The organism is Polaromonas sp. AET17H-212 (assembly GCF_002379085.1).
Classification (GTDB): Bacteria; Pseudomonadota; Gammaproteobacteria; order Burkholderiales; family Burkholderiaceae_C; genus Polaromonas.
Genome location: NZ_NBZW01000029.1, coordinates 1 through 56504 on the forward strand (window position 1 = coordinate 1; position 56504 = coordinate 56504).

The 56504-nt window shown below is 64.9% G+C and carries 51 protein-coding genes, 2 tRNA genes, 1 rRNA gene and 1 pseudogene; 27 read left to right on the plus strand and 28 right to left on the minus strand.

Annotated elements, in window-relative coordinates:
* From B7G53_RS18380 to B7G53_RS18395, 4 genes and pseudogenes are all read left to right on the plus strand, one after another.
* Positions 1–516 (plus strand): annotated as a pseudogene (locus tag B7G53_RS18380) (type I glyceraldehyde-3-phosphate dehydrogenase); the annotation flags it as partial.
* Positions 513–1760, plus strand: a complete 1248-nt coding sequence (locus tag B7G53_RS18385) for a phosphoglycerate kinase (RefSeq protein ID WP_096670397.1) — start codon at positions 513–515, stop codon at positions 1758–1760. The pseudogene B7G53_RS18380 and the gene B7G53_RS18385, both read left to right, overlap by 4 nt.
* A gap of 66 nt (positions 1761–1826) precedes the next feature.
* Complete coding sequence (fba, locus tag B7G53_RS18390) at positions 1827–2864, plus strand: class II fructose-bisphosphate aldolase (RefSeq protein WP_096670399.1); 1038 nt, start codon at positions 1827–1829, stop codon at positions 2862–2864.
* A gap of 122 nt (positions 2865–2986) precedes the next feature.
* Positions 2987–3295, plus strand: coding sequence for a c-type cytochrome (locus B7G53_RS18395; protein ID WP_096670401.1), 309 nt, complete (start codon positions 2987–2989; stop codon positions 3293–3295).
* 175 nt (positions 3296–3470) lie between these two features.
* On the opposite strand, the gene B7G53_RS18400 is transcribed toward B7G53_RS18395, so the two are convergent.
* Complete coding sequence (locus B7G53_RS18400; RefSeq protein ID WP_096670403.1) at positions 3471–3788, minus strand: metal-sensitive transcriptional regulator; 318 nt, start codon at positions 3786–3788, stop codon at positions 3471–3473.
* Positions 3789–4023: 235 nt separating this feature from the next.
* Here B7G53_RS18400 and B7G53_RS18405 point away from each other — a divergent pair, with 235 nt between their 5' ends.
* The 10 genes from B7G53_RS18405 (at position 4024) to soxB (ending at position 13444) form a co-directional block, all read left to right on the plus strand.
* The gene (locus tag B7G53_RS18405) at positions 4024–4596 is read left to right on the plus strand and encodes a DUF302 domain-containing protein (protein ID WP_255250080.1); all 573 of its coding nucleotides are present in this window, start codon (positions 4024–4026) and stop codon (positions 4594–4596) included.
* A gap of 45 nt (positions 4597–4641) precedes the next feature.
* The gene (locus B7G53_RS18410) at positions 4642–5928 is read left to right on the plus strand and encodes an OmpP1/FadL family transporter (protein WP_096670405.1); all 1287 of its coding nucleotides are present in this window, start codon (positions 4642–4644) and stop codon (positions 5926–5928) included.
* 160 nt (positions 5929–6088) lie between these two features.
* The gene (locus B7G53_RS18415; RefSeq protein ID WP_255250081.1) at positions 6089–6406 is read left to right on the plus strand and encodes a hypothetical protein; all 318 of its coding nucleotides are present in this window, start codon (positions 6089–6091) and stop codon (positions 6404–6406) included.
* A 332-nt stretch (positions 6407–6738) separates the two neighbouring features.
* Positions 6739–8106: a sulfite dehydrogenase gene (gene soxC / locus B7G53_RS18420; RefSeq protein ID WP_441339000.1), complete on the plus strand. Its 1368-nt coding sequence runs from the start codon at positions 6739–6741 to the stop codon at positions 8104–8106.
* Positions 8090–9205 (plus strand): c-type cytochrome, encoded by a 1116-nt coding sequence (locus B7G53_RS18425; RefSeq protein ID WP_096670407.1) that lies wholly within the window; start codon positions 8090–8092, stop codon positions 9203–9205. Before soxC ends, B7G53_RS18425 begins: the two co-directional genes overlap by 17 nt.
* A gap of 69 nt (positions 9206–9274) precedes the next feature.
* On the plus strand, positions 9275–9733 hold the full coding sequence (gene soxY, locus B7G53_RS18430) for a thiosulfate oxidation carrier protein SoxY (RefSeq protein ID WP_096670409.1): 459 nt from the start codon (positions 9275–9277) through the stop codon (positions 9731–9733).
* Between the two features lie 49 nt (positions 9734–9782).
* Complete coding sequence (gene soxZ / locus B7G53_RS18435; protein ID WP_176491410.1) at positions 9783–10094, plus strand: thiosulfate oxidation carrier complex protein SoxZ; 312 nt, start codon at positions 9783–9785, stop codon at positions 10092–10094.
* A gap of 84 nt (positions 10095–10178) precedes the next feature.
* The gene (gene soxA / locus B7G53_RS18440) at positions 10179–10982 is read left to right on the plus strand and encodes a sulfur oxidation c-type cytochrome SoxA (protein ID WP_096670413.1); all 804 of its coding nucleotides are present in this window, start codon (positions 10179–10181) and stop codon (positions 10980–10982) included.
* A gap of 12 nt (positions 10983–10994) precedes the next feature.
* Positions 10995–11642 (plus strand): sulfur oxidation c-type cytochrome SoxX, encoded by a 648-nt coding sequence (gene soxX, locus B7G53_RS18445; protein WP_096670415.1) that lies wholly within the window; start codon positions 10995–10997, stop codon positions 11640–11642.
* Positions 11643–11707: 65 nt separating this feature from the next.
* A complete protein-coding gene (gene soxB, locus B7G53_RS18450) occupies positions 11708–13444 on the plus strand; it encodes a thiosulfohydrolase SoxB (protein ID WP_096670417.1) in 1737 nt (578 codons plus the stop codon).
* A 29-nt stretch (positions 13445–13473) separates the two neighbouring features.
* On the opposite strand, the gene B7G53_RS18455 is transcribed toward soxB, so the two are convergent.
* From B7G53_RS18455 to B7G53_RS18490, 8 genes are all read right to left on the minus strand, one after another.
* Positions 13474–13734, minus strand: coding sequence for an acyl carrier protein (locus tag B7G53_RS18455; RefSeq protein WP_096670419.1), 261 nt, complete (start codon positions 13732–13734; stop codon positions 13474–13476).
* Positions 13731–14963 (minus strand): dihydrolipoamide acetyltransferase family protein, encoded by a 1233-nt coding sequence (locus B7G53_RS18460; RefSeq protein ID WP_096670421.1) that lies wholly within the window; start codon positions 14961–14963, stop codon positions 13731–13733. The genes B7G53_RS18455 and B7G53_RS18460 overlap by 4 nt, the downstream gene beginning before the upstream one ends.
* Positions 14960–15949 (minus strand): alpha-ketoacid dehydrogenase subunit beta, encoded by a 990-nt coding sequence (locus B7G53_RS18465; RefSeq protein WP_096670423.1) that lies wholly within the window; start codon positions 15947–15949, stop codon positions 14960–14962. Before B7G53_RS18465 ends, B7G53_RS18460 begins: the two co-directional genes overlap by 4 nt.
* Entirely contained in the window at positions 15949–16893 is a 945-nt protein-coding gene (pdhA, locus tag B7G53_RS18470) for a pyruvate dehydrogenase (acetyl-transferring) E1 component subunit alpha (protein ID WP_369680287.1), read from the minus strand. Before pdhA ends, B7G53_RS18465 begins: the two co-directional genes overlap by 1 nt.
* Positions 16894–17021: 128 nt before the next feature.
* A complete protein-coding gene (acsA, locus tag B7G53_RS18475; RefSeq protein WP_096670485.1) occupies positions 17022–18800 on the minus strand; it encodes an acetate--CoA ligase in 1779 nt (592 codons plus the stop codon).
* A 257-nt stretch (positions 18801–19057) separates the two neighbouring features.
* Positions 19058–20272, minus strand: coding sequence for a phospholipase A (locus B7G53_RS18480; RefSeq protein ID WP_096670427.1), 1215 nt, complete (start codon positions 20270–20272; stop codon positions 19058–19060).
* A complete protein-coding gene (locus B7G53_RS22605; protein ID WP_141396389.1) occupies positions 20266–20805 on the minus strand; it encodes a hypothetical protein in 540 nt (179 codons plus the stop codon). The genes B7G53_RS18480 and B7G53_RS22605 overlap by 7 nt, the downstream gene beginning before the upstream one ends.
* Before the next feature lie 24 nt (positions 20806–20829).
* Complete coding sequence (locus B7G53_RS18490) at positions 20830–22971, minus strand: ATP-dependent helicase (RefSeq protein WP_096670431.1); 2142 nt, start codon at positions 22969–22971, stop codon at positions 20830–20832.
* Positions 22972–23106: 135 nt separating this feature from the next.
* Between B7G53_RS18490 and B7G53_RS18495 the strand changes: the two genes are divergently transcribed.
* A complete protein-coding gene (locus B7G53_RS18495; RefSeq protein WP_096670433.1) occupies positions 23107–24060 on the plus strand; it encodes an AEC family transporter in 954 nt (317 codons plus the stop codon).
* 70 nt (positions 24061–24130) lie between these two features.
* On the opposite strand, the gene priA is transcribed toward B7G53_RS18495, so the two are convergent.
* Positions 24131–26356, minus strand: a complete 2226-nt coding sequence (gene priA / locus B7G53_RS18500) for a replication restart helicase PriA (RefSeq protein WP_096670435.1) — start codon at positions 26354–26356, stop codon at positions 24131–24133.
* Between the two features lie 365 nt (positions 26357–26721).
* Entirely contained in the window at positions 26722–27822 is a 1101-nt protein-coding gene (gene hemE, locus B7G53_RS18505) for a uroporphyrinogen decarboxylase (protein ID WP_096670437.1), read from the minus strand.
* Between the two features lie 129 nt (positions 27823–27951).
* Here hemE and B7G53_RS18510 point away from each other — a divergent pair, with 129 nt between their 5' ends.
* Positions 27952–28314, plus strand: coding sequence for an aminoacyl-tRNA synthetase (locus B7G53_RS18510; protein ID WP_096670487.1), 363 nt, complete (start codon positions 27952–27954; stop codon positions 28312–28314).
* A gap of 30 nt (positions 28315–28344) precedes the next feature.
* Here B7G53_RS18510 and B7G53_RS18515 read toward each other — a convergent pair whose 3' ends face one another.
* The 6 genes from B7G53_RS18515 to B7G53_RS18540 all read right to left on the minus strand — a co-directional run bounded on the left by B7G53_RS18515 (position 28345) and on the right by B7G53_RS18540 (position 33585).
* Entirely contained in the window at positions 28345–29097 is a 753-nt protein-coding gene (locus B7G53_RS18515; RefSeq protein ID WP_255250082.1) for a hypothetical protein, read from the minus strand.
* Positions 29098–29118: 21 nt separating this feature from the next.
* Positions 29119–29565: a CoA-binding protein gene (locus B7G53_RS18520; protein ID WP_096670491.1), complete on the minus strand. Its 447-nt coding sequence runs from the start codon at positions 29563–29565 to the stop codon at positions 29119–29121.
* 8 nt (positions 29566–29573) lie between these two features.
* Complete coding sequence (locus tag B7G53_RS18525; RefSeq protein WP_096670439.1) at positions 29574–30212, minus strand: thioredoxin family protein; 639 nt, start codon at positions 30210–30212, stop codon at positions 29574–29576.
* A gap of 39 nt (positions 30213–30251) precedes the next feature.
* Positions 30252–32405 (minus strand): protein-disulfide reductase DsbD family protein, encoded by a 2154-nt coding sequence (locus B7G53_RS18530; RefSeq protein WP_096670494.1) that lies wholly within the window; start codon positions 32403–32405, stop codon positions 30252–30254.
* Positions 32406–32467: 62 nt separating this feature from the next.
* Positions 32468–32806, minus strand: coding sequence for a DUF167 domain-containing protein (locus B7G53_RS18535; protein ID WP_096670441.1), 339 nt, complete (start codon positions 32804–32806; stop codon positions 32468–32470).
* Positions 32807–32811: 5 nt separating this feature from the next.
* Positions 32812–33585, minus strand: a complete 774-nt coding sequence (locus tag B7G53_RS18540; protein ID WP_096670443.1) for an alanyl-tRNA editing protein — start codon at positions 33583–33585, stop codon at positions 32812–32814.
* 17 nt (positions 33586–33602) lie between these two features.
* Here B7G53_RS18540 and B7G53_RS18545 point away from each other — a divergent pair, with 17 nt between their 5' ends.
* The 4 genes from B7G53_RS18545 (at position 33603) to cutA (ending at position 37956) form a co-directional block, all read left to right on the plus strand.
* Positions 33603–35252 carry a B12-binding domain-containing radical SAM protein gene (locus B7G53_RS18545; RefSeq protein WP_096670445.1) on the plus strand — a complete coding sequence of 550 codons (1650 nt, stop codon included), beginning with the start codon at positions 33603–33605 and terminating at the stop codon, positions 35250–35252.
* A gap of 56 nt (positions 35253–35308) precedes the next feature.
* The gene (locus B7G53_RS18550; protein ID WP_096670447.1) at positions 35309–36127 is read left to right on the plus strand and encodes a creatininase family protein; all 819 of its coding nucleotides are present in this window, start codon (positions 35309–35311) and stop codon (positions 36125–36127) included.
* A 127-nt stretch (positions 36128–36254) separates the two neighbouring features.
* Positions 36255–37607, plus strand: coding sequence for a PQQ-dependent sugar dehydrogenase (locus tag B7G53_RS18555; RefSeq protein WP_176491411.1), 1353 nt, complete (start codon positions 36255–36257; stop codon positions 37605–37607).
* 34 nt (positions 37608–37641) lie between these two features.
* Positions 37642–37956, plus strand: coding sequence for a divalent-cation tolerance protein CutA (gene cutA / locus B7G53_RS18560; RefSeq protein ID WP_255250083.1), 315 nt, complete (start codon positions 37642–37644; stop codon positions 37954–37956).
* On the opposite strand, the gene B7G53_RS18565 is transcribed toward cutA, so the two are convergent.
* From B7G53_RS18565 to B7G53_RS18605, 9 genes are all read right to left on the minus strand, one after another.
* Positions 37951–38619: a histidine phosphatase family protein gene (locus tag B7G53_RS18565; protein ID WP_096670451.1), complete on the minus strand. Its 669-nt coding sequence runs from the start codon at positions 38617–38619 to the stop codon at positions 37951–37953. The genes cutA and B7G53_RS18565 overlap by 6 nt on opposite strands.
* 137 nt (positions 38620–38756) lie before the next feature.
* Positions 38757–39779 carry a threonine dehydratase gene (locus B7G53_RS18570; protein ID WP_096670453.1) on the minus strand — a complete coding sequence of 341 codons (1023 nt, stop codon included), beginning with the start codon at positions 39777–39779 and terminating at the stop codon, positions 38757–38759.
* Positions 39780–40493: a VOC family protein gene (locus B7G53_RS18575; protein WP_096670455.1), complete on the minus strand. Its 714-nt coding sequence runs from the start codon at positions 40491–40493 to the stop codon at positions 39780–39782. It lies immediately after the preceding gene.
* 22 nt (positions 40494–40515) lie between these two features.
* Positions 40516–41475, minus strand: coding sequence for a PhzF family phenazine biosynthesis protein (locus B7G53_RS18580; RefSeq protein WP_096670457.1), 960 nt, complete (start codon positions 41473–41475; stop codon positions 40516–40518).
* Between the two features lie 40 nt (positions 41476–41515).
* Entirely contained in the window at positions 41516–42136 is a 621-nt protein-coding gene (locus tag B7G53_RS18585; RefSeq protein ID WP_096670459.1) for a glutathione S-transferase family protein, read from the minus strand.
* Positions 42137–43360, minus strand: a complete 1224-nt coding sequence (locus B7G53_RS18590) for an aminotransferase-like domain-containing protein (RefSeq protein WP_255250084.1) — start codon at positions 43358–43360, stop codon at positions 42137–42139. It lies immediately after the preceding gene.
* Positions 43361–43380: 20 nt separating this feature from the next.
* Positions 43381–43710, minus strand: coding sequence for a DHCW motif cupin fold protein (locus B7G53_RS18595; protein ID WP_096670463.1), 330 nt, complete (start codon positions 43708–43710; stop codon positions 43381–43383).
* Positions 43707–44624: a DMT family transporter gene (locus B7G53_RS18600; RefSeq protein WP_096670465.1), complete on the minus strand. Its 918-nt coding sequence runs from the start codon at positions 44622–44624 to the stop codon at positions 43707–43709. Before B7G53_RS18600 ends, B7G53_RS18595 begins: the two co-directional genes overlap by 4 nt.
* Entirely contained in the window at positions 44621–45232 is a 612-nt protein-coding gene (locus B7G53_RS18605; protein WP_096670467.1) for a LysE family translocator, read from the minus strand. The genes B7G53_RS18600 and B7G53_RS18605 overlap by 4 nt, the downstream gene beginning before the upstream one ends.
* A 132-nt stretch (positions 45233–45364) precedes the next feature.
* Between B7G53_RS18605 and B7G53_RS18610 the strand changes: the two genes are divergently transcribed.
* Together B7G53_RS18610 and B7G53_RS18615 are read left to right on the plus strand one after the other, a co-directional pair.
* Entirely contained in the window at positions 45365–46861 is a 1497-nt protein-coding gene (locus tag B7G53_RS18610; protein WP_096670469.1) for an aminotransferase-like domain-containing protein, read from the plus strand.
* A 298-nt stretch (positions 46862–47159) separates the two neighbouring features.
* On the plus strand, positions 47160–47573 hold the full coding sequence (locus B7G53_RS18615; RefSeq protein ID WP_096670471.1) for a low affinity iron permease family protein: 414 nt from the start codon (positions 47160–47162) through the stop codon (positions 47571–47573).
* A gap of 36 nt (positions 47574–47609) precedes the next feature.
* On the opposite strand, the gene B7G53_RS18620 is transcribed toward B7G53_RS18615, so the two are convergent.
* Both B7G53_RS18620 and B7G53_RS18625 read right to left on the minus strand, forming a co-directional pair.
* Positions 47610–49322 carry a phospholipase D family protein gene (locus B7G53_RS18620; RefSeq protein WP_096670473.1) on the minus strand — a complete coding sequence of 571 codons (1713 nt, stop codon included), beginning with the start codon at positions 49320–49322 and terminating at the stop codon, positions 47610–47612.
* Between the two features lie 121 nt (positions 49323–49443).
* Positions 49444–51372, minus strand: a complete 1929-nt coding sequence (locus B7G53_RS18625) for an ATP-binding cassette domain-containing protein (protein WP_096670475.1) — start codon at positions 51370–51372, stop codon at positions 49444–49446.
* Positions 51373–51514: 142 nt separating this feature from the next.
* On the opposite strand from B7G53_RS18625, the gene B7G53_RS18630 reads away from it, so the two are divergent.
* The 5 genes from B7G53_RS18630 to B7G53_RS18650 all read left to right on the plus strand — a co-directional run bounded on the left by B7G53_RS18630 (position 51515) and on the right by B7G53_RS18650 (position 56451).
* A complete protein-coding gene (locus tag B7G53_RS18630; RefSeq protein ID WP_096670477.1) occupies positions 51515–51994 on the plus strand; it encodes a (2Fe-2S)-binding protein in 480 nt (159 codons plus the stop codon).
* Positions 51991–54294, plus strand: coding sequence for a molybdopterin cofactor-binding domain-containing protein (locus B7G53_RS18635; RefSeq protein ID WP_096670479.1), 2304 nt, complete (start codon positions 51991–51993; stop codon positions 54292–54294). The genes B7G53_RS18630 and B7G53_RS18635 overlap by 4 nt, the downstream gene beginning before the upstream one ends.
* A gap of 341 nt (positions 54295–54635) precedes the next feature.
* A 16S ribosomal RNA gene (locus B7G53_RS18640) occupies positions 54636–56157 on the plus strand.
* Positions 56158–56270: 113 nt separating this feature from the next.
* Positions 56271–56347, plus strand: a tRNA-Ile gene (locus tag B7G53_RS18645).
* Positions 56348–56375: 28 nt separating this feature from the next.
* Positions 56376–56451 (plus strand) — tRNA-Ala (locus B7G53_RS18650).
* Positions 56452–56504 lie beyond the last annotated feature (53 nt).

Genomic DNA, 56504 nt, shown 5'->3' on the forward strand with positions numbered 1-56504 from the left:
GGCATCAAGCGCGGCCTGATGACCACCGTGCATGCCGCCACCGCCACCCAGAAAACCGTGGACGGCCCGAGCAACAAGGACTGGCGCGGCGGCCGCGGCATCCTGGAAAACATCATTCCCTCGAGCACCGGCGCGGCCAAGGCCGTCGGTGTGGTGATCCCCGAGCTGAACAAAAAGCTCACCGGCATGTCCTTCCGCGTGCCGACCTCCGACGTGTCGGTGGTGGACCTGACCTGCGAGCTGAGCAAGGAAGCCACGCTGAAAGAGATCTGTGCCGAGATGAAGGCGCAAAGCGAAGGCGCCCTGAAGGGCATCCTCGGCTACACCGAAGACAAGGTGGTCGCCACCGACTTCCGCGGCGAGACCTGCACCAGCGTGTTTGACGCCGACGCCAGCATCGCGCTGGACAGCACCTTCGTCAAGATCGTCGCCTGGTACGACAACGAGTGGGGTTACTCGAACAAGTGCCTGGAGATGGTGCGCGTGGTGGGCCTGACCGCAGGACGGGCACTGTGAAATTTCTGCGTTTTACCGACATCGCGAGAAGCGGTTTGGCGATCAACAAGCGCGTCTTCATCCGCGCCGACCTGAACGTCCCGCAAGACGACGCTGGCAACATCACCGAAGACACCCGCATCCGCGCCAGCCTGCCCTGCATCCGCATGGCGCTCGATGCCGGCGCGGCTGTCATGGTGACCAGCCACCTGGGCCGGCCTGCCGAAGGCGAATTCAAACCGCGGGACTCGCTGGCGCCCGTGGCCCAACGTCTGGCCGAACTGCTTGGCCCCAGGTACGTGCCGCACGGTGTGCCGCTGGTTTCCAGCTGGGTTGATGGCTTCCAGGTCGATGGCCAGCCGCTGCAAGCCGGCCAGCTGGTGATGCTCGAAAACTGCCGCCTCAACATCGGTGAAAAAATGAACAGCGAAGCGCTGGCCCGCAAACTCGCCGCTCTCTGCGACATCTTCGTGCATGACGCCTTCGGCACCGCGCACCGCGCCGAGGGCAGCACCTACGGCATCGCGCAGTATGCCGCCATGGCCTGCGCCGGGCCCCTGCTGGCCGCTGAAATGGATGCGATCAGCCAGGCGCTTGCCAATCCCAGGCGCCCGCTGGTGGCCATCGTCGCGGGCAGCAAAGTCTCGAGCAAGCTGAGCATCCTGCAAAGCCTGGCCAGGAACGTGGACCAGCTGATTGTGGGCGGCGGCATCGCCAACACCTTCATGCTGGCGGCGGGTCTGAACATCGGGAAAAGCCTGGTCGAACCCGGTCTGGTGGCCGAGGCCAAAAGCGTGATCGAAGCCATGAAGGCGCGCGGCGCCGAAGTGCCGATCCCGACCGATGTGGTGACGGCCAAGACCTTCAGTCCCGATGCCCCCGCCACGGTGAAGAAAGCCACGCAAGTCGAAGACGACGACCTGATTCTGGACATCGGCCCGGAGACGGCCAGGCGGCTGGCAGAACAGCTCAAACACGCGGGCACCATCGTCTGGAACGGCCCGGTCGGTGTTTTCGAATTTGCTGCGTTCGAGAACGGCACCCGGGAAATCGCCACAGCGATTGCCGAATCAAGCGCATTCAGCATTGCCGGTGGTGGCGACACGCTGGCAGCCATTGACAAGTACGGCATCGAAAGCCGGCTGGGCTACATCTCCACCGGTGGCGGCGCCTTCCTCGAGGTGCTGGAAGGAAAAACGTTGCCCGCTTTCGAGATTTTGCAACAACGCGCAGCTGCGCACGCTGTGCAGTCTGCTATTAATTAAGTAGCAAACAATATAGTTGAAACGGCCGCTGGAGGCCGATTGTATTTAAAATTCAAGGAGATAGTCATGGCTTTTGTTTCCCTTCGCCAGGTGCTCGATCACGCGGCCGAGAACGGCTACGGTGTGCCGGCGTTCAATGTCAACAACCTCGAACAAATCATCGCCATCATGGAAGCGGCGCAGGAGACGGACAGTCCGGTCATCCTGCAGGCTTCGGCCGGTGCGCGCAAATACGCCGGCGAGGCCTACTTGCGCCACATGATGCTGGCGGCCGTGGAGACGCATCCCGACCTTCCCGTGGTGGTGCACCAGGACCATGGCACCTCGGCCGCCGTCTGCCAGCAGTCGATTCGCTCGGGCTTTACCAGCGTGATGATGGACGGCTCGCTCATGAGCGATGGCAAGACACCCGCCAGCTATGAGTACAACGTCGACATCACGCGCCGCGTGTGCGAGATGTCGCACCCTGTTGGCGTGTCCGTTGAAGGTGAGCTCGGTTGCCTGGGCTCCCTGGAAACCGGCGAGGCTGGTGAAGAGGACGGCATCGGGGCTGAGGGCAAACTCACGCACGACATGATGCTGACCGACCCGGTGCAGGCCAAAGACTTTGTCGAGAAAACCGGTGTTGACGCGCTGGCCATTGCGATCGGTACCAGCCACGGCGCCTACAAATTCACCCGCAAGCCCACGGGCGACATCCTGGCGATTGACCGCATTGCGGCGATTCACGCGCAGATTCCCAACACCCATCTGGTGATGCACGGCTCTTCCAGCGTGCCGCAGGAATGGCTGGAAATCATTCGCCAGTTTGGTGGGGACATCAAGGAAACCTACGGCGTGCCGGTGGAAGAAATCCAGCGTGGCATCAGAAGTGGCGTGCGCAAGATCAACATCGATACCGATATCCGGCTGGCCATGACCGGCGCCATGCGCCGGGTATTTGCGCAGCAGCCCAGCGAGTTTGATCCGCGCAAGGCCCTGGCGGCCGCCAAAACGGCGGCGCGGGGCATTGTCAAGGCGCGTTTCGAGGCCTTTGGCTGCGCCGGCATGGGCAGCCGCATCAGGCCTGTCGGCATGGAGACCATGAGTGCCCGTTATGCCTGAGGGCTGGGGAATTCCCTGACCAGATGGCGGCGCCCCCGGCCGCTGACACATCAGAATTCAGTTAAATTAGCGAAGACTGATATATATCGTCTTTTTCCAACCTACGACCCAGGAGACTGTCCATGAATTTTTCCCCCGTCCTCATCGCCGTCATTGCGCTGGTTTCAGCGCCTGCGTTCGCCAACAAGGAGCTCGCCAGCCAGAAGGCCTGCATGGCGTGCCATGCCGTCGATAAAAAACTGGTGGGCCCCGCCTACCAGGACGTGGCCAAAAAATATGCCGGCCAGAAGGACGCCGAGGCCAACCTGATTGCCAGCATCAAGAAAGGCGGCTCCGGCAAATGGGGTCCGATTCCCATGCCGGCACAAGCTGGCTTGACGGATGCCGAGGCGGCGACGCTGGCTGCCTGGGTACTTGCTGGCGCCAAGTAAGCGGCAAGAGGGCCGGTGGCCTGGAGCAAGCGCTGGCCCGCTGGCTCACACGGGAATGCGGGATCCGGCCCGCCCTGCGCCGGACTCAGCTCAGGATGATCACGTCATGCGTGGGTAGTCCGGTCCGGAACAGCTGAGTGCCGCTTTCAGGCGAGGCGCTGCACCTCGGCACCCATTAACCGAATTTTTCCAGAAGGTGGGCCGCGCGTTCCACCTCGGCCATGGCCTGGGCATCGGTTTCGGATTCGTGGACGGCCTCCATCAGGGAGCAGGCCATCATGCGGTAAAAAGTCCTGTCCATGGCCTTGCGTGCGGCAGACATCTGGAGCGCCACGTCTTCACAAGACCGCCCGCTCTGGATCATCTCGATCAGCCCACGCACCTGGCCTTCGACGCGACGCAGGCGGTTCAGCACATCCTTCTGGTGATCTTCACGGTAAGAGGAGGCCGGGACGGGAGCCTCGGTGCGACGCGGAGTGCCTTTGGTTGCCATGGGAATCCATTGTTGCGATGGTTGAGCCGCTCTGATTTTGCCAGATCGCCGCTGGCGCCACGCGCCTGCCGGTTGTTGTTTAAATACCCTACCCCCTAGGGTATAGGGTTGTTCCCAGTGTTCGCGAAATGATTGTTGACGCACTATCGCTGCACATTGGCGACTAGGAACTTCCTGCTGCTGATGTCGAAACGCCGTTCGACAACAAACCTACTTACTGAACAAGGAACTGCAAGTGAATGCCCTGACAAAATTTCTCAAATGGGTGCCCGTGCTGGCGATCATGATGTTGACCGGATGCGGCACGATCAGCACGATGGGCAAGCTTGAAAACGGCGCCGGCGCCGAAGCCAGCAAGATGTGGGATCGCTGGATTGAAGCGGACGGTGACATCGCGGTGGCTACCACCTGGGAGCGCAAAGTGAAGGCCGGTGTGACGGTCAACGACATCGAGCAGGTTTTCGCCCAGATCTCGGCGGAAAAGAACATGAAGAGCGTGGGTGAACTGCCTCTGTCGAAAGAGCTCGAGGCGCGTACCGGAACCAAACAAAAGTTCCTCAAGGTCTACTCCTTCTGCACGCCCGTGACGGCTCGCATGATGGTGGACTTCAGTCCGCACATGGCGGCCTATCTGCCTTGCCGCCTGACGGTGGTTGAGCGCGACGATGGCCTGTGGATCTATACCCTCAACATGGACATGATGGTCAAGATGGGGCGCAAGCTTCCCTCGCCATTGAAAGAAGAGGCGTGGAAGGTCCGCGAAACCATTTACCAGATGCTGGACCGGGGCGCCAAGGGCGAGTTCTGAGCGATTGATTGTTGATATCCATAACTAGTACACAGGAGACAGTAGATGACCACGTCAAAAACAGCCAAAGCAGCAAAAAGAGCAGTTCGTAATCTGGCCGCGTTTGCCATCATTGCAGGCCCGCTGACAGCGGCCATGGCCACCAACGGCTACTTTTCGCATGGCTTCGGCATCAAAGCCAAGGGTATGGGAGGGGTCGGCATCGCCCTGCCGCAGGACGCCATGGCGGCAGCAACCAATCCGGCAGGCATGGTCGATGCGGGCAGCCGTGTTGACTTCGGCGCAGACCTGTTCATGCCGGACCGCACCGTGACGTACACGTCCGCGTACCAGGGTGTCGCTGCCGGTGACTACCGCAGCGGCCAGCGTCACTTCGTGGTCCCGGATTTTGGCTATAACCGCATGATCGCCAGCGATCTTGCGGCCGGCGTGGTGGTGTATGGCAATGGCGGCATGAACACCAACTATGGCACCAACCTCATCACCTCGGCGGGCTCCCATACCTACACCAACCTGGAGCAATTGTTCATTGCCCCGACCATTGCGAAAAAGATTGGCAACCACTCGTTCGGCGCGTCGTTGAATCTCGTTCGCCAGACCTTCGAGGCCAAGGGCCTGGAAGCCTTCGACAATGCCAATAACAGCCGTTATGTAGGCTCAGTGACCAACCGTGGCAGGGATGTCTCAACCGGCTTGGGCTTCAAGCTCGGCTGGACCGGCCAGGTATCGCCAACGGTCACCTTGGGCGCGGTCTACCAGAGCCGTACCAGGATGTCGAAGTTCGACCGATACAAAGGCCTCCTGGCCGAGGAAGGGGGTTTCGACATTCCTGAGAGTTATGGCTTCGGGGTGGCGTTCAAGGCCACGCCCAAGACCACCGTGGCGGTTGACCTGAGCCAGATCAATTACGGCAGCATCAAGTCCGTCGCGAACCCCGGTGCACTCTTTCCGGCGGTCTCGGGAACCCCCATGGGCCCCGCCAACGGTTCCGGCTTTGGCTGGACCGACATGACGGTGCTCAAAGTCGGCGTGTCGCATGAATACAGCAAGAACCTGACCCTGCGTGCGGGCTACAACCACGGCAAGATGCCGATCAACAGCCAGAACACGTACTTCAACATTCTGGCGCCGGCCACTGTCGAGCAGCATGTGACGCTTGGCGCTACGTGGACACTGGCCGACAAATCGGAGTTGAGCCTGAGCTACATGCATGCGTTCAGCAAAGGCATCGCCGGCGTTTCGAACGGCAATGGCCAGTCCGTCGCGGGTTATCCGGTTGATCTCAAAATGAAGCAGAACGCCATCGGCATCGCCTATGGCTGGAAGCTGTAAACAGCAGATCTGAAAGGGGCGAAGGTGCAAACGTCCGGCCTTCAAGCATGGGGGACGTCCATTTGCACGAAAAACCGTTTGGCGCTCAGGTCGTATCGGCTGCCCGGCAGCATCCGGCGACGTTTGCGCGACACGGCCCCTTGCTGTACGCTTGTATGCCATGAGCACATCAACCTTCCCCCTGCTCCTGTTGTTGGTTGGCGCATCTGCCGGCGCGCAAGTGCCGGCCCTGTACGAGGGCGCTGATCTTAAACTGGGCGAGCGGTTGATTGCGGAACACAAGTGTGCGGCATGTCATCGGCAAAAAGTGGGTGGCGATGGCAGCGCCATTTACCGACCCGCCGGGCGTGTCAACACGCCGGGCGTCTTGCGCGGCATGGTGGAGTCGTGCAATACCGAGCTGAACCTTGGGCTGTTTCCTGAGGAGGTGACGGCGATCTCGGCCGTCCTGAATCGGGACCACTATCGCTTCAAGTAGCGTGATGGCCCCTCGGCGGTGGTGAAAACCCTCGAAATTGTTTTCGCATTATCATTTATATTAGTGTATACGGATATTCGGAATCTAAAAAGAATGGACCACCCGTACCGGGACGTAGTCGGGCATGCCGGTCGTACAGAGGGGTGTGGGGGCGGGCGCCGCCAGGTGCTGGTCTTTCGCTGCACGGCAGCCAGGTTCGCAGTGCGGGTGGACGAAGCGCTCCGCTTCTGAAGCGTCGGTGAGTTGGCGCAGGAAAAAGCGGATGCGGGTTGACGCTGCAGGCCCGGCTGGAGATGCAGCGGTGGTCCGGTTATTTATCAAAAGGAAACTGTGTGAAGCAAGACGACTTGAGCTCAGGAAGAATCCTGAAGGCACCCGAGAGCTTTTTGAGCCGGGACGGCATCAAAACGGTTGTCGCAGAGGCCCGCCACGGGCGTCGCGACTTCATTCGCAGCGCCTTTGCCGCTGCGGCAGCGGGGCTGGCCGTGCCGGCTGCGCTGGCGCAGGGAAATCCGGTGCCAGCCGAAGGTGGCGATCCCAACATCCTGAACCTGCCCGAGCACAGCAAGGGCCTGGGCCAGCCCGTGGCCTCCGATGGCGGCTATGGCAAGCCGTCCAAATATGAGGTGAATGTTCAGCGCCGCCAGAGCCCGGGCCTGACCCAGACTCCGCAGGCTTCGGTGTCGTTTGCGCCGCTGCAGTCGCTGTTCGGCATCGTCACCCCCAGCGGCCTGCACTTTGAGCGGCATCATCAGGGCTGGTGGGATGTGGATCCTTCCAAACACCGCCTCATGATCAACGGCATGGTCAAGGCGCCCAGGGTGTTCACGCTGGACGAAATCATGCGCCTGCCTTCGGTGTCGCGTTTTCACTTCATCGAGTGCGGCGCCAATACGGCGGTCGAGTGGGGCAATGTGGCGGTGCCAACAGTCCAGTACACCCATGGCATGGTTTCGTGCAGCGAGTTCACCGGCGTGCCGCTGATCACCTTGCTCGAGATGGCGGGGGCCGACCTCAAGAGCGGCAAGTTTGTGCTCGCCGAAGGCGCCGATGGCTCCTCCATGACGCGCACCATTCCCATGAGCCTGATCAAGTCCGGCGAAGTGTTCGTGGCCTACGGCCAGAACGGTGAAATGCTGAGACCCGAGCAGGGTTATCCATTGCGCCTGATCGTGCCGGGGGTGCAGGGGGTGAGTTGGGTCAAGTACCTGCGCCGCCTGGAGGTGGGTGACCAACCCTATGCCGCCAAGGACGAAGCGATTCACTACATCGATTTGCAGCCTGACGGCACGCATCGGCAGTACACCAGCATCCAGGAGTGCAAGAGCGTCGTGACCACGCCGTCGGGCGGGCAGGTCTTGCTGGACAAGGGCTTCTACAGCATCAGCGGGCTGGCCTGGTCGGGCCGGGGCAAGGTCAAGCGGGTGGATGTGTCGGTGGACGGCGGACGCAATTGGCGTACCGCGCGGCTGGAGTCGCCGGTGCTGACGAAGGCGCTGACCCGGTTCAGCCTCGACTGGGTGTGGGATGGCAAACCCGCCATCATCCAAAGCCGCGCCATGGACGACACCGGTTACGTCCAGCCGAATTACAAGCAGCTTCGCGCAGTGCGCGGCACGCGCTCCATCTATCACAACAATGCCATCCAGTCCTGGTTGGTCCAGGAAAACGGCGAGGTGAAAAATGTCCAGGTTTCATAAGGCAGTCGTGACTGTCGCCATGCTTGCTGCGGTGAGCTTGGCGGGCGCACAGAGCGGCGCCAACTATCCGGGTGTGGGACGCGCTGCGACGCCCAAGGAGGTCGCTGCCTGGGATATCGATGTGCGACCGGATTTCAAGGGTCTGCCGCCAGGCTCGGGGACGGTCGCCAAAGGGCAGGACGTCTGGGAAGGAAAATGTGCGTCCTGCCACGGAGTGTTTGGCGAGTCAGGCGAAGTCTTCAGTCCTCTGGTCGGCGGCACCACGGCAGAGGACATCAAGAAAGGGCGTGTCGCCAATCTCACGACGACAACCTACCCGGGGCGCACCACCCTGATGAAGGTGTCCACACTCTCGACCTTGTGGGACTATATCAATCGTGCCATGCCATGGACGGCGCCCAAGTCGCTCACGACCGAGGAAGTCTATTCGGTGACGGCCTTTCTGCTGAACCTGGGTGGCATTGTTCCAGACAACTTCACGCTCTCCGACAAGAACATGGAGGAAGTCCAAAATCGGCTGCCCAACCGCAACGGCATGACGACACGGCATGCGATGTGGCCAGGCAACGAATTGGGCGGTGGCGTCAAGCCTGACACCAACAATGCGGCCTGCATGAAAAACTGTGCGCCTGAGCCCAAAGTGGCGTCTTTCCTGCCGGACTTTGCGCGCAATGCACATGGAAATCTTGCGGAGCAAAACCGGCCGGTTGGGGCTCAGCGTGGCGTCGATACGACCCGGCCGGAGGGCAAGGCGCCGGCACCCGGCGTGGCTGCGGCGCCTGTCGCTCAGAAAGCGGCCGAAGCGGCGCCAGCCAGACCAGCGGCCAGGGCCGAGCCGGCGGGGGGCGACAGCAAGGCAGCGCTGGCATTGGCGCAGAAATACAGCTGCACGGCGTGCCACGCAATTGATAAAAAGATCATCGGCCCCAGTTTCGCGGAGATTGCCAAAAAGCACGCCGGGAAAGAGGACTATCTTGCGGGCAAGGTGAAGGCGGGCGGTGTCGGGGTTTGGGGTGCGATGCCCATGCCCCCGCAGAGCCTGAGCGAGGCCGAGGCCAAAACCATTGCTGCGTGGTTGGCATCAGGTGCGGGAAAATGAAGGCCGGGAATGTCCCGATGCCGGGCATTGATTCTTATATTAGCATTTACTTGATCAAGGAGATTTAACATGCAAACACGTCGCGAGACACTCAAACAGGGCGCCATCGTTGCGGGCCTGCTGGCATCCACGGGCTTGTTCCCTCAGTATGCAATGGCTGCCTACAACAAGCCTGCGTTCGAAGCCAAGACGCTGGCCGAGGTCCTGAAGGCACTGGGTGCGGGCGCACCGGTCGAAAGCAAGGATGTCACCATTGGCGGCCCCGACATTGCTGAAAACGGCGCCGTGGTGCCCTTGACCGCCGGCACCACCCTGCCCGGTGTGAAGCAGATTCTGATTCTGGTCGAGAAGAATCCGGCGGCCCTGGTGGCGCTGTTCAATGTGACCGACAGCGTCGAGGCAAGCTTCGCCACCCGCACCAAGATGGGCCAGTCTTCGGACGTGTACGCCGTCGCAGTGATGGCTGACGGCAAGGCGCTTTATGCAAAAAAAGAAGTCAAGGTCACGCTTGGCGGTTGCGGCGGCTGATTGCCACCGTTTTTTTTGAACAATTCAATACTGATTCAGGAGTAAGAAAATGGCAGATCCGATGCGCATTCGCGCCCAGGCAGCTGGCGACAAGGCAACCGTCCGTGTTTTGATGAGCCACGAGATGGAGTCCGGTCAGCGCAAAGACGCTGCAGGCAAAATCGTGCCCGCCTGGCATATCCAGGAAGTGACCGCCACCCACAATGGCAAGACCGTCATGACGGCGGAATGGGGTCCAGCGGTTTCCAAGAACCCTTTCCTGCAGTTCACCGTCAAGGGTGCCAAGGCCGGCGATAAAATCGGCGTGAGCTGGAAAGACAACAAGGGCGAAAACCGGGCTGACGAAGCAACGGTCTCTTGAGTTTTCAGGTTCTGTGTTGAGAGTGGAGAAGGGCGTGCTCTTCTCCATTTGCGTTTGGCTTCATAACAAATTCAAGAGGTGACAATGACACAAGCAAAACTACTGATCACGGCCGTCCTGGCTGCCGTGATGGCCGGCAACGTGTGGGCGCAGAAGTCTGCGGCAGAGGGCATTGCTGAATACCGTGCCATGCTGCAGGACGGCAATCCGGCCGAATTGTTTGAAGCCAAGGGCCAGGAGCTCTGGAAACAGAAGCGCGGTGTCAAAGCAGCGTCGCTTGAAAAGTGCGACCTGGGCAAGGGCCCTGGCGTGGTCAAGGGTGCCTTCGTGGAATTGCCGCGTTATTTTGCGGATACCAAGCGTGTGCAGGATATGGAGTCCCGCCTGCTCACCTGCATGGAAACCCTGCAGGGCTTCAATGCCGCCGAAATTGCCAAGACGCCTTTCGGCAAGGGCGAGCAAAACAACGTGACAGCGCTGGCGGCCTGGATATCGGCCGAATCCAGAGGCATGAAATTCAACCTGCCGCAGGACCATGTGCAGGAAAAAACCATGTACGAAGTGGGCAAGCGGCTCTTCTTCGCCCGGGGTGGCACCCATGACTTTTCCTGCGCCTCCTGCCATGGTGCGGACGACAAGCGCATCCGTTTGCAGGACCTGCCCAACCTGACCAAACAGCCGGGCGCTGGCAATGGTTTTGGTGCCTGGCCGGCCTACCGCGTCTCCAACGGGCAGCTGTGGGGCATGCAACTGCGTCTGAACGATTGTTACCGGCAGCAACGCTTTCCTTACCCCCTGTTCGGCAGCGATGCGACCGTCGCACTCGGCGTTTATATGGGCGTCAACGGCAAGGGCGGCGAGTCGATTGCCCCGGCCCTCAAGCGTTAAGGAGACAGCATCATGAAAAAAACCATCAAATACCTCGTTCCGGCCCTCGCAGTTTTTCTGGCGGGCTGTGCTGTCATGCCCTCCAGTGCGGATCTGGACAAGCTGGCGGCCGACATCGCCAAGGCGTCGTTCCGTGACGAGGGCCAGGCCAAAGTTGATCGCCTGGTCCAGGATGATGCCAACCGTGAATGCAGCGCCGCTGATGTGGCCGGCAAGCCGATTGATCAAAAAGTGGCCCAGGCCATAGAAGCCGCGAACCTGAAGACCATCAAGTGGCCGTCAGATGGGAAATTTCTGGGCGACTGGGCAGCGGGCGAGAAAGTCGCCCAGGACGGACGCGGCATGACATGGACCGACAAGGCTGGTTCGGTCAATGGCGGCAACTGCTACAACTGCCACCAGATCAGCAAGCAGGAAATTTCCTTCGGCACCATAGGCCCGAGCCTGTACAACTACGGCAAGCTGCGCGGCGTGGCGGATCCGGCCAGCCCGGCGTCCAAGCCTATCGTGGAATACACCTGGGGCAAGATCTGGAACGCGCGGGCCTACAACGCCTGCTCGCAAATGCCGAGGGCTGGCCACAATGGCTTCCTGACCGAGCAGCAGATCAAGAATATCATGGCCTTGTTGCTGGATCCGAAATCGCCGGTCAACCAGTAATCTGAATCCGACCCGGGCTTGTCCTGGGTCTTTTTATTTTTTCTTACTTCATTAGTTGCCGATTTATGAATTTAACAAAACGTGAATTTTTTCAGGTCCTGGGCGCAGGCACCATGGCCGGCATGGGCTTGGGCGCCTACGCCGATGCCGATGCTGCGACAGCCGCCAACGGGCTCTATGACATTCCCAAGTTTGGCAGCGTGTCGTTTCTGCACATGACCGATTGCCATGCCCAGCTCAAGCCCATTTACTTCCGCGAGCCGAATGTCAATCTGGGCATTGGCGGCATGAAGGGCAACCTGCCGCACTTGGTCGGTGAGCACTTGCTCAAGGCGGCGAAGGTCCGCCCCGGTACGGCCGAAGCCCATGCGCTGACTTACCTCGACTATGAAAAGGCGGCACGCCGCTACGGCAAGGTCGGTGGCTTTGCGCATCTGGCGACGCTGGTGAAACGCCTCAAGGCCAGCCGCCCCGGGGCGTTGCTGCTTGACGGCGGAGACACCTGGCAGGGTTCGGGCACCGCCTTGTGGACGAATGGTCAGGACATGGTCGATGCCTGCAAGCTGCTGGGCGTGGACGTCATGACCGGCCACTGGGAGTTCACGCTGGGCATGGAGCGGGTCAAGGAAATCATCGAGAAGGACTTTGCGGGCAAGGTCGATTTTGTGGCGCAGAACGTCAAGACCAACGACTTTGGCGATCCGGTGTTCAAGCCCTATGTGATCCGCGAAATCAATGGCGTTCCCTGCGCCATCATCGGCCAGGCCTTTCCGTACACGCCGATTGCCAATCCGCGCTACATGGTTGCCGACTGGGCCTTCGGCATCCAGGACGAAAACATGCAGAAGATGGTCGATGAGGCACGCGGCAAGGGGGCGCAGGTCGTGGTGGTCCTGTCCCACAACGGCATGGACGTGGACCTGAAGATGGCCAGCCGGGTGACCGGCATAGACGCCATCATGGGCGGCCACACGCACGACGGCATGCCGGTGGCATCGCTGGTGAGCAACAAGGGCGGCAAAACCATCGTGACCAACGCCGGCTCGAACAGCAAGTTCCTGGGCGTGCTCGACTTCGATGTCAAGGACAAAAAAGTCAGCGATTTCCGCTACAAGCTGCTGCCTGTTTTTGCCAACATGCTGCCGGCCGACCGCGAGATGGACGCACTCATCACCAGGGTGCGCGCACCGTATGAGGCCAAGCTGTCGGAGCAGCTGGCCATCACCGAAGGCACGCTGTATCGCCGCGGCAACTTCAATGGCACGGGTGACCAGTTGCTGGTCGATGCGCTGATGGACGTGCAGGGAGCCGACATCGCGTTTTCACCGGGTTTCCGCTGGGGCACCAGCCTGTTGCCGGGGCAGGCCATCACGCGTGAATGGGTGATGGACATGACGGCCACCACCTACTCCTATGCCACCCTGACCGAGATGAGCGGTGAGACCATCAAGACTGTTCTGGAAGACGTGGCCGACAACCTGTTCAACCCCGACCCCTACTACCAGCAGGGTGGCGACATGGTGCGCGTGGGCGGCCTGCAATACAGCTGCAACCCGCTGGCCGGCATGGGCAAGCGCATCGACGAGATGCGCCTCAACGGCAAGTTGATCGAGGCCGACAAGAAGTACAAGGTGGCCGGCTGGGCACCGGTGGCTGAAGAGGCCAGGAACCAGGGCAACAAGCAGATGTCGGAGGTCGTGGAGACCTGGCTTAAGGCCCGTGGTGGCAAGGTCAGTGCCCGCAAGCTCAATACGCCCAAACTCACTGGCGTGCTGCCCAATCCTGGCTACGCGCCGGTGTGAACTGAACGCGGAAGGGGAATCCAACCCTTTCACCCCTTGCTGACCCGCCGCTCCAGCAGGTAGTCGAGCAGCTTGTCGAGGGTCACCAGCCGGGCGTAGTCCGCCTCCGGGATGTTGACGCCCAGGCGCTCGTGCAGGGCCACCAGGAAGTTGAGCCAGTCCATGGAATCCAGATCGACCTGGTGGCGCAGCGGGCGGGTGGGGTCGAGGGTTCCGGGCTCAACTTCCGGCGCGATCGAGCGCAGGATGTCCTGCACGGTGGCGGCCAGGGCCGGGCGGTCGTTCGTCATGGGTTGCTTCCTTCCGGGGTCGCCGCTGGCGCGATGTTGTCAGCCAGCGTTTGCGGCTGCTGCAACAGCTCACGCAGTTCGGCCAGGAACAGGGCGCCCTGGTGGCCGTCCGAGGCGCGGTGATCGGCGGCGAGCGTGGCCGTGAGCAGCGGCAGCGCGCAGACCTTGCCGTCCTGCACCCAGGGCCGCACGGCCAGACGGCCGAAGCCCACCAGCGCCACCTGCGGCGGATAGATCACGCCGAAGACCGCCTCCACACTCTGGTCGCCCAGATTCGTCACGGTGAGGGTCGGATCACTCATCTCGGAGCTGCGCAGCGAGCCGGCCCGCGCGCGCCGGACCAGATCGGCCAGTTCGTGCATGAGCTGCACCAGCGGTTTGGCCCCCACGTCGTGGATAGCCGGTGCCACCAGCCCGCCGCCGCGCAGCGAAATCGCCACGCCGGCATGCACGGCCGTGGCCGGCTGGAATTCACCGTCGCGGTAGAAACCGTTGAGCTGCGGTGCGCGCCGCAAGGCCACGGCCACGGCGTGGAGCAGCAGCACGGCGGGCAACATGCGTTCGGTGATCGCCACGCCCTCGTTGCGCTGTTGCAGCCAGGCCAGCGCCGCGGTCATCGGAATCGTGTCGCTCAGGTAGTAATGCGGAATCTCGCGCTTGGAGCGGCTCATGGCCGCGGCAATGGCCTGGCGCATGACCTTCTGGCGGTCCGGCGCGCTGGCCGCCACTGCCGGCGCCACCCGTCCGGCCGCCGCGGCCTCGATGTCAGCCAGCGTGACCGCGCCCTGTGGCCCGCTGCCCCTCATGGTGTCGGGATCGAGGCCGAGCTGCTTCGCGCGTCTGCGTGCGGCGGGTGACACCGGATGCCGTGCCGCCATCGTTGTTGATGGAGCTTCCGGCACTGGTGGCGTGACGGGCTGCGGCAGAGCGGCGGCCGCAGTGAGCGGCCCGGCGGCAGGTGCCGGGGCTTCAGCCGGGGCGGCGGCTTCTTCCCCGGGTGCCTGCAGCCGGGCCAGCACGGTGCCCACCGGCACCTTCTCGCCGGGTTGCACCAGCAGCTCGGCCACCACGCCGTCCTGCCAGATCTCAACATCGACCGCCGCCTTGGAGGTGTCCACCACGGCCACCACCTGGCCGCGCTTGACGGCGTCGCCCGGTTTCACCTGCCAGGTGAGCAGCGTGCCTTCATCCATGTCGGCGCCCAGCGAGGGCAGCTTGAAGTCCATCATGGGGTGCTCCCGAACAAGGCGCGGGCGGCGGCCACGATTTTCGGCACCTGCGGCAGGGCGGCCTCTTCCATGTGGCGGGCGTACGGGATCGGCACCTCCTCGTTGCACACACGCGCCGGCGGCGCGTCGAGGTCGAAGAAGGCCTGCTCCGTGATGCGCGCCATGAGTTCGGCCGCCAGGCTGCCCGAGCGCCAGCTTTCGTCCACCACCAGCGCGCGGCGGCATTTGCGCACCGAGGCCATCAGCGTCGCGTCATCGAGCGGGCGCAGCACACGCAGGTCGATCACCTCGGCGGAAATCCCGAGTCCGGCCAGCTCCTGCGCCGCCTGCAGCACCTTGGGCAGGCTGCCGCCGTGGGTGATTAGGCTCACGTCGGTGCCCGGCCGCCGCACCCGCGCGCTGCAGATGTCCAGCGCTGGTGCCGTATCGTCCGGCAGCTCGGCCTCCAGGTTGTAGAGCTGCGCATGTTCGAAGATCAGCACCGGGTCCGGGTCGGCCAGCGCCAGCGCCAGCATGCCGCGCGCATCTTCCACGGTGGCCGGTGCGAGGACCCTGAGGCCGGGCACATGGGCATACCAGCCTTCGAAGCTGTTCGAGTGCTGGGCCGCCACTTGCCGGCCGGCGCCGGTGGCCATGCGGATCACGATGGGGACCGAAAACTGCCCGCCCGACATGTGGCGCAGCATGGCCGCCGTGTTGACGATGGGGTCGAGCGCCAGCAGGCTGAAATTGACCGTCATGACCTCGACAATCGGCCGCATGCCGCCCAGCGCGGCGCCTATGCCGGCGCCGACGAAGCCGAGTTCGGACAGCGGCGTGTCGCGGATGCGCTCGGGGCCGAACTCGGCCAGCAGGCCCTTGGACACCGCGTAGGTGCCGCCATAGCGGCCCACGTCTTCACCCATCAAAAAGACGCGCGGGTCGGCCTGCAGGGCTTCGTGCAAGGCTTCCCGCAAGGCTTCGCGGTAGGTGATGCGGCGGACCATCAGGCGCTCCCTTGCGGTGTGTACACGTCGCGCAGCAGGTCGGCGACGGGCTCCCAGCTGCCAGCTTCGGCAAACGCCACGGCCGCGTCGACCTCGGCCTGGGCCGCGGCATCGAGCGCCAGAAACTCCTCTTCGGTCAGGCTGCCTTGGGCCTTCAGGCGCGCGGTGAAGGTGTGGATGGGGCCGCGCGTTTTCCAGGCCTCGACCTCGGCCTTGTCACGGTACAGGTCGGGGTCGAACATCGAGTGGGCACGAAAACGGTAGGTCTGCAGCTCCAGGAATACCGGGCGACCCGTGGCGCGCACCTGCTGCGCGGCGCCTTGCACCGCCTCGTGCACCGCCACCACATCCATGCCGTCAACCCGCACGGTGGCCATGCCATAGGACGCGGCCTTCACACACAAATCGGGCTGCGACTCCGAACGCGCCAGCGCCGTGCCCATGGCGTACAGGTTGTTTTCGCAGCAATACAGCACCGGCAACTGCCACAAGGCGGCCAGGTTGGCTGCTTCGTGAAAGGCGCCCTCGGCCATGGCGCCTTCCCCAAAGAAGCAGGCGGTCAGCGCCTGGCGCTGGCGCAGCTTGTCGGCCAGCGCCAGCCCTGCCGCGAGCGGCAGGCCGCCGCCCACAATCGCGTTGCCGCCATAAAATCGCCGGGCGCGGTCAAACAAATGCATGGAGCCGCCACGGCCGCGCGAGCAGCCCTCCTGCTTGCCATACATCTCGGCCATGATGGCGTCCATCCTGACGCCGCGCAGCAGCGCATGGCCATGCTCGCGGTAGGTCGCCACCACGTTGTCCTGGGGTTGGAGCGCGCGCAGGGCGCCGGTGGCCACCGCCTCCTCGCCGATGTAGAGATGCAGAAAGCCGCGGATCTTCTGCTGGCCGTAGAGCTCGGCACACTTTTCTTCCATGCGGCGGATGCGCAGCATGTCGGCCAGCATGGTCAGGGAAAAGGCCTTGTCCCAGGGCACCGGACCACTGGGCGGTGCGGGCACCTGAAGGCTGTTGGCCCCCACGCTGCCCCCCGAGGGGGCGCTCGCGCCTTGGGACGGCCCGGCGGCGCGCGTGCTCATGCGCCCCCCTCCAGCGTCGAGGTGTCGCCTTCGGGCAGGCCGAGTTCGCGCGCCTTGAGCAGACGGCGCATGATCTTGCCGCTGCGTGTGCGCGGCAGCACAGTCAAAAAGGCAATCTCCTTGGGCGCGACGGCTGCGCCCAGGCGCTTGCGCGCGTGCGCGAGGATGTCCATGCGCAGGGCCTCGTCGGGCACGTGCCCATCCTTGAGCGAGACAAAAGCCTTGACCACCTCGCCGACCACCGGGTCGGGCTTGCCGATCACGCCGGCTTCGGCCACGGCCGGGTGTTCCATCAGCACACTTTCGACTTCGAAGGGGCCGATCAGGTGGCCGGCCGACTTGATGACGTCGTCGCTGCGTCCCACAAACCAGTAGTAGCCGTCAGCGTCCACCCGCGCCAGGTCACCCGTGAGGTAGAGGTCGCCGGCAAAACACTTGCGGTAACGCGCCTCGTTGTTGAGGTAGCCGCGAAACATCGATGGCCAGCCGGCCTTGAGCGCAAGTTCACCTTCCACATCGGGGGCGTCGATCACGCGCACGCGCGGCGGCTCGCCTTCGGCTTCGAGGTGTTCGACGATGCAGGCCGTGATGCCGGGCAGCGGCCGCCCCATGGAGCCGGGCTTGATGTCGAAGGCCGGCGTGTTGGCGATCATGATGCCGCCGGTTTCGGTCTGCCACCAGTTGTCGTGAATCGGCAGGCCGAGCGCCTGCTGGCCCCACCAGACCGCCTCGGGGTTCAGCGGCTCGCCGACGCTGGCGACAAATCGCAAATCGGGGAAGCTGTGTGTTGGCGTTGCCTCCAGGCCGGACTTCATCAGCATGCGAATCGCCGTGGGCGCGGTGTACCAGACGCTGATGCGCTCCTGCGCCAGCAGGCTGTACCAGCGCTCGGCGTCGAACTCCTCGCGGTCAATCAGCGAGGTCACGCCATGCAGCAGCGGCGCGATGATGCCGTAGGACGTGCCGGTGACCCAGCCCGGGTCGGCGGTGCACCAGTAGCGGTCGCCGGGGTGCAGGTCGAGCGCGTAAGTTCCGGTGGCATGGTGGGCGACCACCGCGCCATGCACATGGATGGCGCCCTTGGGCGTGCCGGTGGTGCCGCTGGTGAAATGCAGCAAGGCGGGGTCTTCCGGTGTGGTCGCCACCGTGGTGAAGACATCGGAGGCCTGGTGCATCAGCGTGGCCAGGTCCAGCGTATCCGGCTCGTGCGTGAGGCCGCCGTCTTCTGCCACCAGCAACACATGGCGCAGCGTGGGCATCTTCCCGCGCATGGCCCCGACCTTACGCTGGTAGAGCCGGTCGGTGGTCACCAGCACCTGGCCGGCGCCGAGGTTGATGCGTGTGGCCAGGGGCTCGGGCCCGAAGGCCGAAAACATCGGCGTGACCACCGTGCCGTTTTTCAGCGCGCCCAGCACCGCGGTGTACAGCGCCGGAATACGCCCGGCCATGACAAACAGGCGGTCGCCCTTGGCGATGCCCAAGCCCTGCAGCACGTTGGCAAAGCGGTTGGTCTGGCGTGCGAGTTCGCCATAGCTCAGGTCCAGCGCCGGGATATCGCGCGCCACAAAACGCAGCGCAATGTGGTCGCGCAGGCTGCCCGTGGCATGGCGGTCCACAGCCTCGAAGCCGATGTTGAGGCCGCCGCCGGGCAGGCCCTGCAGCGCCCGCCGGGCCGCGTCCCAGGAAAACTCGCGGCATTGCGCTTCGTAGCTGGACAGGTTGGGCGGCACGCGCAGGTCGCGCGCCGTCTTCCGGATGACTTCGGGTCTCTCCACGGCCTTCCCCTTCAACGACGGCTCCGGCTGAGCCGCTGGTCAGCTTAGCCCTGCTGCGCGACGCGCCCCTTGATCAACCGCAAACGGCTGGGTCGCGGGGGGCCATCATCCGAGGGCGGTGCTCTGCTATTAAATAAGTAGCAATGTCCGACCGTGTTTGCTGGGCTAAAGGCGGATTTCATGAAGGAAATCACGCGTTGGCTGCCTGGGCGGACCGCCGCATGGCTGGAAAGCCGTCCCGGCCGCTGGTTCGCCCGCTACCAGTCCACCAGGCTCAGCCCGACGCTGAACACCGTGCGGCGGCGGTTGTAGTCGACCAGGCTGTCGCCGTAGCCGCTGAACAGTTGCACGTGGTAGCGCAGGGCGGCGCTGTCGGCGATCGAGGTGGACGCCTTCATCCATTCCAGCCGGGCCGATCCGCGCGCTTCGGATTTGAGCGAATGGCGCAGCGTCAGGCCCAGGGAGTGCGTGCGGTTGATCTGCCAGTGCCCAGCCAGTTCGGCCCGGCCGATGTAGTCGGAGATGCCGGGGTTTTCGTCCTGGCCCGAGCGTTCGGGCACACGTTGCCAGACGCGTGCCTGCAGGTCCAGCCGGCTGTCGCCGCCCAGTTCCTTTTCGGCTGCGCCCATCAGGTAGACCCGGTTCCAGCTGCGCGACAGCGGCAGGCTTTGCCCGTTGGACTGGTGGTTCAGGCCGAGGCCGCTCAGGCGGTACTTCCAGCCGCCGGGCAGGTCGATCTGGTGCGGGTAGATGTACACCAGTTCGGGTTCATGGTCGGTGGTCCGGAACGGCCGCGAAACGGCGCCGTTGAACAGCTGCCAGTAGCTTTGCTGGGTGTAGCCGAACCACAGCGAATCGATGCCGGATTCATCGTCGCCGCCCGAGGCCAGCAGGCCCTTGGCGAGTTTTGTGCGGACGGACAGCTGAAGCCGGGTCTCGGTGCGCCGGTAGCTGGAGGGTGTGCTCGCCGAGTATCCCGTCGCCGGCGAGCTCGGCTGGTTGTTGACGCTGTTCGATCCCGCCCACATCAGGCTGGTGGGGCGGTAACCGCGCAGGCCGAAGGTGTCGCAGTCGCTGCCGCGCTGCAGTTCCCAGAAGCGGGACAGCTCGGAGTACTTGGTATTGCGGCAACCGAGCTTCTTGCCGTCCGGGGCTTCGGTGTTCATGGCCGGCAGCAGCAGGACCTCGGCGGACTTCTGCCCGGTGTCGGCATTGGCCGGCGCGGTGGTCAGGCTGGGCGGCGGCGTGTCCGCCGGCGATTGCGAAACCGCCCAGTTTTTGAAGCAGGCCAACTGCGCGGCGGCATCGCCGCTCATGGCCTGGCAGGCCTGCCAGCCCTGGCGGTTGTTGCGCTCCTGCACGGTGGGGCCGGCGCTGCCGGTCTGGGCCTGCACCGCGCCGGAGGCCAGCAGCGCTGCGTAGAGCAAGGACGCCGCCAGGCGCCTGCGTTCAGGGGAGGTGATGACTACCATCCGGACAACCTTTCCAATGTGAACGGCACCTCGGGCGCGTCGGGCGGCGCGCTGCTGCTCATGTCTTTCCAGGTGCCCGTGATCGTTTTTCCGCAGCTGCCTTCCACCATTTTTCCGTTCCAGGCCCCGGTGATGCTGATGCCGTTGGAGGACTCGTCGAGGGTCAGGTAGCCCTCCTCGAGGTCGCCGGCCAGCTGCGCCCTCGCCGCGTGGCCGCCCTGGGCGGGTTTGGCGGCTGTGGGCGCCAGCTCGCGGCTGACGAAGCCGGCCACGCTCTCGCTGAATTCGGCGTGCCGCTGGAGTTGCAGGGTGGCATCCGCAGGCAAACCTGCCGGCGCCGGCGTGAACCGGACCCGCCAGGTCCCATGGATTTGCGCTGGCTTGAGTTGTTGGACGGGCGGGCAGGCGGTGGCCGCTACCCGGCTGGCCGGCCCAGGCCGTTTTTTGGCGTCATTCTGGCCATAAGCCCCCATGGACAGGGCGCTGACAGCTATAAAAAGCAGAGCAAATTTGAGCGAAGGTGATGTTGTCATTGGGTGGGCACGATAGAGAAGGGCTTAACCAGCGTCCCGGGCCGCCTCGGCGAGCTGGTTGGCTTCGGCGCTGTCGGCGGCGCGTTTGGCAAACTCCGCCCGCAGCGCCCTGATTTTTTCACGCGGGTCTTCCCTGACCGTGGCCTTGTCGAGACCCATCTCGGCAATAAAACGGCTGGGGACACCGGCGACGGTGTCGCGCCCCTTTTTTCGCCGGCGCAGCCAGTTGACCGCCAGCGTGAACTGGGCCCGGGTGATGCCCACGTACATCAGGCGGCGCTCTTCCTCGAGGCGCTGCGCGATGTTCTCGGTCCTGGCCGCATCTGTGCCGTCGTCGTCCTCCAGCTTGAACGGCAGCAGGCCCTCGTTCACGCCGGCCAGCACCACATGCGGCCACTCGAGCCCCTTGGCGGCGTGCAGCGTGGACAGGGTCACCACGTTCTGGTCGCCTTCGCGTTCGCTGATGGTCGACAGCAGGGCAATCGTCTGCACGACCTCGAGCATGGTTTTGGTTTCGGCGGCCACCACCGCGCCGGAGCTGTCGTCGATCTGCCCGCCGCAGCGCTGCGCCATCCAGTCGCAGAAATCCATCACATTGGTCCAGCGCGCGGCAGCGACATTCTCGCTGTCCTCGCTGTCGTAGATGTGTTTTTCGTAGTCGATTTCCTTGAGCCAGGTGGTGAGGAAAGCGCGTGCGTCTTCGGCGCCCACCGTGCGCTTGGCGCGGTATTCCAGGTCGTTGAGGTAGCGGCCGAACTCATGCAGCGAGCCGACCGCCTTGGCCGGCAGCACCGCACTCAGGGAGTTGCTGAACAGCGACTCGAACAGGCTCAGCTTGTACTGTTCGGCAAAGGTGTTCAGCGTACCCAGCGTGGTGTGGCCAATGCCGCGTTTGGGTGTCTTGATGGCGCGGATGAAGGCCGCGTTGTTGTCGTTGTTGACCATCAGCACCATCCAGCTGCACAGGTCCTTGATCTCGGCGCGGTCGAAAAAGCTCTGCCCGCCCGAGACTTTGTAGGGGATCTGCGCCTTGCGAAAGGCTTTTTCAAACGGCTTGGCCATGTGGTTGGCGCGGTACAGCACGCAGAAGTCGCCCCACTCCTTGTGCTGGCCGCCCACGGCCTGCAACGTGCCTTCGGCGCGCAGGCTCTGGATGCGCGCCACCACGCGTTCGGCTTCATGCTCCTCGCTGTCGCAATCGACCACGCGCACCGGCTCGCCTTCGCCCAGTTCGCTGAACAGCGTCTTGGGAAACAGCTTGGGGTTGGGCGCGATCACGTTGTTGGCGGCGCGCAGGATGGCGCTGGTGGAGCGGTAGTTCTGCTCGAGCTTGACCACCTTGAGCTGGGGGTAGTCCAGCGGCAGCTTTTTCAGGTTGTCCAGCGTGGCGCCGCGCCAGCCGTAAATCGACTGGTCGTCGTCGCCCACCGCGGTGAAACGGCCCCGGGCGCCGACCAGCAGCTTGAGCACCTCGTACTGCGTGGCGTTGGTGTCCTGGTACTCGTCGACCAGCACATGGCCCATCGAGGCCTGCCACTTGTCGCGCACGGCGTCGTGCTCGCGCAGCAGCTTGAGCGGCAGCCCGATCAGGTCGTCAAAGTCCACACTCTGGTAGGCCGTCAGGCGCTCCTCGTAACGCGCCATCACGCGGGCCACCAGCCGGTCCTCGTCGCTGGCCGCCTGGGCTTCGGCCTGGGCCGCGTTCAGGCCGCTGTTTTTCCAGGCGCTGATGGTCCACTGCCATTGACGCGCCGTGGCGGCGTCGGTGCTGCCGCCGGCGTCCTTCAGGATGCTGGTCACGTCGTCGCTGTCCAGGATGGAAAACTGCTTTTTCAGCCCCAGCACCTCGCCGTCCTGGCGCAACATGCGCACGCCCAGCGCGTGGAAGGTGCAGATCAGCACGCCCCGGGCAGGCTGGCCGATCAGCTTTTTGGCGCGTTCGCGCATTTCCGCCGCGGCCTTGTTGGTGAACGTGATGGCCGCAATCTCCTGCGGCGGCAGGCCGGCCTGGATCAAGCGGCCGATCTTGTGCGTGATCACCCGCGTCTTGCCCGAACCCGCGCCCGCCAGCACCAGGCAGGGGCCGTGCATGTAGTTGACGGCTTCCTGCTGGGCGAGGTTCAGGCCGTGGGCTGGGGGCGATGCGGAGGGCGGGGTGGACGACATGCAGTGAAGAGGGGCGGACAGGAACGGCCGAAGCAGGTGCAGCCGCCCGCCACGGGGCCGGCTGAAAAAGGGGGCGCAAGCGGGTCATCATAGCCAGTCGGCGGGGCCCCTCCTTTGGCGGTGACAATACGGTCTGTGTTAAGCATTCTCCTGGTCACCTTCCCCTTTTTCGCGCTGGTGCTGTGTGGCTACCTGGCGGCGCGGCGCGGCTTGCTGCCGCAGGCCGCGATCCCGGGCCTCAACACCTTTGTGCTGTATTTCGCGCTGCCCTGCATGTTGTACCGTTTTGGCGCAAACACGCCGGTGGCGCAGCTGCTCGACGGCGGGCTGGTCGCGGTGTACCTGCTGTGCGCGCTGATCATGGTGGCGTTCACGATTGCCGTGACGCGCAACCGGCGCATCGGCTGGAACGACGCGTCCTTCGGCGCGCTGGTCGCGGCTTTCCCGAACACCGGCTTCATGGGTGTGCCCCTGCTGGTGGCGCTGCTGGGCGCGCAGGCGGCGGGGCCGGCCATCGTCACCATCGTGGTGGACCTGCTGGTCACCAGTTCACTGTGTATCGCCCTGTCCCGGCTGGACTCGGCCGACAGCCATGGCGCGGAGGTGGCGGCAAAAAACGCACTCAAGGGCGTGGCGCTCAACCCCATGCCCTGGGCCATCCTGCTGGGCGCCCTGTCGTCCGGCCTGGGGCTGGCCCTGCCGGCACCGGTGCTGCAGACGGTGGTCCTGCTGGCCGACGCCGCCTCGCCCGTCGCGTTGTTCACCATTGGTGCGGTGCTGGCGCGCTCCCAGATGACCAGCGTGGAAACCATCCCCTTGCGGGACTACGTGCCGGTGGCGCTGCTCAAGCTGGTCCTGCACCCGCTGCTGGTCGGGCTGATGGGCCTGGGCGCCATCCAGCTCGGCGTGCCGCTGCAGCCTTTTGCCCTGACGGTGATCGTGCTGGTGGCGGCCTTGCCGAGCGCCAGCAATGTGTCGCTGCTGGCCGAGCGTTTTGGCGCCAACAACGGGCGCATCGCGCGCATCATTCTGGTGTCGACGGTGCTGGCATTTTTCAGTTTTTCGGCTGCGGTGGCTCTTCTGATCTGAGTTGCCAGAGGCGTCGCGACCTCGGGTGTTCTCCCTTCAAGCAGTACGCGAAGCGACAAGCGTGGGGGCTCTATATAGCCAGGGGATCCACGTCGATGGCCCAGCGCACCAGGCTTTTGAAGTCGCCCTGCTGGCGGGTCTGGTGCAGCAGCGGCTGCCAGGCCGCCAGGAAACGCTGCAGCGCCGCGCGCGAGGGGCTTTCGACCAGCATCTGCGCGCGTTCGATGTTGGCCACCCGCTGGATGGTCATGGGCACGGCCGGGTAAGGCGTGACGGCATCGTGGCCGGGCAGCTGCTGCGCCTGTGCGGCGGCCGCCGCCGCATTCAGAAAGCCCTGGGCCACCGCCTGGTCCCGGGCTTCGGCGCGCAGCAGCGCTGAAAAGCCGAAGGGCGACATGCCGGCCGCCTCGCGCTCCTGGAGTTCCTGCGCCGCAAACGCCGGGTAGTCGTGTTTTTTCAGCGCGGCGAACAGCGGGTGCTGCGGATGGAAGGTCTGCACCCACATCTCGCTGGCCTCGCCATGGTTGGCGTCGCGCCCGGCGCGGCCGGCCGCCTGCATGAGCAGGCCGAACAGCCGTTCGGGCGCGCGGAAGTCGCTGGAGAACAGCGCGCCGTCGGGGTTGATCGCCGCCACCAGCGTGATGTGGCGAAAGTCGTGGCCCTTGGCAATCATCTGTGTGCCGACCAGCACATCAACCTCGCGCGCATGCACGCTGGCCAGCTGGGATTCGAGCGCGCCCTTCAGGCGGGTGGTGTCGGCGTCGATGCGGGCGATGCGCAAAGGGCTGCCGTCTGGCCGCGTGACCCCGGCCAGCAGTTCGGCAATGTGTTCCTCCAGCCGCTCCGTGCCTTTGCCGACGGGCGCGATGTCGATGTTGCCGCAGGCCGGGCAGGCGCGCGGCACGCGTTCGGTGAAGCCGCAGTGGTGGCAGCGCAAGGTGCGGTCTATCTTGTGGAAGACGCGGAAAGCGCTGCAGTGCGGGCACTCGCTTTTCCAGCCGCAGTCGTGGCAGGCCAGCACCGGTGCGTAACCGCGCCGGTTCAGGAAGATCAGCGACTGCTCGCCGCGCGCGATGCGCTGGGCTATCGCGTCCAGCAGCGGCGGCGCAATCGTGCAGTGTTTGGGCTGGTGGTTCATGTCGACCAGCCGGACCGCGGGCAGGCTGCCCTGTTGTTCCGCGCCGCCTATCCGTTCGCTCATCGTCAGGCGCTGGTAGCGGCCCACCACGGTGGCCTGCCAGCTTTCGAGCGAAGGCGTGGCCGAACCCAGCAGGACGCGACAGGCCCCCACGCTTGTCGCTTCGTGTACTGCGCTGCCCCCCGGGGGGGGGCTGCGCCTGCGGCCCGGCAAAGCCGGTTCCGCGGCCCCGGCTGGCAAGGGAAAAGCCTCCGCGCCCTCACTGTCGCCTGCCTGTGATCGTGCGCTTTCCAGCATCGCGCGGTAAACCGCCAGATCGCGCGCCGAATAACGCGCGCCTTCCTGCTGCTTGTAGCTGGGGTCGTGTTCCTCGTCGACGACGATCAGGCGCAGATTCGGCAGCGAGGCAAAAATTGCCATGCGGGTGCCCAGCACCAACCGCGCCTGGCCGGCGTGGGCGACGAGCCAGCTCTTGAGCCGCTGTGCGGGTGTCAGGCCGCTGTGCAGCGCCACCACCTGGGCCTTGCCGAGGTGGGCAAAACGTTCCTCGAAACGCGCCTGCAGCTGCGGCGTCAGGTTGATTTCGGGCACCATCACCAGCACCTGGGCGCTGGCGTCGCCGGCCAGCACCTTGGCGGCGGCACGCAGATACACCTCGGTCTTGCCGCTGCCGGTCGCGCCAAACAGCAGGGCCGGCCGGGTATCGGCATCAAATTCGGCGATAGCCCTTTCCTGTTCTGCGCTGAGTGCTATTAAATCAGTAGTGTCCGGGGTGTCCGGCGCGGGGGCCACCGGCCGCTTGAGCCGGCGTGCCAGCTGCACGGTGCTCAGTTCGCGCAATTGCGGCGGCAGGGCGGCCAGGGCCACTTCGCCGATGGAGCGCTGGTAGTAGCTGGCGGTGAAACCGACCAACCGCCGCCAGGTGGCCGAAAGGGGCGCCAGGCCGTCCAGCGCGCCCAGCACTGCTTTGGCCTGGGTTTCCGGCAGGTCGCCGCTGTCCGGCAGCATCTCCCACACCACCCCCAGGACTTCGCGTTTGCCCAGCGGAACGCGCACCAGGCTCCCCGGCGGAAGCGGCCACTCGCTCCGATAGGTCAGCGGCCCGGCCACGCTGCTGTGGGCGGGGGTAGCGACAACAATGCTGAGCCAATACCTCATTTTGGGGTCGATCGATTGGAAGAACAGAGGGGATAGTTAACCAGATGGTCCTAAGATACATTTGCGAACATCGTTGTAAGTGCTTGATTTAAAAAAGCTTTGACGGTCGTCCAAGGTTTCTGTGGATAACTTTGTTGATAGATTGCCCCAGCACGCGCCCGGGCCTTATAAATCAAGGCTTTGCTTAAATTGCCCGCAAAAAAAGCAGTTTAAAGATCCCTATATGAATCAAGCACTTAGATGCGCTATGGCTTTGATAGCGGGAGACCGGCCTGTTGTGGCTTCATGCGGCACCGCAGCACAAATTTTGTGAATAAGTCGGGTCCGCCGAGCCGGAATTTGTGCTATCAGGCAGCAAAACCGCATCAATGCGGGGTTCCCGTGCGCATGCGGCGCGAATAGGCGTGCACGGCGCGGACCAGCACTTCGACGCTTTCGGGCGGCGTGTGCTGGCTGATGCCGTGGCCCAGATTGAAAATGTGGGTCGGGCCGCTGCTGCGCGTGTCCGCATGCGGGGTACCGAAACTCTCCAGCACCTTTGCCACTTCCTGCTCGATCTGCGCCGGGTTGGCGAACAGCACATTCGGGTCCAGGTTGCCCTGCAGCGCCATGCGATCGCCCACCCGCGCGCGCGCCTGGCCCAGGTTGACGGTCCAGTCCAGGCCGAGCACCTCGCAGTCGAGTCCGGCCATCTGCTCCAGCCACAGGCCGCCGCCCTTGGTGAACACCAGGCGCGGAATGACCACGCCTTCATGGCTGCGCTTGAGCTGGCTCAGCACGCGCTGGGTGTAGGCCAGGCTGAAGGTCTGGAAGGCCGCGTCGGCCAGCACGCCGCCCCAGCTGTCGAAAATCATCACCGCCTGGGCGCCGGCTTCGATCTGCGCGTTCAGGTAGGCGGCCACCGCGTCGGCATTGATGGCCAGCATCTTGTGCATCAGGTCGGGGCGCTGGTACAGCATGGTCTTGACCAGGCGGTAGTCGTCGGAGCCGGCGCCTTCGACCATGTAGCAGGCCAGCGTCCAGGGGCTGCCGGAAAAACCGATCAGCGGCACCCGGCCGTTCAGCGCCTTGCGGATGGAGGTGACGGCGTCGAAGACGTAACGGAGTTTTTCCATGTCCGGCACCTCGAGTTTGGCCACCGCGGCTTCGTCGCGCACCGGCGTCGCAAAACGCGGGCCCTCGCCGAGCGCAAACGACAGGCCCAGGCCCATGGCGTCGGGCACGGTCAGGATGTCGGAAAACAGGATGGCGGCGTCCAGCGGGTAACGCTCGAGGGGCTGCAGCGTGACTTCGGTGGCGTAGTCGGGCGAGGTTGCCAGGCCCATGAAACTGCCGGCCTTGGCGCGGCTGGCGCGGTACTCCGGCAGGTAGCGTCCGGCCTGGCGCATCAGCCAGACGGGGGTGTAATCGGTGGCCTGACGCAGGCAGGCGCGCAAAAAGGTGTCGTTTTGGAGGGGGGCAAACATGGCTAGATTGTCTCAGGTGTGCGTCGGGGCTGTCTGCCGCCAGTTTGCGGCGTTTGCGGCTAGCCTCCGCCCAGATTCAGATTTACCATGGCGTATGGGTTTCTGCTTGACCCGAACAAGGGCACTGCCATGCACATGAATGACCAAGAGTACTTTCGCAGCTGCGTCGCCAAAGAGCGGCACCTGGCGCAGTTGCTGGGCCACCAGCATATTGAGGAGTGTTACGAAAGCGCCGGCACCTTGTGGGACAACGCCCAGGCCCTGCCGCAGTGGACGCGCGACTGGCGCGCCTGCGGACCCCTGATGACCCGCTACGGCATCACGGTGGTGTATGGCAACCCGGTGCAGACGGGCAGCGGATTTGCACAGATGGGTTCCACCGTGGTCCAGTTTTCCGACCATCCGACGCGTGATCGTGCGGTGATGTACGGCATTGTCAAGGAGCTGATTTTTTTGCTGGAGCATGGCAAGGTCAAGCCGGTATCGCCGTAGCCGCCCGTTGCGCCGCAAGCCGATCCGTTCCTAACGCACCGGCAAGAACTGCAGAAACGAGGCGCCGGCCAGGCTCTGGACATAACTGATCACGGCCCGGCGGTATTTTTCGGTCAGGACTTCGGAGAGCAGGTCGAGCCGGCCGATGACCTTGCCGAACTCGCGTTCGAAACTGAGGTTGCGTTCGCGCTCGGAGATCTCGTCGGCCAGCAGCAGGGGCTGGCCGGCCGGGGTGCGCCGCGAGGCCAGCAGCCAGACGGCCGACTCGATGTTGCGCGCGGCGTTGTAGATGTATTGCGCGTCCAGGCTGTCGACCAGGTAGAAGTCGGTCTTGCCGTTGTGCGCCACGATCAGCATGTCGGCGCTGGCATAGACAAAAGCGGCCACCCGGTCGCCCCGGAAGTCGGGGCTCAGCGCCAGCGACAGGGCGGCGATGTCGCGTTTGCCCTGCAGCTCCGGCCAGGGTGTGCGGCTGTCGATGGCGCTGCGCACGCGCTGGACCGCCGCCTCGCGGCTGGTGCTGCCGGTCTTGCGCCATTCGGCGGGGTTGCGCCGGTACAGCTTGTCGAGCAGGCGGTACAGGCTGTCGAGGTTGTCGCGCATGCCCAGGCTGGCCAGGCGGTTCACATCCGATTGCGCCAGCTCGCCCGAGGCCAGCGGCGCCACCTGCGTTTCGCCGCGGTGGGTCGGGGCCGTCTGCAGGCAGCCGCCCAGCAGCAGCAAGGCCGGCAGACAGAACAGGGACAACAGGGAAAGCCGCCAGGGCCGGCGCGGGAAGGGCATGCGCCGATTATCCCGGACCGGTCAGCTGCCGGGTGCCGGCAGCAGGCCGCGCGACTGCAGCACCCGGTGGTCGACCTTGAGGCAGTGGTCCTGCACCACCAGCAGGCCCGCCGCTTCGGCCCGGGCGGCGGCTACGGGGTGGCGGATGCCGAGCTGCATCCAGACGGCCTGGGCGCCAATGGCGATCGCTTCGGCGACGATGGGCGGGATGTCCTCGCTGTTGCGAAAGCAGTTCACCAGGTCGATGTGTTCGTGCTGCGCGGCTTCCGTCAGGCTGGCATAGGCTTTTTCACCGAGCACCTCGGTGGCATTCGGGTTGACCGGGATGATGCGGTAACCCTGGCCCTGCATGTAGCGCGCCACGTCGAAGCTGGCGCGGTGCGGTTTGGGCGACAGACCCACCACCGCAATCGTGCGGCAATGGGTGAGGATGTAGGGCAGACGGTCGGCCGGCGGGAGGGTGGTCACGTCGGGGCTCACGCCTTGTCCTTGTACTTGATCGAGCAGCCGTAGGCGCGGCTGGTCGCCACGCTGAGGGCCTTGCCGGCCAGCGCTTCGTTCAGGCCCTGGCGCACATAGTTGGTCGCGGTCCGGATGTCGTCCACGCGGGCGGAGGGCACGCTGTCGATGGCCCCGGCGTAGACCAGCTGGCCTTGCGGGCTGATGATGTACATGTGCGGCGTGGTCCGGGCGCTGTAGAGCTGGCCGATGCTGCCGGACTCGTCCATCAGCGTGGCGCTGGCCGCCGCCTGCTTGCCCGCCATCCAGCCGGCCAGCTGGGCGGGCGCCAGATAGTCGCCGCTGCCGGTTTCGGTCGAGTTGATGGCCAGCCAGACCACCCCTTTGCCCACCGCCTCTTTCTGCAGGCCCTGCATGTTGCCGCTGTAGTGTTTTTGCACAAACGGGCAGCCGGGGTTGGTCCATTCCAGCACCACCAGCTTGCCCTTGTAGTCGCTGAGGCGATGGGTTTTTCCGGCGGTATCCAGCGCGGAAAAGTCCGGCGCGGCCTGGCCGACGGCCACGGCCGCATGGGCGGCCTGCGTGAAGGTCGCCGCCCACGGGGCGGTGAGCAGGGCGCTGGAAAAGAGGCGGCGATTGACGGGGCGATTCAACATGGCTGGATCTCCTTCAGAAAAATGAGGTGACAGGCCGTACTAGAGCTTGGCCAGTTCGGCCCGCACCTCGGCGACCGACAGAATTTCCGACAGCACCACCGGCGCGCGGCCGGGCTTGTAGATCACATACACCGGCACACCATTGCGGCCCAGTTGCGCCAGCGCGGCGGTGACGGCCGGGTCGCGGCGCGTCCAGTCGGCGCGCAGCAGGGCTACGTTTTTGGCTTCCATGTCGGCCAGCACGTCGGCATCGGCCAGCGTGCTTGTCTTGTTGTACTGGCAGGTCACGCACCAGGCGGCGGTGAAATCGACAAACACGTTCTGGCCCTGGGCCGCGAGCTGGTCCACCCGGCCCGGCGCCCAGGCCTGCCAGCGGTCCGAGGGGGCTGCAGCGGCGTTGGAAGCCTCCAGCGGTTTGATGATGTTTTGGCCCACGGCCCAGACGCCGAAAGCGCCAAGCGCTATCGAAAGCGTAGCGGCCACGGCCCGGGTCCGGCCCCGCAGCGTCAGCGACCACAGCACCAGCGCCATCAGCACCAGCAGTGCCAGCAGGGCGCCGGCGCCGTTGATGCCGCTTTGCTGGCCCAGCACCCAGACCAGCCAGGCGACGGTGGCAAACATCGGAAACGCCATCAGCTGCCTGAAGGTCACCATCCAGGGGCCCGGGCGCGGTAGGGCGCGCGCCACCGCCGGCACGGCACTGGCCGCCAGGTAGGGCAGGGCCATGCCCAGGCCGATGGCCCCAAACACCGCCAGCGCCTGCCAGGCCGGCAGGCCGATGGCGTAACCGAGCGACGCCCCCATGAAAGGCGCGGTGCAGGGCGAGGCAATCGCGGTGGCCAGCACGCCGGTCAGAAAGGCATTGAGCGTCGGGTTTTTGGCCTGCAGGCCGGCGACTTGGCCGGGCACCACGCTGCCAAATTCGAACAGGCCCGCGAGGTTCAGGCCGATCAGCGTGAACAACACGGCCAGCCCGGCCACCACGGCCGGGCTTTGCAGCTGGAAGCCCCAGCCGAGCTGTTCGCCGGTGGCGCGCAGGCCCAGCAGCAGGGCGCCCAGCGCCAGGAAGGACAGCACCACGCCGGCCGTGTAGGCCAGCCCGCCGCTCAGGCGGACGGCGCGGCTTTTCACCTTGGCGAAACTCATCACCTTGATGGCCAGCACCGGAAACACGCAGGGCATGAGGTTCAAAATCAGCCCGCCCAGCAGCGCACCCAGCAGGGCGGCGACCAGTGTGAGCGGCGGCGCGCTGCTGCCGGTGGGCGCCGCGCCCAGCGCCGCATTGGCCTTGAGCGCCGCTTCCAGCGCCGGCGACACCGTGGCCGCGGCGGCCACGGCCGGCCAGTCGCCCTTGACCGGCACCTCGATGCGGTAAGCGGTCTGGTCCAGCGCCACCACCAGCGGCATCACGCGCGGGCTTTCGCTGCGCTGGCTGGAGAGCGGCAGCTGCGCGGTCCACACCGCGCCCTGCCATTTCTGCTGCCAGGCGCCGGCGGGCTCGATCACGCTGCCGGTTTCGGGGAAAAAGTCCAGGGTTTTGCCCTGCAGGCGCGCGGGCAGGCCCGCGAGCGCCACCTGGAGGGTGTTGGCGCTGACCTGCATCTCGCTGCCGCTGGCGGCCAGCGGCTGGGGGCTGGCGGCAAAGGCGGCGGCAAACAGGCCGCTGCTGCTGCCGGTCGAACTCCGGACCGGGATCTGCAGCGAAAAATCACCTTCCTGCGGAATACATTCCTTCTTGCAGATCAGCCAGCTGGCCTTGAGCCGGATGTCGAGGTTGGCGGCGTTGAAGCCGGGTGCCACGGTCAGCGGCACTGGCAGCAGCACCGTGCCTTCGTAGCCATAGTTGGCCAGGGTGCCAATCGGTATCTTTTTCGGCGTGGGCCAGGCGATGTCGCCAGCGGTGACACCGGCCGGCAGCGTCCATTCGAGTTGGGTCGGCAGGCCGGAATCGCCGGAGTTTCTCCAGTAGGTGTGCCACTCGGGAATGTGTGCCAGCTGCAGGCCCACCCAGACCGGTTTGCCCGGCTCCACCCCATCGGGCGCCCAGGCCAGCAGTTCGGCACGCACCTGGTCGGTGCTCACCACGGCCTGTGTGGCGGGTTTGTTGGTGAAGCTGATTTGGGCGTTGGCGCCCGTCGTGAAAGCGCAGGCAGCTATCAAAAACAGAGCGGATGTCAGGCGGTGAAAAATCATGGTCATGGTGTGAGCGGCACGCTGGCCTTTAGTTCCGGGGACGGTGCCCTCAGGCCTCTGTCCTATTGTCGTCCGGCAGGGTCCGTGGGCAGGCCGGACTGGGCAAACACCGCCGGCAGCTTTTTCGGCGCGCGTATGCGCAACTGCTTGTTGACGTTTTCCCGGCCGAAGACCACCTCGATGTCGCTGACTGCCACGCCGAACAGCGGCGCCAGGAAACGCAGCATGTGGTCGGTGGCCTTGCCGGCCTGCGGCGCCGCGGTCACGCTGACCTTGAGCTGGGTGCCCTTGGGTTTGCCGATCGCGTCACGGCTGGCCGACGGTTTGCCCAGGATGTTGACCACCAGCACTTCGCCGTCCCAGGCAAAAAAGGTGTCGCCGGTGGCATTTCTCGGTCGCATTGGAATCAGGCGGCGAAGCCCAGTACCACGCGGCGCGTGGTGGCGCTTTTTTTCTCGATTTTGGTGACCACCACCGCGCCGATCTCGGACGTGTTGGCCACGTGGGTGCCGCCACAGGGCTGGAAGTCGATCATGGCGTCTGCCCCAGCGCCGCCGATGCGGATGGTGCGTACCTGGCCGCTGCCGCGCGGCGGCTGCACGCTCATGCTTTTGACCAGGGCCGGGTTCGCGTCGAGCTCCGCATCGCTGATGCTGCCCACGGCCACCGGGTGCGCGGCGGCCACCAGGCGGGCAATGCCGGCGCTCAGCACGTCCTTGTCCAGCGGGTCCGTCATGTTGAAGTCCAGCCGCGCATAGTCGGGCGTGATCGAGCAGCCGTTGACGAGCTGCGGCACCAGGTGGCACAACAAGTGGGTGGTGGTGTGAAAACGCATGAGCCGGTGCCGGCGCGCCCAGTCGACACGGGCGGTCACCACATCGCCGGCTTTCACGCCCGTGCGCAAGAGCTGGTCCAGCACCGACGCGGCCGGGTCCGGCAAGGCCGGCAGGTGGCAGATGTCCGCTGTGGCCTGGCCTTCTGCGTTTTTGCCCTTGCGTGTGTCGGCGATGGCGATCTCACGCCCGTCGGCCAGCACCAGCACACCGGTGTCGCCGGTCTGGCCACCGCCCAGCGGGTAAAACACCGTGCGGTCCAGCACCAGGCCCTGGCCGGTCACCGCGGTCACGGTGGCGCTGCATTCGGCCAGATAAGCGTCATCACGAAACAGGGTTTGTGTCATGGTTTGATAATAGCGGCATGAACTCCCTCGCGCCTTCGCCCGTTCTCCCCGAGCCCCAAGGCGGGGCGCGCATTGTGCTGGCCACGCTCAACGCCAAATACATCCACGCCTCGCTGGGCCTGCGTTACCTGCTGGCCAACATGGACCGCCATGGCGGCGCTGGCCTGCGCGCGCAGACGGAGCTGCGCGAGTTTGTCATCGGCCAGCCCGAGACCCGCATGGTGGAAGACCTGCTGGCGCTGCAGCCCGAGGTGATCGGCCTCGGCGTGTACATCTGGAACGTGGTGGAAACCACGCAACTGGTGCGCCTGCTGAAAACCCTAAGGCCCGACATCAAGATTGTGCTGGGTGGCCCCGAGGTCAGCCATGAGGTTGGGGAGCAGGAGATCTGCCGCCTGGCCGACCATGTGGTCACCGGCTGGGGCGACGTGAGTTTTCCCAAGCTGTGCCGCGCGCTGCTTAAATTACCAGGTGGGGGCCCGCAGCCGCTGATGAAAGTCATCGCCGGCGAGCAGCCGCCGCTGGAAGACCTGGCGCTGCCCTACCAGGACTACACGGCGGAAGACCTGGCGCAGCGTCTGCTGTATGTCGAGGCTTCGCGCGGCTGCCCGTTCAAGTGTGAGTTCTGCCTGAGCTCGCTCGACAAGACCGCCTGGGCCTTTGACTTGGACCGCTTCATGGCGGAGATGGAAGCGCTGTACCGCCGCGGCGCGCGCAACTTCAAGTTTGTGGACCGCACCTTCAACCTGAAAATCGACAACTCGGTGCGCGTTCTGCAGTTTTTCCTGGACCGCATCGCCGAGGCACCCGATGTGTTTGTGCATTTCGAAGTCGTGCCCGACAGCCTGCCGGACCGGCTGAAAGAGCTGATCGCGCAATTTCCCGACGGTGCGCTGCAGTTCGAGGTCGGCATCCAGAGCTTCAACCCCGAGGTGCAGCAGCGCATCTCGCGCAAGCAGGACAACGCCAGGACCGCCGAGAATCTGCGCTGGCTGGTCACGCAAAGTCGCGCCCATGTGCATGCCGACCTGATTTTCGGCCTGCCCGGCGAGACGCTGGCCAGTTTTGCGGACGGCTTTGACCGCCTGCACGCCCTCGCGCCGCACGAGATCCAGTTCGGCGTGCTCAAGCGCTTGCGCGGCACGCCGATCACGCGGCATACGCTTGAATTTGCGATGGCCTACGACCCGCACACGCCCTACACCATCCTGCAGAACTCGACGGTGGATTTTGCGACCATGCAGCGCATCAAGCGCTTTGCGCGTTACTGGGACATGGTCGCCAACTCGGGGCGGTTTTCGCAGGGGCTGGCGATGTTGTTGGCGCCGGGTTCGGCCTTCGGGCATTTCCTGGCCTTCAGCGACTGGCTCTGGCAGACGACGGGCAAGACGCATGAGTTTGCGCTGGAAAAACTGGTGGACCTGCTGTTTGTGCACCTGACGCAGGTGCGTTTGCTCGACCCGCCGCGGGTCTGCGCTGCCTTGCTGGCGGACTACCAGGCCAGCGGCGCGCGCGGGCGGCCGCAGTGCCTGGCGGCGTTGCTGGGCGGCCCGCAGAAAGTGCTTTCGGCAGCGCTTGATAAACACGGGGCTCAGCGGCAGGGTCGGCATCTGAGCCAGCAGCAGAATTTGCGGGTGGAAATCCAGAAGGCTGCGGCGGCGGCTTAGTCTTGAACCTTCGAACGGCGGAAGACCCCCGGCGCAGAATGCCCCAAAATACGCCCATGAACCCCGCGCCCCTCTCCCCAGCATCCTTGCCCCATTTCTGGGCCGACCTCAAAAGCCCCGACTTCGCCCGCCTCGATGCGGCGACGACCATCGCCGTTTTGCCGGTCGCTGCGATCGAGCAGCATGGTCCGCATTTGCCGCTCAGCGTGGACACCGACCTGGTCAACGGTGTGCTTGCGCACTGCCTGCCGCACCTGAAACCAGGCGACACCGTGCTCTTCCTGCCAACCCAGACCGTGGGCCGCAGCATCGAACACATCACCTTTCCCGGCACCCTGACCCTGGGCGCGGCCACCCTGATCCAGAGCTGGGTCGACCTCGGGGAATCGGTCGCGCGCACCGGCATCCAAAAGCTGGTGTTTCTCAATGCGCATGGCGGCAATGTCTCCACGCTGGACATTGTGGGCCGCGAGCTGCGTGCCCGTTTCGGCATGACGGTGTTCACCGTCAACACCTTCAGCCTGCCGCTGCCGGGTGCCGTGAAGCAGCTGTTCGGCCCCGACGAGGAACGTTTCGGCGTGCATGGCGGCGACGTGGAAACCTCCATGATGCTGGCGCTGCATCCGCACAAGGTGGACATGGCGCTGGCGCAGAACTTTCATTCCAGCAGCCAGGACCGGGCGCGGCAACACGCCATCCTCGGCAACGGCAGCAGCGCCAAGCTGGCCTGGGCCGCGCAGGACCTGAACCCGCAGGGCGCGGCCGGCAATGCGGCGGCGGCCACGGCCGAAAAAGGCCTGGCGGTGTTGCAGGCCAGCGGGCAGGCGCTGGCGCAGCTGCTGCACGAGGTCCGGCAACTTCCCCCGCTGGCCTGAAGCGCCGCGCGGCCGTCCTGACAAAAACTGGGGACATCAGCTGACAGCACGCGGCGGCCGCCCGGTCAACAATCAGCAGGATGCGCGCGACCCTCAAGCGCAGCCCTTTATCGAACAAGGATTGACCATGCCCGCCCTGCCTGTTGCCCGCCCCGCCTCCCGTGTTTCCCGTTTCGTGCTGTTGCCGCTGTGCGCCGCGTTGGTAATGGGCCTGAGCGCCTGTGGCGACATGACCAAACTGCCTGCCGGCGCCGATGTGGGCATCACACCCACGCTGCCCCAGCCGGTCAAGTCGCTGATTCCCACCGTCAACATCGCACCGGCTCAGGGCTGGCCCCAAGGCATGATGCCGCAGCCCATGGCCGGTACCACGGTGACCGCCCTGGCCACTGGCCTGGACCATCCGCGCTGGGTCTACACCCTGCCCAACGGTGACGTGCTGGTGGCCGAGAGCAACAAGCCACCCCGGCCCGACGTCGGTTTCAGCATCAAGGGCTGGATCATGGGGGTCGTCATGAAACGGGCCGGTGCCGGCGTGCCGAGTGCCAACCGCATCACCTTGCTGCGCGATGTGGACGGCGACGGCAAGGCAGAAACCCGCACGGTGTTCATGCAGGGCTTGAACTCGCCGTTTGGCATGGCGCTGGTCGGCAAGGAACTGTTCATTGCCAATGCCGATGCGCTGGTCAAGGTGCCCTATGAAGAGGGCCAGACCGCGATCACGGCCACGCCGGTCAAGGTGGTGGACCTGCCGGCCGGCATCAACCACCACTGGACCAAAAACGTGATTGCCAGCCGCGACGGCAGCAAGCTGTATGTCACCGTTGGTTCGAACAGCAACATCGGCGAAAACGGCATGGACATCGAGACCGACCGCGCCGCCATCCACGAAGTCGACCCCACAACCAACACGCGCCGGCTGTTTGCTTCCGGCCTGCGCAATCCCAATGGCATGGGCTGGGCGCCTGACGGCACCCTCTGGACCGTGGTCAATGAGCGCGACGAGATCGGCAGCGACCTGGTGCCCGACTACCTGACCTCGGTGAAGGACGGCGCGTTTTACGGCTGGCCCTACAGCTATTACGGGCAGACGGTCGATGTGCGCGTGGCGCCGCAGCGGCCGGACCTGGTGGCCAAGGCCATTGCACCCGACTACGCGCTGGGCGCCCACGTCGCGCCGCTGGGCATGGTGTTTGCTGAAGGCAACACCCTGCCCACGTCGCTGGCCAGCGGTGTGTTTGTCGGCCAACACGGCTCGTGGAACCGCAAGCCGCTGAGCGGCTACAAGGTGGTGTTTGTGCCCTTCATCGGCAGCAAACCCTCGGACAAACCCATTGATGTATTGACCGGTTTTGTCAGCCCCGACGGCAAGGCCTATGGCCGGCCGGTTGGTGTGGCCCTCGACAAACGCGGCGCGCTGCTGGTGGCCGACGACGTGGGCAATGTCATCTGGCGTGTTGCCGGCACTGCGCCACGCTAGGGCCAGCCAGTCCATGGACGTGGCGTGCATGGTGATGACGGCTGTCGACAGCGAGGCCGCGGCGGAAGTATTGGCGCAGCAACTGGTCGAAACCCGGCTGGCCGCCTGTGTGCAGGTCATGCCCGTGAAGAGTTTTTATGTCTGGCAGGGCGAGCGCCGGCGCGAAGCCGAATACCTGCTGCTGGTCAAGACCCGCGCGGCGCTGTATGCGCAGGTGGAAAGCTTCATTCTTGCCCATCACCCGTATGAGACGCCGGAGATTCTCCAGGTGCCGGTGACCGCGGGCGCCAGCGCCTACCTGCAATGGCTGGGCGCCTCCACGCGGGAGGCAGGCGGCCAGGCCCTATGAGTAGGTGATCCAGTCCGCGTGTTCCGGTGCATCCAGGTGCGGCAGCGTGTTGTAGGTCACCAGCATGTGGCGTTTCGGCGTGAAGGCAAATTCGGTCACCGAGCAGTTGCGTATGCGCAGGTTCAGGTCGATGGTGGCCTCGGGGCTGGTGCCCAGCACATGGCCGACAGCGGTGGCAATCGGGCCGCCGCTAGACACCAGCAGCACGTTGCCGGTGTAGCTGGCCTTGACGTGGTCCAGCACGCCGGTGATGCCGGCCACAAAATCGGTGTAGCTGGGCATGCCGCGCGGGCTGACCACGCCGGCCATCCATTGCGCCAGGCCGTCTTTCAGCAGGCGGAAGTGGCTGCGGTACATCTCGGGCGAGGTCGGCTTGTCGAGTTGGGCCGGGTGGATGGCTGCGATCACCGCCTCGGCGTCGTACTCGTTGAGCCCTGGCTGCCGCAAGGCATCCAGCGCCATGCCCATGCCTTCGCAGATGCCGGCAAAGGTCTGGATCTGGCGGTTCAGGGTGCCGGTCAGCGCCGCGTCGAAGGTCACACCCTTGTATTTGAAGTACTCCCCCAGGCGCACGCTCTGCCGGTGCCCCATGCTGCTCAGCACATCGTAGTTGTCAGCGCCAAACGAGGCCTGGCCGTGGCGCACGAGGTAAAGGGTTCCCATGGGCAAATTGTGGCGCCCACCGAAGCCGCACCCAGTCACGCGTGCGACGGTCAGCGCGAAAAGGACCCAGACCAGCAGGGGCCGCGGATCTGGCTTTGCCAGTCCGCAGGCGCAGCGCCCCCTCGGGGGGCAGCGCACTACGCGAAGCGAGAAGCGTGGGGGCTCAATACCTTGGCGACAGTGGCGCTGTCCACGTTGCCGCCGCACAGCGTGGTGCCCACCACCTGGCCCTTGAGCTGCGCGCGCTCCTGCATGGCGGCGGCAAAACTGGCGGCCCCCGCGCCTTCGGCGATGTTGTGGGTGTCGGCATACAGGTCGCGCATGGCCTGCGCAACTTCGGCATCGCTGACTTTCACGATATGGTCCAGGTGCGGCAACAGGATGTCGAGCGCGGCCGGGTCCGCGACGCGGCAGGCCATGCCGTCGGCCAGTTGTGTGCTGACCGGCGCTTCGACGACGCGGCCGGCGGCCAGCGAGTCGGCGTAGGTGGTGGCGTGGGCGCTGACGACGCCGACGATGCGCAGCGTTCGCCCCAGCGCCAGTTTGGCGGCAATCGCCGAACACGCGCCCGAGCCCTGGCCGATCGGTACATAGACCACATCGAGCTGCGGCACGGCCAGCAAAAACTCCCACCAGTAGCTGCTCACGCCGCTGAGCAGGTCGGCGTGAAAACTCGGCACCATGTGGGCCCCGCGTTCGGTCGCCAGCCGCATCGCGAACTCGCGGCTTTCCTGGAAGTCCTCGCCGTGTTCGATCAGGGTGACGCCGAGCGCGCGCATGGCGGCGTTTTTCTCCAGCGAGTTGCCGCGCGGAACCACGATGGTGCAGGCCACGCCATGCGCGCGCGCCGCCCAGCCCATGCTCTGCCCGTGGTTGCCGCGCGTGGCGCTGACGACCTCTGCCGGCAGGGCTTGGCTTTGCTTCAGGGCTTCGAAATAAGTCAGCCCGCCGCGTATCTTGAAGGCGCCGACCGGCGTGTGGTTCTCGTGTTTGATCCAGCAGTCCGTGCCCAGGCGCTGGCTCGACAGGCCCCAGCGGTATTGCGGTGTGGCCTGGAACTCGCGGTAGACCACGCGGGCCGCGGCTTCGATGGCGGGCAGGTCGGGCAGGCCGGTACCGGGACGGGTAGCGGGCGGAGCAAGGACTTGCGTACGGTACATTCAGACGCCTTTCGATTCCAGCATGACCAGGCCGCGCGGCGTCTGCAGCGTGGCAAGAAGATTGGGCGCCCCCTGGCTGACGCCCACACCGGCCAGCCCGATGGCGGCATGGGCCGCCTGCAGCGTGTCGGGACGCGGGTGGCGGACCTGCAGCGCCTGCAGCGTCACGCCCGAAGCCGGCATCGCGTCCAGCGGGTGGGCGGCGCGCGCCGGGTCTTCGCCGGCCTCGCCCCACTGGATCAGGGTGGGCAGGCCGCCGTAGAACAGCCGCTGGCCGTCATCGCGCACGGTGATGCGCCACTGGAGCAGCGCCGTCGCGGTCTGGCGCGAGGCTGCCAGGACGCTGCCGCGGTCCAGCCCGAGGGCGGCCAGGGCCTTGACGGCCGTCAGCACGCCCGGCACGCTGGCGACAAAATGCACCAGCTGCGGGCCTTCACGGGTCAACAGCGCCTGCAGTTCGCGGTCATCCATGTCGAACCAGCGCTGTGTGCCGTCCGCCCTGCGGGGCGTGACGCCGGGCTGGATCGCAATGATTTCGAAGTAGGCGCGCGGGAAGGCCGGACTGGCCACGCTGAACAGGCGGTTGTGCGTGCCCATCAGCGGATGTTCGCCGCCCGGGCCGGGCGTGATGCCCAGTGTTTCCTCGCACCAGGCCACACCCTGGTCCAGGCTGGCGGCCACGACGACCAGGTGATCGACCTGGGCTTGTTTCATGGTGCGCGGCTCACAGCGTCACTCACAGCGTCACCGTGCCATGGATGCAGGTGACCGATTGACCGCCGACCCAGACCTGTCCTGAGCCCGTCGACGTGGCTTGGACTGAACCCGGGGCATCAGGCTCGCGCGTCAGGTAGACGCGGCCGGCGCGGCCCAGGCAGGTGCCTTGCGCGGCCACATAACGCTCGGGCGCGTGGCCTTCGGCGATCAGCCATTGCGCCAGGCTGGCGTTCAGGCTGCCGGTGACCGGGTCTTCCTCGATGCCGATGGGGGCTGCAAAACCCCGCACCTCAAAGTCTGCCGCGACTGCTTCGGCCGGGCTGGTGGGCATGCTGCCGGCAAAAGCGCGTGCCTCGCGGTTGGCGCGCGCTATTAAAACAGGAGCTGTCTGCGCAGGATGGGCGCCGACTACACCCACTTTGAGGCCATGCTTCTTGAGTGCGGCGTGATCCGGCACCAACTGCAGCACGGTGTCGGCGCTGTCCAGCAGCAGGCCCAGCCACACCGGTCCGTTGTCGAGCAGCTGAGCGGCCAGGATGTGTTGCGCTTTCAGGCCGAGGGCGGCGGCCACCTGCGCCAGCACCGTGGCGCTGGGCGCCGAGCGCTGCAGGGGCGGCGCGGCAAAGGCCAGGCGCTCCCCCTCGCGCCGTATCCTCACCAGGCCGACCTGGCATTCCTGCACGATGCAGTCCTGGCGCTTGGGCGAGCCGCCGGCCTGCAGCCAGGCGTGGCAACTGCCCAGCGTGGGGTGGCCGGCAAAAGGCAGTTCGCCGCCCGGTGTGAAGATGCGCACCCGGTAGTCGGCCGACGGATCGGCGGGCGGCAGCACAAAGGTGGTTTCCGACAGGTTGGTCCAGCGCGCAAAACGCTGCATGGCTTCGTCGTCCAGGCCGCTGCCGTCCAGCACCACGGCCAACGGGTTGCCGAAATAGGGCTGGTCAGTGAAGACGTCGACTTGTTTGAAAGGCCTGGTTTTCATGCTGTGGGACCGGAAGGTGGGAGGTGAAAGGGGGAAGTTGTCAGGACAGTGCCAGGTCCAGCACACCCTTGCTGGCCTGCCGGGCGCACAGGTGGTCGTACCAGCGTTCGAGGTGGGGCCGGCTCTGGCGCGGCTGCGGCAGGCCGAACCAGCGGTGCACCTCGCAGGCCACGGGAATGTCGGCCATGGTGAAACGCTCGCCGACCATGAAGTGGCGCTGCGCCAGGTGGGCGTCCAGCATCGCCATCAGCGCCTCGACCGCGGCATTGGATTCGTCAAGCAGCGCGGCATCGCGCTGCTCGGGCGGCGTGCGCACCAACTGCCAGAAGCCGGGGCGGCTGGCCGGGTTCAGCGTGGTCTGCTGCCAGTCCATCCAGCGCTCGGCGTCAAAACGCTCACGCAGGTCGGTCGGGTACATCTCGCCGGCGGAATGCCGGGCGCACAGGTAACGCACGATCACGTTGGACTCCCACAGCACAAAGCCGTCGTCCTCGATCACCGGCACCAGCGAGTTGGGATTGAGCGCCATGTAGTCGGGCGTCTTGACCAGGCCAAACAGGCCGCCCGCTTCGGTGCGCTGGAAGTCCAGGCCCAACTCCTGCGCCGTCCACACCACTTTCTTGACATTGATGGAGCTCATGCGCCCCCAGATCTTGAGCATTTATTTGGCCCCCAGCGTTTCCATGGCGTGTTCTGCGCTGGCCGTGCCGGGACGGCCCTCCCGGATCGCTGCCGCGAGCGCCGCAATGCCGGTGTTGATCTGCGCGATGCTGGCCGTGACAAACGACAGGCGCAGGGTGCGCTCGTCGGCGTTGTCGGCGTAAAACGCGGCGCCCGGCACAAAGGCCACGTTTTTGTCGACGGCTTTGGGCAGCAGTGCCACCGCGTTCATGCCGGCCGGCAAACGTGCCCACAAAAACATGCCGCCGTCGGGCGTGTTCCAGCTGACGTCCGAGGGCATCTCGCGCTGCAGCGCGGCCAGCATCGCGTCGCGCTGCGATTTGTAGAGCGCGCGTATGGTCGGCACATGGCGGTCCAGGAAGCCGTCCTTCATCACTTCGGCCACCATGCGCTGGTTGAAGCCGGGGCTGTGCAGGTCGGCCGCCTGCTTGGCCTGCAGCAGCTTGGGGTAAAGGGCCTTGGGCGCCACCAGAAAGCCGAGCCGCAGGCCGGGGGCCAGCACCTTGGAAAACGAACCGAGGTAGAGGCAGCCGTCCGGGTTGCGTGCGCTCAGCGGCAGCGGTGGCGGGGTGTCGAACCAGAGGTCACCATAGGGGTTGTCTTCCACGATGGGCAGCCCCAGGTCGGCGGCGCGGGCCGACAGCGCGGCGCGGCGCGTTTCGCTCATGGTGCGGCCGGTCGGGTTCTGGAAGTTGGGCAGCACATAAAGGAAGCGCGCGCCTTTGGCTTTGCGTGCGAGGTCGTCCACGTTGATGCCTTCGTCGTCGCTGGCCACACTCACGACCTGCGGCTCCATCGGCGTGAAGGCCTGCAGCGCGCCCAGGTAGGTCGGCGTCTCCACCAGGATGGGGCTGCCCTTGTCGATCAGGATCTTGGCGAGCAGATCGAGGCCCTGCTGCGAGCCGGTGGTGATCAGCACCTGCGCCGGGTCCACCTGCCAGGGCAACATGGCCGCCACCATCTCGCGCAACGGGCCGTAACCTTCGCTGGCGGCGTATTGCAGGGCCGCCGGCCCGTCTTCGCGCAAGACCTTGGCGCAGGCCTCGGCAAACGCGCTGACCGGAAAGGTCTTGGGCGAGGGCAGGCCGCCGGCAAAACTGATGATGCCGGGTTTTTCGGTGACCTTGAGGATCTCGCGGATCACCGAGGGGTTCATTTTTTCGGCGCGTGCGGCCAGGGTCCAGTGCATGTTGCTTCTTTCCATGGTTGTTCTCTCTTCTGTCGTCAATCCACGATAAACAGTGTCGCACCTTTGGGGGCGCTGGAGCGGTGCGCCTCGGCCCCATCGGCCACCTGGTAACTCATGCCGGGCCGCAGCACATGCACACTGCCGTTGTCGAGTTCGGTGTGCAGTTCACCCGCCAGGCACAGCAGGACATGGCCCTTGCTGCACCAGTGGTCCGACACGTAACCGGGCGTGTACTCGACCATGCGCACACGCACCTCGCCAAACTGCTGCGTGCGCCAGAAGGCCTGGCCGCTTTGTGCCGAATGCTCGCTACGCGCCACGGTGGACCAGTCGGTGGTGCCGAAAGGGATGTGGCTCATCTTCATGTGGCTTCCTTCCAGGTGGCGGTATGGACGGGCATTTTCTTGCCGGCAAACACGGTGGCAATCACGGCCAGGCTGAAACCCACGGTGACCGCGTCCAGGCGTTCACCAAGCAGCGGCACCGCAAACAGCATGGACATAAAGGGCTGGACCAGTTGCACCTGGCTGACACGCACCGTGCCGCCCAGCGCCAGGCCGCGGTACCAGGCAAAAAAGCCCAGCCACATTGAAAACACCCCGAGGTAGGCGAAGCCGGCCCAGGCGCTGGCCTTGAGGGGCGCTTCGGGCCAGTTGACGAGTGAAAACGGAAGGGTCAAGGGCAGGGAGATCAGCAACGCCCAGCAGATCACATGTTCGGCCTGCATGTGTTGCGACAGCCGCGCGCCATAACCATAACCGATAGCCGCGCACAACATGCCGGCCAGCAGCAGCCCATCTGCAAAATGGATGGACAGGCCGGCGCCGCCGCCGGAACGCAGCAGGGCAAACACCACCACCAGGGCGCTGCCGAGGGCCGCGCACAGCCAGAAACCGGCCGACGGCCGCTGGCGGTGCAGCAGGGCCCCGACCGCCGCGGTGGCCAGCGGCAGCACACCGACGATCACGCTGGCATGCATGGCTTCCACATAACGCATGGCGATCGAGGTGAACAGCGGAAAACCGAACACGACACCGCCGGCCGTGATGGCCAGCGGCAGCCAGTCCTGCCGCTGCGGCAGTGGCGCGCGTGTGGCGAGCAAAAACACGGCCGACAACGCGGCCGCCACCACGGCCCGGCCCAGCGCGATGAACACGCCCGACATCTGCGGCGCCTCTTGTGTGCCCACGGCCAGGCGCGTCATCGGCAGGGTCACCGCAAAAATGGCGATGCCCAGCAGGCCCAGCCACAGGCCCTTGTTGATCTGTTGTTGCGTCATAGAAAGAGCATCCAGACCGCGGTCGCCACCAGCACGATCGCCATCCCGTAGTTGAACCAGATGAGGCGCCGGCCCGTGCCGGCGGGGCCGGACAGCCACTCGCGCAGCAACGAACCGGCCAGCGCGTAGATCAGGTTGCTGGCAAAGGCATAGGCCAGCATCACCGGCAGCACCACGGCAAAACGCAGGCCGGGATCGCTGCGCCCGGCGATCCAGCCGCTGACAATCGCGAGCGCCAGCATCCAGGCCTTGATGTTGACGAACTGCAGCGCCGCGCCCTGCCAGAAGCCGACGTTCATGCGTTCGGCGTCGGCTTCGCTGAGCTGGCGCGAGCGTGCGATCTTCGAGGCCAGCCAGAGCAGGTAAACCACGCCGATGGCCTTGATCGCCAGGCCCAACAGCGGAATCGCCAGCAGCAGCGCGCCCAGGCCCAGCGCACACAGGCTCAGCAGCACGCCCCAGCCGACCGGCACCGCGCAGACAAAAGGCATGGCGCGGCGCAGGCCATGGTTGGCCGCCAGGGCGGTGGACAGGGTGGTGTTGGGGCCGGGCGAAAAGCTCATCGCCGTCGCCAGCACCAGCAGGGCTGTAAATTCTTGCCAATTCATTACTCAGACTTTATAGTTCAAGCCAGCACACTACCAACACAGTTGGAGTGACAAATTTTCAAACTGTGCTGGTCAAATTGTCAGCACACAGGCCGTCGGTGTTGCCTTGCACCGGGGCCGCCGGGGTCCGCCATGTTGATGAAAACCGCTTCCCAGTCCCTGACCGAGCAGCTCAGCGCCCGGTTTGCCGAGCGTATTCGCAGCCGCTTGCTGGCGCCCGGCGCGCGCCTGCCCTCGGTGCGCCTGTGTGCCGAGCAGCAGAGCGTCAGTGTCTCCACCGTGGTCGCGGCGTATGACCAGTTGCAGGCGCAGGGCCTGGTGGTGGCGCGCCGGAATCGCGGGTTTTTTGTTCGCGATGCATCGTTCAATGCAGTCCTGGCGCCCGTCCAGCCAACGCGGGTTGCTACAAAAAACGGAGCGGACGGAGTGCTGGCGGCAGGCGCGCCCGACACCCCGGCGCCGCTGAGCAGCTGGAGCACCGCGACCTGGATGGCGAGCCGGCAGGCGCCGGTCGATGCCACCGCGCTGATCCGCGGCATGTTCCACAAGGTCAGCAACAAGCCGCAACCGGGCATGGGTGTGTTTCCGACGGAGTGGCTGGAAACCAGCTTCATGCCGGCGGCGGTGCGCAGGGTCACCAGCGCGAGTGCGTTGCGCGAGTTTTCACTCAGTTATGGCGAACCCATGGGCGACAGCGGCCTGCGCCGCGCGCTTTCGCAAAAACTCAGCGCGCTCAATGTGCATGCGCTGCCCGAGCAGATCATCACCAGTGTGGGCGCCACCCATGCGCTGGACATCGTGAGCCGCACGCTGCTGCGCGCCGGCGATTGCGTGATGGTCGAGGAGCCCGGCTGGGCCGTGGAGTTTGCGCGGCTCGACGCACTGGGCATGCGCATCCTGCCGGTGCCGCGGCGCGCCGACGGGCCGGATCTGGAGGTCATGGCGCAGTACTGCGCGCTGCACAGCCCGAAGCTGTTTGTCAGCGTCAGCGTGTTCCACAACCCGACCGGTTATTGCCTGGCGCCGGGCAGCGCGCACCGCGTGCTGCAGCTGGCCAACCAGCACAACTTCCACATCGTCGAGGATGACACCTACAGCCACCTGGCGCCCGAACACGCGACGCGGCTGTGTGCGCTCGACGGCCTGCAGCGCACGATTTATGTCAGCGGTTTTGCCAAGATCCTCGCCCCCGGCTGGCGCGTCGGTTTCATGGCCGCGCCGCCCGACCTGGTGGAGCGCCTGCTCGACACCAAACTGCTGGGCACGCTGACCACGCCCTCGCTGCTGGAAAAAGCGCTGGCCTGGTGCATCGACCAGGGCCAGCTGCGCCGCCATGCCGAACGCATTCGCACCCGGCTGGACGCGGCCCGCGCGCGCAGCGTCAAGCTGGCGCTGGCGCACGGCTGCAGCTTTGCGGCGGAACCGGCCGGCCTGTTTGGCTGGGTGGAGACCGGGGTGGACACCGACGCGCTGGCGCAGCGCATGCTCGACGAGGGGTACCTGATCGCGCCCGGTGCGCTGTTTCACGCGGTGCGCAAGCCCAGCACCCTGATGCGCATCAACTTTGCGACCACCCAGGAGGCGGCGTTCTGGAAGGTGTTTGCGCGGCTGCGGGACGGCATGAAGTGAGTGAGGTGAGTCGCCATCCGGTGTTCAAGCGTTTTTGGCCTGTAGCCCTTGGGCGGTGGGCGCAGGCAGCTATTGAAGTCATAGCAAGTTCGGCCCGCCGGACCGGCAGCGGGCAGGGCGTCCCTCCATGCTGAGCGAGTCGCTCCGGCCTGTGCATGCGTCCGGCTGCCGGGCGCGCATGCGCGCGGCCGGTGCGGTCGCCGCAGGGTCGGTTGATGTCCTCAAGATCCACCTGGGATGCAACATCGGGTTTCTCGATGCCAGCCTCTCCAGCCTTTACTAACCCCTGGAACACACCATGGCAAGCAAGAACAACTGGTATTCCAACGCGGCCAAGGCCGCCTCGCGTTACGCCGGCCGACCGGCGACCTTTTTCATGGCGTTGCTGGTGATCCTTGCCTGGATCGTCACCGGGCCGCTGTTCGGCTTCAGCGATACCTGGCAACTGGTCATCAACACCGGCACCACCATCGTCACCTTCCTGATGGTGTTCCTGATCCAGAACTCGCAGAACCGCGACACCGAGGCGATCCAGATCAAGCTGGACGAACTGATACGCGCCACCCAGGGTGCCCACAACGCGCTGCTCGATCTTGAGGAACTGAACGAAGAGTCGCTGGACGTCTTCCGGACCCGGTACGAGGCACTGGCGACCGCTGCGCGCAAGGGGCTGCGCGACGGTCTCCGCGATACCGACACGCCGGAGGCTTGAGAAGGGGGCTTGGCCCGGCCGTTCGGGTCCGGGCGCTCAGAGCATCTCGTCGGGCGCCAGCGGTCCGATCAGCGTGAGCATGAGCTTGAGCCCCAGGCTCGCGTCCGGCTCCGTGCGCGAGTCCTTCAGCTGCGAGCCTTGCGGCGCGCGCCAGACCAGCTGGCCGTTTTCCAGTTCGACCTTGTAGGCACCCTTGGCGAGCGCCGGTTCAATCAGCCGGGTGGTGTCGGCCGAGAGTTTGCGGCTGCGGATCACCAGCGCCACCTCGCTGTTCTGCAGCTGGGAGCGCAGGTCCAGGTTCATGGACCCGACCACCAGCAGGCTGTCGTCCAGCACCACGATCTTGGCATGCAGGCTGGCGCGAGAGCCGCCGGCCGAACCGGTACTGCCGAGCGAGCTGAAGCCGCTCAGGGTGCCTTCCTGCTCGGCGCGCATTTCATACAGTTCAATGCCCAGGCCCAGCAGGTCCTTGCGGTAACGGGCATACCCCACATGCGCGGCGGGTGCGTCGTTGGATGCCAGCGAGTTGGTCAGCACCCGGATGCGCACGTTTTTTTGCCGGATGGCCGCGAGCTGGTCCATCATGCGCTGGCCCGGCACAAAGTAGGGAGAAACGATCAGCAGGTCGCTTTTGGCCTCTGCCATCAGCTGCAGCAAGCCGTCGACCGTGGTGTCTTGCGACGCTTCCACCGCGTCCGCGTCGGCGGCGATTTTGGAGGCCTTGTCGACCAGCAGCGTCGACGGTGCCCAGATCCATTCGAGCAGCGCCAGGTTGGTGCTGTCGGGCAGGGGTTCGGCCACGCTGACCGAGCCGTCGAGCGCGGTGACCTTGCGCACGGCGGACTTCGCAGGTTTGGCCGGCGCGCCACCGGTGGCATTGCGGCCTGCGGTCGCACTGGTTTCGCCGTTGACCGGCGTGGCCTGGGCCGCCGGCGCGGCCAATGCTCCTGCCGCTGCCGGCGGCGGCTTCATGGCTTCCAGCTGCGCGGCGGTCATCAGCGACTCCACCGGATAGGCCAGCGGGTTGTTCCAGTACAGGTCAAAGCTGCGCGAGAGTTCGCGCACGATCCGCCCGGCCGCCAGCACGTCGGCGTCGATGAAGTTGGTGGACTCGCCCTGGCCGAAATAGGTTTCGCCGAGGTTGCGCCCGCCGGTGATGGCGACGGCGTTGTCGGCGACAAAAATCTTGTTGTGCATGCGCCGCTGGATGCGGTCCATGTCTTTGAGCGACCCGAGGATGCGGAAAAACAGCGACCCGCGACCGCCGGGCAGGGGGTTGAACAGGCGCAGCTCGATGTTTTTTTCAAAAGCGAGTTTCAGCACCTGGGCGTTTTTGCCGGCGGTATTGAAGTCGTCGAGCAGGATGCGGATGCGCACGCCGCGCGCGGCGGCGGCGCGCAGGGCGTCAAACATCCGCAGCGTGGTCTCGTCGGCATGGATCGCGTAATACTGGATGTCCAGTGTTTTTTCCGCGGCATTGATCAGCGCCATGCGGCTGGTGAAGGCCAGCTCGGCACTGTTGACCAGCGCAAAGCCGGAGTCATTGTGGGTTTCGGCCTGGGCGGCGCGGGCCTGCACGGCCCGGCCGATGCGGGTTTCCGTCGGGTCGGCCAGGGCCGTCGAGACCGGCCGGTCCACCTCGCTGGGCAGGGAGGCGCAACCGGTCAGCCACAGGCCCAGCATCAAGGGTGCGATCCAGCGCCAAGGGGCAAGAAACAGGCGGGCAGAGGGCGACGGACTTGGGAGCATGAAGTGGTTTTGGAGGATGCTGCCACTTTAGCGCAGGCGGCTGTTTCAAGGGGCGCGGCACGCCCCGACACCGGCGCGACATGCTGTAGGTGTTTTACCCGACCCCGAGGGGTGCCCCCCACTAACTGGACAGGATCTCCCAGCGCTGCAACGCCGCCATCAGTTCTTCCTCGATTTTCGTGTTGCGGGCGTTCAGTTCGGCCGCGCGTTTGGCATTGGTCGTGTACAGCGTGCCGTCAAACAGCTCCTGCTCGATCGCCTTCTGCTGCGACTCCAGCTGCTGGATCTGCGCCGGCAAGCCGTCGAGTTCACGCTGCTCCTTGTAGCTTAGCTTCTTTTTTGATAGCTGCTCGCGCCCATCCTTATTGGGCTCGGGTGTGTTTTTGCTTGTGGTTTTGGCGCTGGAGGCAGCGGCCGGGGTCTTGCCGCCGCCGGTCAGCTGCGCCGCCCGTTTCGACTGGGTGATCCAGTCCGTCACGCCGCCCTCGTACTCGCGCCAGAAGCCCGGGTTGTCGGGCGTGCCCTCGTAGGCAATCGTGCTGGTGACCACGTTGTCGAGAAAACGCCGGTCGTGGCTGACCAGAAAGACCGTGCCCTCGTAGTTCTGCAGCAGGTCTTCCAGCAGTTCCAGCGTGTCGATGTCCAGGTCGTTGGTCGGCTCGTCGAGCACCAGCACATTGGCCGGCCGGGCAAACAGGCGCGCCAGCAGCAGGCGGTTGCGTTCGCCGCCGCTCAGGCTGCGCACCGGGGAGCGGGCGCGTTCAGGGCTGAACAGGAAGTCGGTCAGGTAACTCTTGACGTGTTTTTTCTGGCCATTGATCTCGACCCACTCGCTGCCGGGGCTGATGAAGTCTTCCAGCGTCGCGTCCAGGTCCAGCGCATCGCGCATCTGGTCGAAGTAGGCCACCTGCAGGTTCGCGCCCTGGCGCACCTTGCCCGGGGGCAGGGTCACATCGGGCTGCAACTCGCCCAGAATCAGCTTGAGCAGCGTGCTTTTGCCGGCGCCGTTGGGGCCCAGCAGGCCCACCTTGTCGCCGCGCAGCAGGGTCGCGCTGAAACCGTTGACGATGATTTTGGAGGCCCCCGGGTGGCCAAAACTTTTCGTCACATGGGTCAGTTCGGCCACGATCTTGCCGCTCTTGTCGCCGCTGGAGACGTCGAGGTTGACGCGGCCCACCGCATCGCGCCGCGCCGAGCGGTTGTCGCGCAGGGCTTCGAGCCGGCCGATGCGCGCCACACTGCGGGTGCGGCGCGCTTCCACGCCCTTGCGGATCCACACCTCTTCCTGCGCCAGCAGCTTGTCGGCCTTGGCGTTGATGACGGCTTCCTGCGCCATCTGCTCTTCCTTTTGCAGCAGGTACTGGGCGAAGTTGCCGGGGTAACTCAGCAGCTTGCCGCGGTCCAGCTCGACGATCACGGTCGCGACCTGGTCCAGAAAGGCCCGGTCATGGGTGATGGTGATGATGCTGCCGTTGAAGTTGACCAGCAATTCCTCGAGCCAGGCGATCGAATCGAGGTCCAGGTGGTTGGTCGGCTCGTCGAGCAGCAGCACGTCGGGCTTGGCGACCAGCGCCTGGGCCAGCGCCACGCGCTTTTTGGTGCCGCCCGACAGCGAGCCGACGATGGCGTCCTTGTCCAGGTGCAGGCGGTGCAGGGTTTCCTCCACGCGCTGCTCCCAGTTCCAGCCGTCGAGCGCCTCGATTTCCGACTGCAGGGCGTCCAGGTCGGTGTGTTCGTCGGCCGCCAGGTACAGCTCTACCACGTGTCGGGTCCTTGCCAGTCCTGCGCTGGCAGCTATGAAAACAGTAGCGTGCGGGTCGAGGCTGGGCTCCTGCGGCACGTAGGCGATGCGCAGGTTCTGCTGCAGCTGCAAGGTGCCGTCATCGGGTTTTTCCAGGCCCGCAAGGATTTTGAGCAGGGAGGACTTGCCCGTGCCGTTGCGGCCGATCAGGCCAATGCGCTGGTTCGGTTCCAGCGAAAAATCTGCGTGGTCCAGCAGTGCGACGTGCCCAAAAGCGAGTTGAGCGTCAAGAAGTGTAATTAATGCCATGTTGTCAGGGATTATCCGGGTGCGCCATTTCGCATGCTGGTTTTCGGGCTTTGGGAGATGCGGGCCGGATGGCTATAGTGCAAGGGACAGCAGCGGCGGGCCGCTGCTTGCACCGGGCCAGCCCGCGACCACCGGACGTTTTATGGAACTACAAATCAACGGCCAGGCCGTGCAGGTGGATGCCGACCCGGCCATGCCCTTGTTGTGGGTGCTGCGCGACCTGCTCAACATGACGGGCACCAAGTTCGGCTGCGGGGTGGCGGCCTGCGGTGCCTGCACCGTGCGGGTGGACGGGCGGGCGGTGCGGGCCTGTGTCACCCCCGTGGCCACCCTGGCCGGCAAGCGCATCCAGACCATCGAGGCGCTGGGTACGTCCGCCAGGCCGCACGCGCTGCAGCAGGCCTGGATCGCTGAACAGGTGCCGCAATGCGGCTATTGCCAGTCCGGCATGTTGATGGCGGCGGCGGCCCTGCTTGAAAAGACGCCGAAACCGACCGACGCCGACATTGATGCGGCCATGACCAATATTTGCCGTTGCGGAACCTACCAGCGCGTCCGCCTGGCGATCAAACGGGCTGCGGGCATGGGCGTGGCCCGGGTGCCGGCGAAGAAGCGTTCATGAAAAGGCGGACCTGGCTGCTCAGTGCGGCGGGCGCCGCCGGTGCCCTGATTGTGGGCTGGGGGGCGCTGCCACCGCGCTCGCGCACCGGGTCCGGCCGGCTTTGGCCGCCGGCCGACGGGGCGGTGGCGCTCAACGGCTGGATCAAGATCACCGCCGACGGTTCGGTGGTGCTGGCCATGGCACGCAGCGAGATGGGTCAGGGCGTTCACACGGCCCTGCCCATGCTGGTGGCCGAAGAGCTGGATGTGCCGCTGTCGCGTGTCCATCTCGAGCAGGCCGGCGCTGACAGCATTTACGGCAATGTGGCGATGCTGGTCGCCGGCCTGCCTTTTCATCCCTTCGAACTTGAAGAACGCCCGCTCAAGGTCAGGGCGGGCGAATGGGTGGTGCGCAAGCTGGCGCGTGAGCTGGGCATCAATGCCACCGGCGGGTCGAGCAGTGTGGCCGACGCCTGGCTGGTGCTGCGCACCGCGGCCGCCACGGCGCGCGCCTCCCTGCTGGGGGCGGCTTCGCTGCAGTGGCGCCTGCCGGTGGCCGAGTTCACGGTCAGTGACGGCGTGATTTCGCACCCGTCGGGCAAATCCGCGCATTACGGTGAGCTGGCCCGTTTTGCCGCCGCCACGCCGCCGGGCAGCGTGACACTCAAGGCGCGCGAGGACTGGAAGGTGATTGGCCGTAACGCGGCGCGCAAGGACATTCCCGCCAAGGTCGATGGCACGGCCCGCTTTGGGCTCGATGTGCGTTTGCCCGGCATGCTTTACGCGGCGATCCGCCTGTGTCCGATGCTGGGCGGTGCACCGGGGGCTATCGATGTGAACGCGGCGCTGGCCATGTCCGGGGTGGAGCGTCTGGTGCGCCTGCCCCCTTACGCCGGTTCCACCGCGGGCTTTGCCGTCGTGGGGGAAAGCTGGTGGCAATGCCAGCAGGCGGCGCAGGCGGTGCCGGTGGACTGGCAGCAGCGTCCGGCCGGCGCGCTCGACTCGCGCCGGATCGAGCGCGCGCTGGAAGCTGCGCTGCTGGGGGAAGACGGGCGAGACGGGCAAGATGGGCAGGACAGTGGAGAGGGCTTCACCTTTTACGAGAAGGGGGCGGTGGCCCAGGCCGAGGCGGGCGCCGTCCGCAAGCTGGAGGCGCTGTACCGCGCGCCCTACCTGGCGCACGCCGCGCTGGAACCCATGAACTGCACGGCCCAGGTCAGGGACGGCAAGGTGTTTCTCTGGGTGCCGACCCAGGTGCCGCAAATGGGGGCGGCGATCGCGGCGCGGGTGGCTGGCGTGGCGGAGCAAGATGTCAGCGTCACCGTCACGCTGTTGGGCGGCGGTTTTGGCCGCCGGCTGGAGGTGGACTACATCGCCCAGGCGGTCCGGGTGGCCCTGGAGTGTGGCGGCCGCCCGGTGCAGCTGATCTGGTCCCGGGAAGAAGACACCACCCACGACTTTTACCGGCCCATGCATTTGGCCAGGCTGGTCGCGGCGATCGACGCCCAGGGCCAGCCCGTCAGCCTGCGCATCCGGTCGGCCGGCGACGCCATCAGTCCGCGCTGGCTGGAACGCGGTGCGCCCATGCTGGCCGGCCCGGTCGATACGCCCGACAAAACCACGGCGGAGGGCCTGTTTGACCTGCCTTACGGCTTTGCCCATCAGCACATGTCGCATGTGGCCACCCGTCATGGCGTTCCGGTGGGCTTCTGGCGCTCCGTGGGGCATTCGCACAATGCCTTTTTCTCGGAATGTTTTATCGACGAGCTGGCGTTTGCGGTGCAGCAGGACCCGCTGGCCCTGCGCCGGCAACTGCTCAGGGAGGCGCCGCGCTACCTGGCCGTGCTGGAACTGGCGGCGAGCCAGGCCGGCTGGGGTGGGAAATTGCCCCCGGGGCGGGCCAGGGGCATCGCCCTGCATGAATCTTTTGGCTCCATCGTGGCGCAGGTGGCGGAGGTCTCGCTGGTCCATGGCCAGCCGCGGGTGCACCGGGTGGTGTGTGCGATTGATTGCGGTACCGTGGTCAACCCCGGCATCGTTGCCCAGCAAATGGAAAGCGCCGTCGTGTTTGCGTTGACGGCCGCCCTGTACGGCAAGGTGGACATCCACGACGGGGTCGTGCAACAGGGGAACTTCCCCGACTACCCGATGCTGCAGCTGGCGCAGGCGCCGCTGGTGCAGACCCATCTGGTGTCCAGTACACGGCCACCCGGCGGTGTCGGTGAACCGGGCGTGCCGCCGCTCGCGCCCGCTGTGGCCAACGCCCTGTTTGCACTGACCGGAACGAGGTCGCGGTCCCTGCCGCTGGATCTCCAGTCTTGACCAGCGTGGCGGCACGCGATGGTGGGTGGTGAGGGTGTGACGGCAGGGGCTCACGGTGCGTTTTTCAACATCTTTTCTCGCAACCCCCAGAAAACGGTGCTATAGTCGATGGCTCTACTGATGAAACAGCGAATCGCCAAAGGCGGCTCCAGTCAGAAGGCAGAGAAAAAAAGCTTCAAAAAAGTTTGACTGTGATGAAAAATCCGGTATATAATTTGAGGCTCAGCTGATTACAGCTAACGGCGAAAACGAAGCGGCGAAAGCGGCGACGAAAGTAGTCAGGATCATTAAAAATTTACAGCCGATAAGTATGGGCGTTTGAAGGCGATTGCCAGGCGAAGTCAGTGAAAGCTGATCAGCCAGGTCTTCTGACCTTAAACGCACACATGCAAGTCGAACGGTAGAGTAGCAATACTCGAGAGTGGCGAACGGGTGAGTAATATATCGGAACGTGCCCAGTCGTGGGGGATAACGTAGAGAAATTTACGCTAATACCGCATACGATCTAAGGATGAAAGCGGGGGATTCGCAAGAACCTCGCGCGATTGGAGCGGCTGATATCAGATTAGGTTGTTGGTGAGGTAAAAGCTCACCAAGCCGACGATCTGTAGCTGGTTTGAGAGAACGACCAGCCACACTGGGACTGAGACACGGCCCAGACTCCTACGGGAGGCAGCAGTGGGGAATTTTGGACAATGGGCGAAAGCCTGATCCAGCAATGCCGCGTGCAGGAAGAAGGCCTTCGGGTTGTAAACTGCTTTTGTACGGAACGAAAAGGCTCTTTCTAATAAAGGGGGCCCATGACGGTACCGTAAGAATAAGCACCGGCTAACTACGTGCCAGCAGCCGCGGTAATACGTAGGGTGCGAGCGTTAATCGGAATTACTGGGCGTAAAGCGTGCGCAGGCGGTTCTATAAGACAGATGTGAAATCCCCGGGCTCAACCTGGGAATGGCATTTGTGACTGTAGAGCTAGAGTACGGTAGAGGGGGATGGAATTCCGCGTGTAGCAGTGAAATGCGTAGATATGCGGAGGAACACCGATGGCGAAGGCAATCCCCTGGACCTGTACTGACGCTCATGCACGAAAGCGTGGGGAGCAAACAGGATTAGATACCCTGGTAGTCCACGCCCTAAACGATGTCAACTGGTTGTTGGGTGCATTAGTACTCAGTAACGAAGCTAACGCGTGAAGTTGACCGCCTGGGGAGTACGGCCGCAAGGTTGAAACTCAAAGGAATTGACGGGGACCCGCACAAGCGGTGGATGATGTGGTTTAATTCGATGCAACGCGAAAAACCTTACCTACCTTTGACATGTACGGAACTCGCCAGAGATGGCTTGGTGCTCGAAAGAGAACCGTAACACAGGTGCTGCATGGCTGTCGTCAGCTCGTGTCGTGAGATGTTGGGTTAAGTCCCGCAACGAGCGCAACCCTTGTCATTAGTTGCTACATTTAGTTGGGCACTCTAATGAGACTGCCGGTGACAAACCGGAGGAAGGTGGGGATGACGTCAAGTCCTCATGGCCCTTATAGGTAGGGCTACACACGTCATACAATGGATGGTACAGAGGGTCGCCAACCCGCGAGGGGGAGCTAATCCCATAAAACCATTCGTAGTCCGGATCGCAGTCTGCAACTCGACTGCGTGAAGTCGGAATCGCTAGTAATCGCGGATCAGAATGTCGCGGTGAATACGTTCCCGGGTCTTGTACACACCGCCCGTCACACCATGGGAGCGGGTTCTGCCAGAAGTAGTTAGCCTAACCGCAAGGAGGGCGATTACCACGGCAGGGTTCGTGACTGGGGTGAAGTCGTAACAAGGTAGCCGTATCGGAAGGTGCGGCTGGATCACCTCCTTTCTGGAAATATGCAATCAAATTCTTACGCCCATTCTTATCGGCTGTTGTCTTAAACAACAGCATTGGTCATCAATCTAATTGGTGCTGCCTTCAGGTTCTTTAGTGAATTCAGGGGGTCTGTAGCTCAGCTGGTTAGAGCACCGTCTTGATAAGGCGGGGGTCGTTGGTTCGAGTCCAACCAGACCCACCAAATCAGGTTTGAAGCGGTATTGAATCCTGGGGGATTAGCTCAGCTGGGAGAGCACCTGCTTTGCAAGCAGGGGGTCGTCGGTTCGATCCCGTCATCCTCCACCAAAAACTTATCTAACGTACTTGGTTAATGCAAAGCATCTTCTTTGAGGATGTTT

Excerpts from the sequence above, each read along its gene's own strand:
- B7G53_RS18610 (WP_096670469.1), top strand. The coding sequence starts at position 45,365 with ATGTTGATGAAAACCGCTTCCCAGTCCCTGACCGAGCAGCTCAGCGCC.
- soxA (WP_096670413.1), top strand. The coding sequence starts at position 10,179 with ATGACACAAGCAAAACTACTGATCACGGCCGTCCTGGCTGCCGTGATG.
- soxX (WP_096670415.1), top strand. The coding sequence starts at position 10,995 with ATGAAAAAAACCATCAAATACCTCGTTCCGGCCCTCGCAGTTTTTCTG.
- B7G53_RS18540 (WP_096670443.1), bottom strand. The coding sequence starts at position 33,585 with ATGACACAAACCCTGTTTCGTGATGACGCTTATCTGGCCGAATGCAGC.
- soxY (WP_096670409.1), top strand. The coding sequence starts at position 9,275 with ATGCAAACACGTCGCGAGACACTCAAACAGGGCGCCATCGTTGCGGGC.
- hemE (WP_096670437.1), bottom strand. The coding sequence starts at position 27,822 with ATGTTTGCCCCCCTCCAAAACGACACCTTTTTGCGCGCCTGCCTGCGT.
- B7G53_RS18465 (WP_096670423.1), bottom strand. The coding sequence starts at position 15,949 with ATGGTCCGCCGCATCACCTACCGCGAAGCCTTGCGGGAAGCCTTGCAC.
- B7G53_RS18550 (WP_096670447.1), top strand. The coding sequence starts at position 35,309 with ATGAACCCCGCGCCCCTCTCCCCAGCATCCTTGCCCCATTTCTGGGCC.
- soxZ (WP_176491410.1), top strand. The coding sequence starts at position 9,783 with ATGGCAGATCCGATGCGCATTCGCGCCCAGGCAGCTGGCGACAAGGCA.
- B7G53_RS18535 (WP_096670441.1), bottom strand. The coding sequence starts at position 32,806 with ATGCGACCGAGAAATGCCACCGGCGACACCTTTTTTGCCTGGGACGGC.
- B7G53_RS18515 (WP_255250082.1), bottom strand. The coding sequence starts at position 29,097 with ATGCCCTTCCCGCGCCGGCCCTGGCGGCTTTCCCTGTTGTCCCTGTTC.
- B7G53_RS18570 (WP_096670453.1), bottom strand. The coding sequence starts at position 39,779 with ATGTACCGTACGCAAGTCCTTGCTCCGCCCGCTACCCGTCCCGGTACC.
- B7G53_RS18480 (WP_096670427.1), bottom strand. The coding sequence starts at position 20,272 with ATGGTAGTCATCACCTCCCCTGAACGCAGGCGCCTGGCGGCGTCCTTG.
- B7G53_RS18620 (WP_096670473.1), bottom strand. The coding sequence starts at position 49,322 with ATGCTCCCAAGTCCGTCGCCCTCTGCCCGCCTGTTTCTTGCCCCTTGG.
- B7G53_RS18580 (WP_096670457.1), bottom strand. The coding sequence starts at position 41,475 with ATGAAAACCAGGCCTTTCAAACAAGTCGACGTCTTCACTGACCAGCCC.
- cutA (WP_255250083.1), top strand. The coding sequence starts at position 37,642 with ATGACGGCTGTCGACAGCGAGGCCGCGGCGGAAGTATTGGCGCAGCAA.
- B7G53_RS18460 (WP_096670421.1), bottom strand. The coding sequence starts at position 14,963 with ATGATGGACTTCAAGCTGCCCTCGCTGGGCGCCGACATGGATGAAGGC.
- B7G53_RS18490 (WP_096670431.1), bottom strand. The coding sequence starts at position 22,971 with ATGTCGTCCACCCCGCCCTCCGCATCGCCCCCAGCCCACGGCCTGAAC.
- B7G53_RS18595 (WP_096670463.1), bottom strand. The coding sequence starts at position 43,710 with ATGAAGATGAGCCACATCCCTTTCGGCACCACCGACTGGTCCACCGTG.
- fba (WP_096670399.1), top strand. The coding sequence starts at position 1,827 with ATGGCTTTTGTTTCCCTTCGCCAGGTGCTCGATCACGCGGCCGAGAAC.
- B7G53_RS18625 (WP_096670475.1), bottom strand. The coding sequence starts at position 51,372 with ATGGCATTAATTACACTTCTTGACGCTCAACTCGCTTTTGGGCACGTC.
- B7G53_RS18525 (WP_096670439.1), bottom strand. The coding sequence starts at position 30,212 with ATGTTGAATCGCCCCGTCAATCGCCGCCTCTTTTCCAGCGCCCTGCTC.
- B7G53_RS18605 (WP_096670467.1), bottom strand. The coding sequence starts at position 45,232 with ATGAATTGGCAAGAATTTACAGCCCTGCTGGTGCTGGCGACGGCGATG.
- B7G53_RS18415 (WP_255250081.1), top strand. The coding sequence starts at position 6,089 with ATGAGCACATCAACCTTCCCCCTGCTCCTGTTGTTGGTTGGCGCATCT.
- B7G53_RS18615 (WP_096670471.1), top strand. The coding sequence starts at position 47,160 with ATGGCAAGCAAGAACAACTGGTATTCCAACGCGGCCAAGGCCGCCTCG.
- B7G53_RS18545 (WP_096670445.1), top strand. The coding sequence starts at position 33,603 with ATGAACTCCCTCGCGCCTTCGCCCGTTCTCCCCGAGCCCCAAGGCGGG.
- priA (WP_096670435.1), bottom strand. The coding sequence starts at position 26,356 with ATGAGGTATTGGCTCAGCATTGTTGTCGCTACCCCCGCCCACAGCAGC.
- B7G53_RS18575 (WP_096670455.1), bottom strand. The coding sequence starts at position 40,493 with ATGAAACAAGCCCAGGTCGATCACCTGGTCGTCGTGGCCGCCAGCCTG.
- B7G53_RS18510 (WP_096670487.1), top strand. The coding sequence starts at position 27,952 with ATGCACATGAATGACCAAGAGTACTTTCGCAGCTGCGTCGCCAAAGAG.
- B7G53_RS18400 (WP_096670403.1), bottom strand. The coding sequence starts at position 3,788 with ATGGCAACCAAAGGCACTCCGCGTCGCACCGAGGCTCCCGTCCCGGCC.
- B7G53_RS18395 (WP_096670401.1), top strand. The coding sequence starts at position 2,987 with ATGAATTTTTCCCCCGTCCTCATCGCCGTCATTGCGCTGGTTTCAGCG.
- B7G53_RS18555 (WP_176491411.1), top strand. The coding sequence starts at position 36,255 with ATGCCCGCCCTGCCTGTTGCCCGCCCCGCCTCCCGTGTTTCCCGTTTC.
- B7G53_RS18630 (WP_096670477.1), top strand. The coding sequence starts at position 51,515 with ATGGAACTACAAATCAACGGCCAGGCCGTGCAGGTGGATGCCGACCCG.
- B7G53_RS18530 (WP_096670494.1), bottom strand. The coding sequence starts at position 32,405 with ATGATTTTTCACCGCCTGACATCCGCTCTGTTTTTGATAGCTGCCTGC.
- soxB (WP_096670417.1), top strand. The coding sequence starts at position 11,708 with ATGAATTTAACAAAACGTGAATTTTTTCAGGTCCTGGGCGCAGGCACC.
- B7G53_RS18410 (WP_096670405.1), top strand. The coding sequence starts at position 4,642 with ATGACCACGTCAAAAACAGCCAAAGCAGCAAAAAGAGCAGTTCGTAAT.
- B7G53_RS18455 (WP_096670419.1), bottom strand. The coding sequence starts at position 13,734 with ATGACGAACGACCGCCCGGCCCTGGCCGCCACCGTGCAGGACATCCTG.
- B7G53_RS22605 (WP_141396389.1), bottom strand. The coding sequence starts at position 20,805 with ATGACAACATCACCTTCGCTCAAATTTGCTCTGCTTTTTATAGCTGTC.
- B7G53_RS18590 (WP_255250084.1), bottom strand. The coding sequence starts at position 43,360 with ATGGAAAGAAGCAACATGCACTGGACCCTGGCCGCACGCGCCGAAAAA.
- B7G53_RS18635 (WP_096670479.1), top strand. The coding sequence starts at position 51,991 with ATGAAAAGGCGGACCTGGCTGCTCAGTGCGGCGGGCGCCGCCGGTGCC.
- B7G53_RS18425 (WP_096670407.1), top strand. The coding sequence starts at position 8,090 with ATGTCCAGGTTTCATAAGGCAGTCGTGACTGTCGCCATGCTTGCTGCG.
- B7G53_RS18600 (WP_096670465.1), bottom strand. The coding sequence starts at position 44,624 with ATGACGCAACAACAGATCAACAAGGGCCTGTGGCTGGGCCTGCTGGGC.
- pdhA (WP_369680287.1), bottom strand. The coding sequence starts at position 16,893 with ATGCTGGCCGACATGCTGCGCATCCGCCGCATGGAAGAAAAGTGTGCC.
- B7G53_RS18565 (WP_096670451.1), bottom strand. The coding sequence starts at position 38,619 with ATGGGAACCCTTTACCTCGTGCGCCACGGCCAGGCCTCGTTTGGCGCT.
- B7G53_RS18585 (WP_096670459.1), bottom strand. The coding sequence starts at position 42,136 with ATGCTCAAGATCTGGGGGCGCATGAGCTCCATCAATGTCAAGAAAGTG.